Source organism: Ruegeria sp. HKCCSP351, assembly GCF_017872535.1.
Lineage (GTDB): Bacteria > Pseudomonadota > Alphaproteobacteria > Rhodobacterales > Rhodobacteraceae > Ruegeria.
Window position 1 is genome coordinate 114,482 of sequence record NZ_JAEDOV010000006.1, and the last position, 56,545, is coordinate 171,026.

58 protein-coding genes (2 of these 58 cut by a window edge) are annotated in these 56,545 nt (G+C 57.3%); 32 read left to right on the top strand and 26 right to left on the bottom strand.

The window, feature by feature from the left end; genetic code table 11:
* Both I9182_RS13585 and murJ read left to right on the top strand, forming a co-directional pair.
* A protein-coding gene (locus tag I9182_RS13585; RefSeq protein ID WP_209598621.1) for a [protein-PII] uridylyltransferase crosses the window boundary here: on the top strand, positions 1–1,904 show its 3' portion. The gene continues 916 nt to the left of window position 1, outside the view; the window shows 1,904 of its 2,820 coding nt (coding positions 917–2,820); the start codon falls outside the window, past its left edge; its stop codon occupies positions 1,902–1,904.
* On the top strand, positions 1,901–3,442 hold the full coding sequence (gene murJ / locus I9182_RS13590; protein ID WP_209598624.1) for a murein biosynthesis integral membrane protein MurJ: 1,542 nt from the start codon (positions 1,901–1,903) through the stop codon (positions 3,440–3,442). Before I9182_RS13585 ends, murJ begins: the two co-directional genes overlap by 4 nt.
* On the opposite strand, the gene I9182_RS13595 is transcribed toward murJ, so the two are convergent.
* Positions 3,443–4,129, bottom strand: coding sequence for a rhomboid family intramembrane serine protease (locus tag I9182_RS13595; RefSeq protein WP_209598625.1), 687 nt, complete (start codon positions 4,127–4,129; stop codon positions 3,443–3,445).
* A gap of 86 nt (positions 4,130–4,215) precedes the next feature.
* Between I9182_RS13595 and trpS the strand changes: the two genes are divergently transcribed.
* The 14 genes from trpS to I9182_RS13665 all read left to right on the top strand — a co-directional run bounded on the left by trpS (position 4,216) and on the right by I9182_RS13665 (position 16,611).
* Entirely contained in the window at positions 4,216–5,244 is a 1,029-nt protein-coding gene (gene trpS, locus I9182_RS13600; RefSeq protein ID WP_209506453.1) for a tryptophan--tRNA ligase, read from the top strand.
* 59 nt (positions 5,245–5,303) lie between these two features.
* Complete coding sequence (locus I9182_RS13605; protein WP_209598626.1) at positions 5,304–6,167, top strand: branched-chain amino acid aminotransferase; 864 nt, start codon at positions 5,304–5,306, stop codon at positions 6,165–6,167.
* Positions 6,168–6,244: 77 nt separating this feature from the next.
* The gene (locus I9182_RS13610) at positions 6,245–6,700 is read left to right on the top strand and encodes a universal stress protein (RefSeq protein WP_209506457.1); all 456 of its coding nucleotides are present in this window, start codon (positions 6,245–6,247) and stop codon (positions 6,698–6,700) included.
* Between the two features lie 9 nt (positions 6,701–6,709).
* The gene (locus tag I9182_RS13615; RefSeq protein WP_209598627.1) at positions 6,710–7,303 is read left to right on the top strand and encodes a 2-hydroxychromene-2-carboxylate isomerase; all 594 of its coding nucleotides are present in this window, start codon (positions 6,710–6,712) and stop codon (positions 7,301–7,303) included.
* Between the two features lie 69 nt (positions 7,304–7,372).
* Complete coding sequence (locus I9182_RS13620) at positions 7,373–7,936, top strand: NifU family protein (RefSeq protein ID WP_209506461.1); 564 nt, start codon at positions 7,373–7,375, stop codon at positions 7,934–7,936.
* Positions 7,926–8,516, top strand: coding sequence for a tRNA (adenosine(37)-N6)-threonylcarbamoyltransferase complex dimerization subunit type 1 TsaB (tsaB, locus tag I9182_RS13625; protein ID WP_209598628.1), 591 nt, complete (start codon positions 7,926–7,928; stop codon positions 8,514–8,516). Before I9182_RS13620 ends, tsaB begins: the two co-directional genes overlap by 11 nt.
* Positions 8,513–8,926 carry a GNAT family N-acetyltransferase gene (locus I9182_RS13630; protein ID WP_209598629.1) on the top strand — a complete coding sequence of 138 codons (414 nt, stop codon included), beginning with the start codon at positions 8,513–8,515 and terminating at the stop codon, positions 8,924–8,926. The genes tsaB and I9182_RS13630 overlap by 4 nt, the downstream gene beginning before the upstream one ends.
* Positions 8,927–9,085: 159 nt before the next feature.
* Positions 9,086–10,084, top strand: coding sequence for a BMP family ABC transporter substrate-binding protein (locus tag I9182_RS13635; protein WP_209506467.1), 999 nt, complete (start codon positions 9,086–9,088; stop codon positions 10,082–10,084).
* Positions 10,085–10,179: 95 nt separating this feature from the next.
* Positions 10,180–11,709 (top strand): ABC transporter ATP-binding protein, encoded by a 1,530-nt coding sequence (locus I9182_RS13640; RefSeq protein ID WP_209598630.1) that lies wholly within the window; start codon positions 10,180–10,182, stop codon positions 11,707–11,709.
* Position 11,710: 1 nt separating this feature from the next.
* The gene (locus tag I9182_RS13645) at positions 11,711–12,805 is read left to right on the top strand and encodes an ABC transporter permease (RefSeq protein ID WP_209506472.1); all 1,095 of its coding nucleotides are present in this window, start codon (positions 11,711–11,713) and stop codon (positions 12,803–12,805) included.
* The gene (locus I9182_RS13650) at positions 12,805–13,815 is read left to right on the top strand and encodes an ABC transporter permease (protein ID WP_209598631.1); all 1,011 of its coding nucleotides are present in this window, start codon (positions 12,805–12,807) and stop codon (positions 13,813–13,815) included. The genes I9182_RS13645 and I9182_RS13650 overlap by 1 nt, the downstream gene beginning before the upstream one ends.
* Before the next feature lie 90 nt (positions 13,816–13,905).
* Complete coding sequence (locus tag I9182_RS13655) at positions 13,906–14,829, top strand: sulfite exporter TauE/SafE family protein (RefSeq protein WP_209598632.1); 924 nt, start codon at positions 13,906–13,908, stop codon at positions 14,827–14,829.
* A 91-nt stretch (positions 14,830–14,920) separates the two neighbouring features.
* Entirely contained in the window at positions 14,921–15,841 is a 921-nt protein-coding gene (locus I9182_RS13660; RefSeq protein WP_209506479.1) for a sulfite exporter TauE/SafE family protein, read from the top strand.
* Positions 15,842–15,843: 2 nt separating this feature from the next.
* A complete protein-coding gene (locus I9182_RS13665; protein WP_209506481.1) occupies positions 15,844–16,611 on the top strand; it encodes a TIGR02186 family protein in 768 nt (255 codons plus the stop codon).
* A gap of 3 nt (positions 16,612–16,614) precedes the next feature.
* On the opposite strand, the gene I9182_RS13670 is transcribed toward I9182_RS13665, so the two are convergent.
* The 6 genes from I9182_RS13670 to I9182_RS13695 form a co-directional block, all read right to left on the bottom strand.
* Complete coding sequence (locus I9182_RS13670) at positions 16,615–17,343, bottom strand: SDR family oxidoreductase (RefSeq protein WP_209598633.1); 729 nt, start codon at positions 17,341–17,343, stop codon at positions 16,615–16,617.
* The gene (locus I9182_RS13675) at positions 17,331–18,872 is read right to left on the bottom strand and encodes an AAA family ATPase (protein WP_209598634.1); all 1,542 of its coding nucleotides are present in this window, start codon (positions 18,870–18,872) and stop codon (positions 17,331–17,333) included. Before I9182_RS13675 ends, I9182_RS13670 begins: the two co-directional genes overlap by 13 nt.
* A gap of 60 nt (positions 18,873–18,932) precedes the next feature.
* The gene (locus I9182_RS13680; protein ID WP_209598635.1) at positions 18,933–19,571 is read right to left on the bottom strand and encodes an acyl-homoserine-lactone synthase; all 639 of its coding nucleotides are present in this window, start codon (positions 19,569–19,571) and stop codon (positions 18,933–18,935) included.
* A gap of 82 nt (positions 19,572–19,653) precedes the next feature.
* Positions 19,654–20,373: a LuxR family transcriptional regulator gene (locus I9182_RS13685; RefSeq protein ID WP_209506490.1), complete on the bottom strand. Its 720-nt coding sequence runs from the start codon at positions 20,371–20,373 to the stop codon at positions 19,654–19,656.
* A gap of 367 nt (positions 20,374–20,740) precedes the next feature.
* Positions 20,741–22,024: a crotonyl-CoA carboxylase/reductase gene (ccrA, locus tag I9182_RS13690; RefSeq protein ID WP_209506493.1), complete on the bottom strand. Its 1,284-nt coding sequence runs from the start codon at positions 22,022–22,024 to the stop codon at positions 20,741–20,743.
* Positions 22,025–22,158: 134 nt separating this feature from the next.
* Positions 22,159–23,523 (bottom strand): 1-acyl-sn-glycerol-3-phosphate acyltransferase, encoded by a 1,365-nt coding sequence (locus I9182_RS13695; protein WP_209598636.1) that lies wholly within the window; start codon positions 23,521–23,523, stop codon positions 22,159–22,161.
* A gap of 51 nt (positions 23,524–23,574) precedes the next feature.
* On the opposite strand from I9182_RS13695, the gene I9182_RS13700 reads away from it, so the two are divergent.
* The 3 genes from I9182_RS13700 to deoD all read left to right on the top strand — a co-directional run bounded on the left by I9182_RS13700 (position 23,575) and on the right by deoD (position 26,805).
* The gene (locus I9182_RS13700) at positions 23,575–25,635 is read left to right on the top strand and encodes a protein meaA (RefSeq protein WP_280922674.1); all 2,061 of its coding nucleotides are present in this window, start codon (positions 23,575–23,577) and stop codon (positions 25,633–25,635) included.
* Between the two features lie 123 nt (positions 25,636–25,758).
* On the top strand, positions 25,759–26,076 hold the full coding sequence (locus I9182_RS13705) for an H-NS histone family protein (protein WP_209598638.1): 318 nt from the start codon (positions 25,759–25,761) through the stop codon (positions 26,074–26,076).
* An 18-nt stretch (positions 26,077–26,094) separates the two neighbouring features.
* Positions 26,095–26,805 carry a purine-nucleoside phosphorylase gene (deoD, locus tag I9182_RS13710; RefSeq protein ID WP_209598639.1) on the top strand — a complete coding sequence of 237 codons (711 nt, stop codon included), beginning with the start codon at positions 26,095–26,097 and terminating at the stop codon, positions 26,803–26,805.
* 24 nt (positions 26,806–26,829) lie between these two features.
* Here the strand turns inward: deoD and I9182_RS13715 are convergent, their stop codons facing one another.
* The 12 genes from I9182_RS13715 to I9182_RS13770 form a co-directional block, all read right to left on the bottom strand.
* Positions 26,830–27,693, bottom strand: a complete 864-nt coding sequence (locus I9182_RS13715; protein WP_209598640.1) for a DUF1989 domain-containing protein — start codon at positions 27,691–27,693, stop codon at positions 26,830–26,832.
* A 290-nt stretch (positions 27,694–27,983) separates the two neighbouring features.
* Positions 27,984–28,124 carry a hypothetical protein gene (locus I9182_RS13720; protein WP_209506507.1) on the bottom strand — a complete coding sequence of 47 codons (141 nt, stop codon included), beginning with the start codon at positions 28,122–28,124 and terminating at the stop codon, positions 27,984–27,986.
* Between the two features lie 122 nt (positions 28,125–28,246).
* Complete coding sequence (locus I9182_RS13725) at positions 28,247–29,026, bottom strand: succinate dehydrogenase iron-sulfur subunit (RefSeq protein WP_152456842.1); 780 nt, start codon at positions 29,024–29,026, stop codon at positions 28,247–28,249.
* Between the two features lie 31 nt (positions 29,027–29,057).
* Entirely contained in the window at positions 29,058–29,684 is a 627-nt protein-coding gene (locus I9182_RS13730; RefSeq protein ID WP_209598641.1) for a sulfotransferase, read from the bottom strand.
* 96 nt (positions 29,685–29,780) lie between these two features.
* Positions 29,781–31,586 carry a succinate dehydrogenase flavoprotein subunit gene (gene sdhA, locus I9182_RS13735; RefSeq protein ID WP_209506511.1) on the bottom strand — a complete coding sequence of 602 codons (1,806 nt, stop codon included), beginning with the start codon at positions 31,584–31,586 and terminating at the stop codon, positions 29,781–29,783.
* An 18-nt stretch (positions 31,587–31,604) separates the two neighbouring features.
* Positions 31,605–31,976, bottom strand: a complete 372-nt coding sequence (gene sdhD / locus I9182_RS13740; protein ID WP_209506513.1) for a succinate dehydrogenase, hydrophobic membrane anchor protein — start codon at positions 31,974–31,976, stop codon at positions 31,605–31,607.
* 13 nt (positions 31,977–31,989) lie between these two features.
* Positions 31,990–32,376, bottom strand: a complete 387-nt coding sequence (gene sdhC, locus I9182_RS13745; protein WP_209598642.1) for a succinate dehydrogenase, cytochrome b556 subunit — start codon at positions 32,374–32,376, stop codon at positions 31,990–31,992.
* 215 nt (positions 32,377–32,591) lie between these two features.
* Positions 32,592–33,254 carry a DUF1194 domain-containing protein gene (locus tag I9182_RS13750; RefSeq protein WP_209506517.1) on the bottom strand — a complete coding sequence of 221 codons (663 nt, stop codon included), beginning with the start codon at positions 33,252–33,254 and terminating at the stop codon, positions 32,592–32,594.
* 54 nt (positions 33,255–33,308) lie between these two features.
* A complete protein-coding gene (locus I9182_RS13755; RefSeq protein WP_209506519.1) occupies positions 33,309–34,337 on the bottom strand; it encodes a MaoC family dehydratase in 1,029 nt (342 codons plus the stop codon).
* Entirely contained in the window at positions 34,337–34,543 is a 207-nt protein-coding gene (locus I9182_RS13760; RefSeq protein ID WP_209506521.1) for a DUF1737 domain-containing protein, read from the bottom strand. Before I9182_RS13760 ends, I9182_RS13755 begins: the two co-directional genes overlap by 1 nt.
* A 12-nt stretch (positions 34,544–34,555) precedes the next feature.
* Entirely contained in the window at positions 34,556–35,110 is a 555-nt protein-coding gene (locus tag I9182_RS13765) for an NnrU family protein (protein ID WP_209506524.1), read from the bottom strand.
* A 6-nt stretch (positions 35,111–35,116) separates the two neighbouring features.
* Positions 35,117–35,974, bottom strand: a complete 858-nt coding sequence (locus I9182_RS13770) for a CoA ester lyase (RefSeq protein WP_209598643.1) — start codon at positions 35,972–35,974, stop codon at positions 35,117–35,119.
* A 169-nt stretch (positions 35,975–36,143) separates the two neighbouring features.
* Between I9182_RS13770 and I9182_RS13775 the strand changes: the two genes are divergently transcribed.
* The gene (locus tag I9182_RS13775; protein ID WP_209598644.1) at positions 36,144–36,449 is read left to right on the top strand and encodes a hypothetical protein; all 306 of its coding nucleotides are present in this window, start codon (positions 36,144–36,146) and stop codon (positions 36,447–36,449) included.
* On the opposite strand, the gene I9182_RS13780 is transcribed toward I9182_RS13775, so the two are convergent.
* Positions 36,450–37,205, bottom strand: a complete 756-nt coding sequence (locus I9182_RS13780; protein WP_209598645.1) for a sulfite exporter TauE/SafE family protein — start codon at positions 37,203–37,205, stop codon at positions 36,450–36,452. It lies immediately after the preceding gene.
* Positions 37,206–37,366: 161 nt separating this feature from the next.
* Here I9182_RS13780 and mdh point away from each other — a divergent pair, with 161 nt between their 5' ends.
* The 10 genes from mdh (at position 37,367) to lpdA (ending at position 49,003) form a co-directional block, all read left to right on the top strand.
* Positions 37,367–38,329, top strand: coding sequence for a malate dehydrogenase (gene mdh, locus I9182_RS13785; RefSeq protein ID WP_209506532.1), 963 nt, complete (start codon positions 37,367–37,369; stop codon positions 38,327–38,329).
* Positions 38,330–38,637: 308 nt separating this feature from the next.
* Positions 38,638–39,831: an ADP-forming succinate--CoA ligase subunit beta gene (gene sucC / locus I9182_RS13790; RefSeq protein ID WP_209506535.1), complete on the top strand. Its 1,194-nt coding sequence runs from the start codon at positions 38,638–38,640 to the stop codon at positions 39,829–39,831.
* A gap of 97 nt (positions 39,832–39,928) precedes the next feature.
* Complete coding sequence (locus I9182_RS13795) at positions 39,929–40,756, top strand: glycosyltransferase family 25 protein (protein ID WP_209598646.1); 828 nt, start codon at positions 39,929–39,931, stop codon at positions 40,754–40,756.
* 13 nt (positions 40,757–40,769) lie between these two features.
* Positions 40,770–41,651 (top strand): succinate--CoA ligase subunit alpha, encoded by an 882-nt coding sequence (sucD, locus tag I9182_RS13800; RefSeq protein ID WP_209506539.1) that lies wholly within the window; start codon positions 40,770–40,772, stop codon positions 41,649–41,651.
* Positions 41,652–41,773: 122 nt separating this feature from the next.
* Positions 41,774–42,271, top strand: coding sequence for a DUF805 domain-containing protein (locus I9182_RS13805; RefSeq protein ID WP_209598647.1), 498 nt, complete (start codon positions 41,774–41,776; stop codon positions 42,269–42,271).
* Positions 42,268–42,810: a DUF805 domain-containing protein gene (locus tag I9182_RS13810; protein WP_209598648.1), complete on the top strand. Its 543-nt coding sequence runs from the start codon at positions 42,268–42,270 to the stop codon at positions 42,808–42,810. The genes I9182_RS13805 and I9182_RS13810 overlap by 4 nt, the downstream gene beginning before the upstream one ends.
* Positions 42,807–45,764 (top strand): 2-oxoglutarate dehydrogenase E1 component, encoded by a 2,958-nt coding sequence (locus I9182_RS13815; protein ID WP_209598649.1) that lies wholly within the window; start codon positions 42,807–42,809, stop codon positions 45,762–45,764. The genes I9182_RS13810 and I9182_RS13815 overlap by 4 nt, the downstream gene beginning before the upstream one ends.
* Before the next feature lie 3 nt (positions 45,765–45,767).
* Positions 45,768–47,270: a 2-oxoglutarate dehydrogenase complex dihydrolipoyllysine-residue succinyltransferase gene (gene odhB, locus I9182_RS13820; RefSeq protein ID WP_209506547.1), complete on the top strand. Its 1,503-nt coding sequence runs from the start codon at positions 45,768–45,770 to the stop codon at positions 47,268–47,270.
* A 2-nt stretch (positions 47,271–47,272) separates the two neighbouring features.
* Positions 47,273–47,542 (top strand): hypothetical protein, encoded by a 270-nt coding sequence (locus tag I9182_RS13825; RefSeq protein ID WP_209598650.1) that lies wholly within the window; start codon positions 47,273–47,275, stop codon positions 47,540–47,542.
* Between the two features lie 72 nt (positions 47,543–47,614).
* Positions 47,615–49,003, top strand: coding sequence for a dihydrolipoyl dehydrogenase (gene lpdA / locus I9182_RS13830; RefSeq protein WP_209598651.1), 1,389 nt, complete (start codon positions 47,615–47,617; stop codon positions 49,001–49,003).
* Between the two features lie 21 nt (positions 49,004–49,024).
* Here the strand turns inward: lpdA and I9182_RS13835 are convergent, their stop codons facing one another.
* Positions 49,025–49,603, bottom strand: a complete 579-nt coding sequence (locus tag I9182_RS13835; RefSeq protein WP_209598652.1) for a TetR/AcrR family transcriptional regulator — start codon at positions 49,601–49,603, stop codon at positions 49,025–49,027.
* Between the two features lie 102 nt (positions 49,604–49,705).
* Here I9182_RS13835 and I9182_RS13840 point away from each other — a divergent pair, with 102 nt between their 5' ends.
* Entirely contained in the window at positions 49,706–50,299 is a 594-nt protein-coding gene (locus I9182_RS13840) for an NAD(P)H-dependent oxidoreductase (protein WP_209506555.1), read from the top strand.
* A gap of 19 nt (positions 50,300–50,318) precedes the next feature.
* Here the strand turns inward: I9182_RS13840 and I9182_RS13845 are convergent, their stop codons facing one another.
* The 4 genes from I9182_RS13845 to I9182_RS13860 are packed head-to-tail and all read right to left on the bottom strand — an operon-like array spanning position 50,319 to position 53,224.
* Positions 50,319–50,924 (bottom strand): pyridoxamine 5'-phosphate oxidase family protein, encoded by a 606-nt coding sequence (locus tag I9182_RS13845; RefSeq protein ID WP_209598653.1) that lies wholly within the window; start codon positions 50,922–50,924, stop codon positions 50,319–50,321.
* On the bottom strand, positions 50,911–51,651 hold the full coding sequence (locus I9182_RS13850; protein WP_209598654.1) for a lysophospholipid acyltransferase family protein: 741 nt from the start codon (positions 51,649–51,651) through the stop codon (positions 50,911–50,913). Before I9182_RS13850 ends, I9182_RS13845 begins: the two co-directional genes overlap by 14 nt.
* Positions 51,651–52,550: an FtsX-like permease family protein gene (locus tag I9182_RS13855; protein WP_209598655.1), complete on the bottom strand. Its 900-nt coding sequence runs from the start codon at positions 52,548–52,550 to the stop codon at positions 51,651–51,653. The genes I9182_RS13850 and I9182_RS13855 overlap by 1 nt, the downstream gene beginning before the upstream one ends.
* On the bottom strand, positions 52,547–53,224 hold the full coding sequence (locus tag I9182_RS13860; RefSeq protein WP_209506709.1) for an ATP-binding cassette domain-containing protein: 678 nt from the start codon (positions 53,222–53,224) through the stop codon (positions 52,547–52,549). The genes I9182_RS13855 and I9182_RS13860 overlap by 4 nt, the downstream gene beginning before the upstream one ends.
* A gap of 182 nt (positions 53,225–53,406) precedes the next feature.
* Here I9182_RS13860 and I9182_RS13865 point away from each other — a divergent pair, with 182 nt between their 5' ends.
* Positions 53,407–54,129, top strand: coding sequence for a zinc-ribbon domain-containing protein (locus I9182_RS13865; RefSeq protein ID WP_209506564.1), 723 nt, complete (start codon positions 53,407–53,409; stop codon positions 54,127–54,129).
* Between the two features lie 3 nt (positions 54,130–54,132).
* Here the strand turns inward: I9182_RS13865 and I9182_RS13870 are convergent, their stop codons facing one another.
* Positions 54,133–56,545, bottom strand: partial view of a TIGR02302 family protein gene (locus I9182_RS13870; RefSeq protein ID WP_348540334.1) — the 3' portion only. It continues 128 nt past the right edge of the window; 2,413 of the gene's 2,541 nt are visible here — the last part of the coding sequence; its start codon lies beyond the right edge, outside the window; it ends in the stop codon at positions 54,133–54,135.

Below are 56,545 nucleotides of genomic sequence, written 5' to 3' on the forward strand. Positions count from 1 at the left end.
TTTGGGCTGTGCGCTCGCACCTGCATCTGGTCACCGGTCGCGCGACCGAGCAGCTTACCTTTGACATGCAGGTCGAGGTCGCCGCACGCATGGGGTACGAGGACCGTGCCGGGCGTCGCGCAGTCGAAGTGTTCATGCAGCGGTATTTCCGCGAAGCCACCCGCGTGGGTGAGTTGACGCGCATCTTCCTGACCAAACTCGAATCGCTGCATATGAAAGGTGCGCCGTTGCTGGAGCGCATTTTCCGCAGACGTCGACGGGTCAAGGCAGGTTACAAGGTGGTTCACGGCCGTCTGGATCTGGTGGAACCTGAAAAATTTCTATCCGACAAAGTGAACCTGCTGCGCCTGTTCGAAGAAGGTTTGCGGACAGGTATGCTGATCCATCCCGATGCTATGCGGCTGGTCAGCGCGAACCTGCATCTGATCGATGACGAGATGCGCTGCGACAAGGAAGCCCAGCGCATTTTCCTGGATCTGATGTTGAAACACGGCAACCCGGAACGCGCATTGCGAAGGATGAACGAGCTGGGCGTGCTGTCCGCTTTCCTGCCCGAGTTCGAGCATATCGTGGCGATGATGCAGTTCAATATGTATCACAGCTATACGGTGGACGAGCATACGATCCAATGCATCGTCAATCTTGCCCAGATCGAACGCGGAGAGCTGGTCGAATCCCTGCCTCTGGCGTCATCGATTCTGAAAGGCGGGGTGAACCGAAAGGTGCTGTATGTCGCGCTTCTTCTTCATGACATTGCGAAAGGCCGCCCCGAAGATCACTCGATTCTGGGGGCACAGATCGCGCGCAAGGTGGCGCCTCGGCTCGGTCTGAACAAATCGGACTCCGAAACCGTCGAATGGCTGGTGCGCTATCACTTGCTGATGTCCGATATGGCACAAAAACGCGATATCTCTGACCCTCGGACGGTGCGCGATTTTGCCAAGGCCGTTCAGACAACCAAGCGGCTTGATCTGCTGACGGTTCTGACGGTTTGTGACATTCGCGGTGTTGGCCCGACCACCTGGAACAACTGGAAGGCCACCTTGCTGCGCGCCCTGCATGCTGAAACAAAGCGTGCACTGGAAACCGGTATGGAAGACCTGAACCGGGCAAACCGGGGGGCCGAAGCCAAAACAGCGCTGCGCCGTGCTTTGGACAACTGGTCCAAAGCTGACCTCAAGGTCGAGACCGGGCGCCACTACGCCCCTTATTGGCAGGGCCTGAACCTTGCGACGCATATCGAATTTGCCGAGATGCTGCACACACTGGAACAAAGCGGCGATCCCGGCGCGATGGAAATTCGCCTGCAACCTGATGAAGACCGGGATGCGACGCGGGCCTGTTTTGCGATGGGCGATCACCCCGGTATTTTTGCCCGCATCGCCGGGGCACTGGCCCTGGTCGGCGCGAATGTCGTCGATGCCCGAAGCTATACCACCAAAGACGGTTACGTGACGGACGCATTCTGGATTCAGGATGCCGAAGGGCACCCGTTCGAGGCATCGCGCCTTCCACGCCTGACGCAGATGATTCACAAGACCCTGCGCGGCGAAGTCGTCGCCAAGGAAGCACTGAAGTCACGTGACAAGATCAAGAAACGCGAACGCGCTTTCAACGTGCCAACACATATCACGTTCGACAATGAGGGCTCTGAAATCTACACGATCATCGAAGTAGACACACGCGACCGCCCCGGCCTGCTGTTTGACCTGACCCGGACCCTGGCCGCGGCGAACGTGTATATCGCCAATGCCGTGATTGCGACCTATGGCGAGCAGGTGGTCGATACGTTCTACGTCAAGGACATGTTCGGCTTGAAGTATTACTCGGAAAGCAAGCAGCGCGGGCTTGAGGCCAAACTGCGCACGGCAATCACCGAAGGCGCCGAGCGTGCGGCCTCATGAAGCAAATACGCTTGTTCTCGGGCTTGTTCACGGTCGGTTTCTGGACGCTCGCCAGCCGAATTCTGGGGTTTCTGCGAGAGATACTGCTGACGGCCTATATCGGGCCGGGCCCAGTGATGGATGCCTTTGTTGCTGCCTTTCGCCTGCCCAACATGTTCCGCCGCTTTTTCGCCGAGGGGGCATTTAACGCGGCCTTTGTGCCGATGTTTTCCAAACGACTGGAAGCAGACGAAGACCCTCAGGGTTTTGCGCAGGACGCGTTCAATCTTCTGGCCGTGGCTGTTCTTGCGCTGGTCGGGCTGGCCATGGTTTTCATGCCCGGTCTGGTGTGGCTGACCGCCGAAGGGTTTTACGGCGATGAACGGTTCGATCTGGCGGTGGACTATGGATATGTTGTGTTTCCATACATCCTGTTCATGTCTCTGGCTGCCTTGTTTTCTGGTGTTCTGAATGCAACCGGGCGGTTCGCAGCGGCGGCAGCCGCACCTGTTCTGCTGAACATTTTCGCCTGCACCGCCCTGATCGCAGGTGCCATGTCCGGCGGCGAGGTGATCCGGTGGTTGATCTCAGTCATTCCGGTCGCCGGTGTCGCGCAACTGGCGTTGGTCTGGGTTGCAACCGAACGCGCCAACATCCGCATTCGCCCCAGCCTGCCGCGTCTGACGCCCGAAATGCGGCGGATGGTACGTATCGCGGTCCCGGCCGCGCTGGCGATGGGGGTCACACAGGTCAATCTGGTTGTCGGGCAATTGGTTGCATCGAAAACCGAAAAGGCCGTCAGTTGGTTGTTTGCCGCAGACAGGCTCTACCAGTTGCCTTTGGGAGTGGTAGGCATTGCTGTCGGCATAGTCTTGTTGCCGGACCTGTCCCGCCGCTTGCGCGCGGATGACAAAGAAGGCGCACGCAATGCCTTTTCCCGGGCCGGTGAGTTCACATTGCTGCTGACGCTGCCTTCGACTGTGGCCTTCGTGGTTATGCCAACCCCCCTCGTGTCGGTGCTGTTCGAACGCGGCCAGTTCGGCCCCGAGGACACGGCCGCCACGGCCCTTGCGGTTGCCATCTACGGGGTCGGGCTTCCGGCCTTCATGTTGCAAAAATTGCTGCAACCACTGTTTTTTGCACGCGAGGATACACGTTCCCCGTTTCACTACGCGATTGTTGCGATGATCGTGAACGCAGCTCTGGCGTTTGGTCTGTTTCCACTGGTGGGCTGGATCGCGCCGGCAATTGCCGCATCGACTGCCGGGTGGGCGATGGTCGTTCTGCTGGCACTTGGCGCACGACGAATGGGTGAAGAGGCGCGCTTCGATGTCCGGTTCAGAAAGCGCGCAGGCCGGATTGTGGCCGCTTCGCTTGGAATGGGCGCGATCTTATACGCAGCGCTTTACCTGTTCGGGTGGGCATTGGGTGTTCCCGGCTGGCGCTATCTGGCACTGCTGGTCCTGATCATGGTCGCGGCCGTCTCATATTTCCTTCTGGGCCATATCTTCGGCGCTTTCAAACTGTCGGAGTTCAAGCAAGCCCTGCGCCGGTCGTGATCAATCCCGGCGAATGCGTCCGACGATCCGTGACCACGCGCCCGGTGCAACAAGAAAAGACAAGCCAAAACCGGTGGCAAACCCACCCAGATCAGCAACCCATTCCCAGTTGCCACCAAAGATCAGGCCGAAAAGAAACTGTATGCCCATAAGGACGGCAATCAATTGAAATGCCCGTGCTTGGTTTGCACCTACAAGTGACAGTTTGCGCCACAACAACCACGTAAATGCGCCAATCAGACCATACACCGGCGGGAACCCTCCAATCAGCGGATAGCGTGGGTCCAGTAACACAGCGTAGGCTAATGCGCCGCCAATGCCCGACATGACAAAAATCAGCAGCATCGGGAAACCGCCAAACACTTCGCCAACCATTTTGCCCATCGCCAGTACGAAAACACAGACGAAAATTGCCTGCGTGAAATTGGCGGATACAAAGGGATAGGTCACGAAGCGGATGACATGCTCGAATGGCCAGCGCCCATTCAGAACCATCCAGTCGAAAATATCCGCAGAGAACGCGTAATGCTGGATCGCATCCAGCCGCCAGCCCACCGCTGCTGGCCCTCCGACCAGCCCGCGTGATCCCAGCGTGAAGGCAATTTCTATCCCGATGATGAACAGAACCAGTGCCACCACAGCAGGTGGCAGAGGGTTCACAGGCGGCGTGTAATGTTCACTGCTCATTGGGCTGGCCTTTCGCGGCTGTTGACGTCCCTTTGCCTCATGGGTAAGCGACGGGGGCTGATTTTTCCAGACAGGAGTTCCCTTTGATGACTGAGTCCCAATTCACGCCGCGCGTGTTTTCCGGTGCGCAGCCTTCAGGCAATCTGCACCTCGGCAACTATCTCGGGGCGCTTCGGAACTGGGTGAGAATGCAGAGCGAGGAATTTGAGACTATCTATTGCATGGTCGATCTGCACGCGATCACCGTCTGGCAAGACCCAACCGAGTTGCAGCATGCAACGCGGGAGCTTTGTGCCGGTTACATCGCTTCCGGTCTAAACCCGGAAAAATCAATCTTGTTCAACCAAAGTCAGGTGCCGGAACATGCGCAACTGGCCTGGATATTCAACTGTGTCGCGCGCATGGGTTGGATGCAGCGCATGACCCAGTGGAAGGACAAGGCGGGCAAAAACCAGCAGAACGCTTCGCTTGGCCTGTTTGCCTACCCTGCTCTGATGGCAGCCGATATTCTGATCTATCACGCAACCCATGTGCCAGTTGGAGAGGACCAGAAACAGCATCTGGAGTTGACCCGCGACATCGCCATAAAATTCAACAACGATTTTGGCGTCGATTTCTTTCCCATCACCGAGCCGGTGATCGAAGGGTCAGCCACAAGGGTCATGAGCTTGCGGGATGGGTCCAAGAAGATGTCAAAGTCCGATCCCTCGGACATGAGCCGGATCAACCTGACCGACGATGCAGATGCGATCGCAAAGAAAATCCGCAAGGCCAAGACCGACCCTGACGCTTTGCCGTCGGATGTCGAAGGTCTGGAGGGCCGTCCCGAAGCGCGTAATCTGGTCAATATCTACGCAGCACTCAGCGATCAGAGCATCGCGCAGGTTCTGGCCGAAGTTGGGGGCAAGCAGTTCGGTGATTTCAAACCTATGCTGGCAGATCTGGCAGTCGCCAAGCTGGCCCCAATCTCGACTGAGATGTCACGACTTATGGGAGAACAGGCCGAGATTGACCGGATTCTGGCTCATGGAGCCGAGCGCGCGCGCCAAATCGCCGCTCCGATCCTGCAAAAGACCTATGAAATCGTCGGTATGGTCGGATCGACATCACGCTGAATGCACTGGACCTTCGCCTGACGCCCACCTAGGGTCTGCCTGAACCAGAGGAGGGCGTCATGGCAACCGGCAAAAACATCCGGACCTACTTTCAGGGCCAATGGCATGACGGGGATACTCCCATCATGCGCGCAGCGGATCACGGGGCGTGGCTGGGGTCTTCGGTCTTTGACGGCGCCCGCTATTTCGACGGGTTAGCCCCTGATCTGCACGCCCATTGCGCCCGGGTGAACCGGTCCGCCGAAGCCCTGATGCTGACACCGACCATGACAACTGAACAGATGGTCGAATTGGTGCATGAAGGGTTGCAAGCCTACAGCCCTGACACGGCTGTCTATATCCGCCCGATGTATTGGGGCATTGACGGCGACAGCACGGCAATCGTTCCGCAGGAAAACAGCACAGGGTTTGCCATCTGTCTGGAAGAAATCCCGATGGCACCTGAAACGGCTTCGGCCACGCTGGCGACCACGCGATTCCGTCGCCCGGTACTGGAATCAGCAGTGGTCAACGCCAAGGCCGGGTGCCTTTACCCCAACAATGCGCGCATGTTGCAAGAGGCGCGCTCCAAAGGATTCTCGAACGCTCTGGTCGCTGACGCGATAGGCAATGTGGCTGAAACGGCAACAGCAAACATCTTCATGGTCAAGGATGGCGAGGTCTTTACCCCGATCCCAAACGGCACATTTTTGGCAGGGATCACGCGGGCGCGACATATCAAGAATCTGCGCGAGGATGGTGTTAAAGTCCACGAAACGGTCTTGGGTTTTGAGGATTTTCACCAGGCGGACGAGGTTTTCATGTCCGGCAATATGAGCAAGATCACACCAGTAACTGCGCTGGAAGACACACAGTTTCAGGTCGGTCCAATTGCCCGCCGTGCCCGCGCACTTTACTGGGACTGGGCTGCAAGCGAACGCTAGTACATCGACATGAACGTGTCCGAGTTGCCAGCACGCAAACGCTCGGGCATGATCCCTTAAAATTGAAGAGGACACCCATGCGTAAGTTCTTAGTTGTTCTGGATGACAGCCGTGAATGCCTGAACGCAATGCGGTTCGCCGCGATGCGTGCCGCGCATACAGGCGGCGGTGTGACGATCTTGTCGGTTATTCCACCGGACGAGTTCAATCACTGGATCGGTGTTGCCGAAACCATGCGCGAAGAAGCCCGGGAACGCATCCATGCCCATTTCGAAGTCTTCGCCAAATGGATGCGCGACAAACAGAATGTAGAACCTGAATTGGCCATTCGCGAAGGTGATCCGGTGCCGCAGATCATCGAACATGTATTGTCTGACCCTGAAATCGGCGTTCTTGTTCTTGGGGCGGGAACTGACAAAAAAGGCCCCGGCCCGCTGGTGACCCAGCTCACTAAGAACTCTGGCAGCCTGCCGATCCCGATCACGATTGTTCCCGGTGATCTGAGCAAGGAAAAGCTGGAAGAAATCACCTGAGGATCGAACATGGCGAAGATGTTGCAGTTCTGGTTCGACTTCGCCTCGACCTATTCCTATCTCAGCGCGATGCGGATCGAACAGGCCGCGCAGGACAAAGGTGTCTCGGTCGATTGGCAGCCTTTTCTGTTGGGTCCGATTTTCGCGGATCAGGGATGGCGCACGTCGCCGTTCAACCTGTATCCGGCCAAAGGGCGCTATATGTGGCGCGACATGGAACGTCTTTGCAGCGCACGAGGGCTGCCGTTGGTTTGGCCTGACCCGTTCCCGCAAAACTCTCTCACAGCAGCGCGCCTGGCTCTGGCCCTTGAGCATGGCGAAGAACGGGCTGCCTTTGCAAAGGCTGTTTTCAGCGCTGAATTCGGGGACGGGAAGAACATATCTGACGAAGGCGTGCTTGAGGATTGCCTGAAGATGGCAGGTCTGCCTGCGGCAGTGATGAATCGCGCAAAAGATCCGAGCCTCAAGGCTGCTCTGTTCGAGCAATCTGCGCGCGCAAAAGCACTTGGCCTGTTTGGTGCGCCGAGTTTTGTGGCGGGGACAGAGCTGTTTTGGGGAGATGACCGGCTGGATGACGCGATTGACTATACGACTACGTTTTAGAATCGTTCCAAATATTGACTTCTCCGCCCCCTGAGCGCATATCAGAAACACCTCAGACGGAGCTGCCTCATGTTCATCCAGACCGAATCCACCCCAAACCCGGCCACGTTGAAATTTCTGCCCGGCCAAACGGTGCTTGAGGCTGGAACCGCAGATTTCCCGACAGCCGAGGCTGGTGACAAATCCCCACTGGCCAAACGAATCTTTGCGGTAAACGGCGTGACCGGTGTGTTCTTTGGAAACGATTTTGTCACTGTGACCAAATCCGACGACGTTCAGTGGGATCACATCAAACCTGCAATTCTTGGCGCAGTGATGGAGCATTATCAATCCGGCCAGCCCGTCATGGGTGCCGACGCGGCGGCGGCCTCGGGTCATGCCGAACATACCGGAGAAGATGCAGAAATCGTCAATCAGATCAAAGACCTGCTGGACAGCCGCGTGCGCCCGGCCGTGGCACAGGATGGTGGCGACATCACCTTTCATGGCTTTGATCGCGGCGTGGTCTATCTGCACATGCAAGGTGCCTGCGCGGGGTGCCCATCATCGACACTGACACTGAAGATGGGTATCGAAAACCTGCTGCGCCACTACATTCCCGAAGTGACCGAGGTTCGCCCAGTTGCCGTCTGACCCGACGATCCTGGCATTTGATACATCGGCCGCGCATTGCGCGGCCGCTTTGTTGCGTGGCGGTGTGATCGCTGTATCCCGCGTCGAAGGCATGGCACGCGGTCAAGCCGAACGATTGATGCCCTTGCTACAAGAAGTGCTGACCGAGGCTGGTTGCGTTTGGGCTGACTTGGATGCCATCGGTGTTGGGATTGGGCCCGGCAATTTCACAGGCATTCGTATTTCGGTCTCTGCCGCCCGGGGCCTAGCCTTGGGCCTTGGCGTCCCGGCGGTGGGCGTTTCTGGATTCGATGCTCTGATTGAACTGGCAGAAGCGGGGCAACTTCCAGCCATCCCTGCGCCGCGCGAACAGGTATATGTACAACTTCCCGGAACCGGCCCATGCCTTTTGCCTTTGGACGAGGCCGAAAAGCATGGGCCATTGTATGTCTGCCCCGACCCCGCATTGCAGATACAAGCCGTTGCCAGACTTGCCGCAAAACGATGGCACAGCGTCAGTGCGCCTCCAGCCCCGCTATATGTCAGACCTGCGGACGCGGCCCCATCCCGAGATGTGCCGCCTGTATTATTGGACCCATGACGCCTTACGAGATGGCGGCGACACATGCAGCGGCGTTCACCCAGTCACGCCCATGGACTGCCGATGAATTCACCAGCCTTATGGAAAACCGGTTCACTGATTACGTTGGGGATGCCCGCTGCTTTGCCCTTTTTCAGGTGATCGCGGGTGAGGCAGAGTTACTGACGATTGCGACTCACCCCACGTTTCAGAGACAAGGTCTCGGGTTTCAGGCCATGCGCATCTGGCACGACCGGGCAGTCACTTTGCAGGCAAACCGCGCATTTCTGGACGTGGCTGCCGACAATGTTGCAGCAATCGCGCTGTACGGGCGATGCGGGTATCGCCAGTGCGGACGGCGCAAAGGTTATTATTCTAGAAAAACAGGCCCAAATATCGATGCTCTTGTGATGGAACGCGCACTGCCCTAACGGCAACCAAAGATTTTTTAGACCATTTGGTCAGAAATCAATTGACCATGACGGTTGCAAACGTCCTTAATTCCCGCCATCACAACACTTATGCTCGCTAAAAGTGGGTAAACGGGGCTAATCTGACCTCGTGCCAACAAAAAAAAATGGGAGACTTAAATGACCCTGATGAAATCCTTGATGGGTGCTGCCGCTGCTGTCGCTCTGACCGCAGGTGCAGCTTTCGCCGAACCGGCGCTGATCTTTGACCTGGGCGGCAAGTTCGACAAATCTTTCAACGAAGCTGCCTATAATGGCGCGCAGCGTTGGGCCAATGAGACCGGCGGCAAGTATCGCGAGATCGAGATCCAGTCGGAAGCACAGCGCGAACAGGCTCTGCGCCGTTTCGCAGAATCAGGTGCCAACCCGATCATCACCATGGGCTTTGGTATGGCTGATCCGTTGTCGGCTGTTGCAGGCGACTATCCTGAAACCAAATTCGTGGCTGTCGACGTGAACTGGCTGGACATCCCCAACATCCGCCAGATCGGCTTTGCCGAGCATGAAGGGTCGTACCTGGTTGGCATGATGGCCGCGATGGCATCAAAATCCGGCACCGTTGGCTTTATCGGCGGTATGGACATTCCGCTGATCCGCCACTTTGGCTGCGGATACGCACAAGGCGCCAAAGCGGTGAACCCGGACATCAATGTTGTCGCCAACATGACCGGCACCACCCCTGCGGCGTGGAACGATCCTGTAAAAGGTTCCGAACTTACAAAAGCACAGATCAGCCAGGGTGCTGACGTGATCTATGCCGCGGCTGGTGGTACAGGTGTAGGCGTTCTGCAAACGGCAGCCGACGAAGGCATTCTGTCGATCGGCGTGGACAGCAACCAGAACCACCTGCATCCGGGCAAGGTCCTGACGTCGATGCTGAAACGTGTCGACGTCGCGGTGTATGACGCGATGAAAGCAGGTGACGCCGTAGAAACCGGCGTGTTCACCATGGGACTGGCCGAAGAAGGTGTAGGCGTCGCCATGGACGATAACAACAAAGAGCTTGTCTCAGTTCGCATGAACGATGCGGTGGAAGAAGCCCGCAAAGCCATCATCAACGGCGATATCACCGTTGTCAGCTATTACGAGAACGACAGCTGCCCCGCACTGCAGTTCTGATATCGCGCGGGGCGGAAGGAACCCTTCCGCCCTGCCATCCACTCTGCCATCCGTGCCACCTGCCGGATGGGATTTTCGGCAGTTGAGGGTAAGACATGACCGTCCCCGCCATTGAGCTCAAAGGGATTTCCAAATCCTTTGGGCCGGTTCAGGCCAACAAAGACATCTCAATCAGCGTCGCCCCCGGTACGATCCATGGGATTATCGGTGAAAACGGTGCGGGCAAATCCACGCTGATGAGCATCCTCTACGGCTTTTACAAAGCCGACAAAGGTGAAATTTGGATCAACGGGACAAAGACCGAAATCCCTGACAGCCAGGCGGCTATCGCCTCGGGCATCGGGATGGTGTTTCAGCATTTCAAGCTGGTGGAGAATTTCACGGTTCTGGAAAACATCGTTCTGGGTGCTGAAGATGGCGGCCTTCTGGCTCCGTCTCTGGCCAAGGCGCGTAAAGAGCTGAAAGAATTGGAAGAAGAATACGAACTGTTCGTTGACCCCGACAAACGCATTGATGAGATCGGTGTGGGGATGCAGCAGCGCGTCGAGATTTTGAAGGCTTTGTATCGCAAGGCCGAGATTCTGATTCTGGATGAACCGACTGGTGTTCTGACCCCGGCTGAGGCTGACCAGCTGTTCCGTATCCTGGATCGTCTGCGGGCCGAAGGGAAAACGATCATCGTGATCACCCACAAGTTGCGCGAAATCATGGAAAACACCGATACCGTTTCGGTCATGCGCCGTGGGCAGATGACAGCTACGGTGAAAACTTCGGACACCAGCCCTGAAGAACTGGCCGAACTGATGGTAGGCCGCAAGGTTTTGCTGCAGGTCGACAAGGTGCCTGCGACGCCGGGCAACCCCATCCTTGAGATCGAAAAGCTGAGCGTTTTCGATTCCGCCGGTGTTGAACGGGTCAAAGGTATCGACCTGACCGTGCGTGCCGGTGAGATCGTCGGCATTGCCGGTGTGGCGGGCAATGGACAGTCGGAATTGCTGGAGGTTCTGGGCGGGATGCGTCCGGGACAAGGCTCGATCAAGCTGAACGGCGAACCGCTGGCACTAAGCGGTGCCGGATCAGACGGTCAGGCGCGTCGTGCACAGCGCATCGCGCATGTGCCCGAAGACCGTCAGCGCGAAGGTTTGATTATGGATTTCCACGCGTGGGAAAACGTGGCCTTCGGCTATCACCGTGACCCGGCCTATAAGCACGGCATCTTTATGGACAACGCCGCTCTGCGCGCTGACACCGAAGCCAAGATCGAGAAATTTGATGTCCGGCCACCAGACCCTTGGCTTGCCGCCAAAAGCTTTTCGGGTGGGAACCAACAGAAAATTGTCGTTGCCCGCGAAATCGAGCGAAACCCTGACCTGCTGCTGGTCGGCCAGCCGACACGCGGCGTTGATATCGGCGCAATCGAATTCATTCACAAGCAGATCGTGGCCCTGCGCGACCAAGGCAAGGCGATCCTGCTGGTTTCGGTCGAGTTGGAAGAGATCTTCTCGCTGTCCGACCGGATCGCAGTGATGTTTGACGGGCATATCATGGGTGAACGCCTGCCCAATGAAACAGATGAAAAAGAACTTGGCCTGCTGATGGCCGGTGTTGCAGGAGAGGCCGCGTAGGATGGAAAAAATGCCTAAATGGGCCGATGTCGTTCTGATCCCGCTGATCAGTCTGATGCTGGCCGCTATCCTGTCGGCGCTGGTCATTCTCGCCATCGGAGAAAACCCCGTCGAAGCTGTAAAGCTGATGGTCTCGGGCGCGCTGGGGTCAACCTATGGGTGGGGCTACACGCTCTATTACGCGACAAATTTCATGTTTACCGGTCTTGCGGTCGCCGTCGCATTCCACGCCCGCTTGTTCAACATCGGTGGCGAAGGTCAGGCGATGCTGGGCGGTCTTGGTGTGGCCATGGTTTGCCTTTACGTCGACTGGCCGCATTGGAGCGTTGCATTGCTGGCAGCCTGCGCGGCATCAATGCTGTTCGGCGCGCTTTGGGCCGCTATCCCGGCCTATCTTCAGGCCAAGCGCGGCAGCCATATCGTGATCACCACGATCATGTTCAATTTCATCGCCGCTGCCTTTCTGAACTACATGCTGGTCAACGTCATGCGCCCGCAAGGGTCGCAGGACCCGGCAACCGCACGGTTCCCCGAGTCCGTCCATCTGCCAACGTTCCAGTCAATGTTCTCGACCGCAGAGAACACGGTGTTCCGGGGGGCTCCGGTAAACATTACGTTCTTCATCGCTTTGCTGGCCTGTGTCGTCGTCTGGGCGCTGATCTGGCGGACCCGGCTGGGCTATGAAATCCGTGCGTACGGCCACTCTGAAACCGGCGCGGTCTATGCTGGCATCTCGCCTGTTCGCATTACCATTGTTGCGATGCTGATCTCGGGTGCGCTGGCAGGTTTGATGGCCATCAACAACGTCATGGGCGAGGCGGAGCGCCTTGTCCTGAACTCGACAGAAGGCGCTGGGTTCATCGGGATTGCCGTGGCCCTTATGGGGCGCTCACACCCGTTCGGGGTATTGCTGGCCGCGCTTTTGTTCGGGTTCCTGTATCAGGGCGGTGCGGAACTGGCGCTGTGGGCATCGATCCCGCGTGAACTGATCGTGGTCATTCAGGCGCTGGTGATCCTGTTCACTGGGGCGCTGGACAACATGGTGCGGATGCCGCTTGAGAAACTGTTCCTTGGTATGCGGAAGAGGGCAGAATAATGGACTTCTTTGTAACCCTCATCCAGGTTCTGGATTCGACCATCCGCCTGTCCACGCCGCTTTTGCTGGCCTGTTTGGCAGGTCTGTACTCGGAACGGGCAGGTATTTTCGACATCGGGTTGGAAGGCAAAATGCTGATGTCAGCCTTCTTTTCCGCGGCCGTCGCCGCCGCAACCGGATCGGTTTGGCTCGGCTTGTTGGCCGGTATTGCTGCCTCGTTGATATTGTCCGGGCTGCACGGGATGGCTTCGATCACCTTCAGAGGGAACCAGCTCATCTCGGGCGTGGCCATCAATTTCCTTGCCGCTGGCTTGACTGTTCTTGTCGCGCAAAGTTGGTTCCAGCAGGGGGGGCGTACACCATCCCTGTTCGGCGGTGGGCGCTTTGAATCCGCGGAGTTTCCTTATGCAATCGGGCCTGAGGATGCGGAACTCACTGGTCGCTCTGTCTCGGACCTGATGTCGGATGCGAACGTTGTCCATATTGTTTACTCTGAGTTGCTGTCCGGGCATTCGATCCTGGTCTATGTCGCGTTCCTAATGGTTCCAGCAACCTGGTGGATATTGTACCGTACACGATTTGGCCTTCGCCTGCGTGCCGTGGGCGAAAACCCCGCCGCGGTAGACACTGCGGGCGTTTCGGTAGTCGGGTTACGCTATGCTGCGGTTGCAATTTGTGGCGTCCTCTGTGGTATTGCGGGCGCTTATCTGGCCACGGCTTTGCAGGCCGGGTTCGTCAAGGACATGACAGCTGGTCGCGGCTTTATTGCCCTAGCTGCGCTGATCTTTGCCAAATGGCGCCCGTGGCACGCCATGTGGGCCTGTTTACTGTTTGGTCTGCTTCAGGCCGTAGCGCTTCGGTTCCAGAACATTGACCTGGGTGGCGTAGTAATTCCGGTCCAGGTGATGGATGCCCTGCCCTACATCCTGACAGTGGTTATTCTGGCTGGGTTTGTTGGCAAAGCCATTCCCCCTCAGGCAGGCGGAGAGCCCTACATCAAAGAGCGCTGATAAGGCCAGTTCCGAATGGAGTTTCGGTCCTGTTCGCTGCAAGGCGGCATGCAGAGTTGATTTTGCATGCCGCAACCGTTCTAAGAGGGTATGCACGTATACCTTCCCATAGCCGAAGTTTCTGTTAGCCCATTCCTGCTGTTGGGCATCGGTGGGGTCGTCGGTATTTTATCTGGCATGTTCGGGGTCGGTGGAGGATTCCTTATCACTCCGCTGCTGTTCATTATCGGCATACCTCCGGCGATTGCCGTTGCCACATCGGCCAACCAGGTTGTCGCTTCTTCCATTTCGGGATTGCTGGCGCATCTCAGGCGCAAGACCGTGGACCTGAAAATGGGAAGTGTTCTGCTGACCGGAGGGTTGTTTGGCGCGACCCTGGGTATGGTGGCTTTCAATTTTCTCAAGCATCTCGGACAGGTCGATCTGGCTGTACAGATTTGCTATGTCGTATTTCTGGGGGCTATCGGAACCCTGATGTTCATTGAAAGCCTTGCCGCCATCCGAAAAGCCAGCAAGTCCGGTACTCAACCTGCCCCCAAGCGACGCCAGCGCACATGGGTTCACTCACTGCCCTTCAAGATGCGGTTTAGGGCATCAAGCCTGTACATCTCGGTCATACCGCCTGCACTGGTTGGGTTTGGTGTTGGCATCCTGTCGGCGATCATGGGTGTCGGCGGCGGGTTCATCATGGTACCCGCGATGATCTATGTTCTTGGCATCCCGACAAAAGTGGTTATCGGAACATCCCTGTTCCAGATCATTTTCGTCGCCGGTTTTACAACCATGATACATGCGTCGACAAATTTCAGCGTCGACATCGTCCTTGCTCTGTTCCTTTTGCTTGGTGGCGTTCTGGGCGCACAACTGGGGACGCAGATCGGTGCGCGTTTGAAAGCCGAACAGCTGCGCATTCTATTGGCGCTGCTGGTCATGAGCGTTGCCGGAAAGATCGGATTTGACCTTCTGTTGCCGCCAACGGAGATCTTTTCTCTGGCAGAACCGGGAGGGGTATGATGTTGATTGATCCGCGCCACGCGACAATTACCGCTCTTGAACTCGAGTGTGATAGAAGGCAAGCCAAGACCCAGCGCAAAGTGACGGTATCATGCATATTTACCTGCCCATAGCCGAAGTCTCGGTAAATGCATTTCTACTCCTTGGTCTGGGTGGAATGGTTGGAATTCTGTCGGGGATGTTCGGGGTCGGCGGCGGGTTCCTCATGACGCCGCTGCTGTTCTTCATTGGCATACCACCGGCCGTCGCCGTTGCGACCGAGGCCAATCAGATTGTTGCATCGTCCTTTTCCGGGGTGCTGGCCCATTTTCGACGAAAGACCGTTGACCTCAAGATGGGTACGGTATTGTTAACAGGCGGTCTGATCGGGGCTGCGTTGGGTGTTGTTGTCTTTAACTACCTAAAAAGCCTGGGCCAGGTCGACCTTCTGGTAACCCTTTGTTACGTGGTCTTCCTTGGGATCATTGGCAGCCTGATGTTCATCGAAAGCCTGAGGGCGCTGCGTAAAGCCAAGAAAGGCGGGGCAGCGCCAGCTAAGCGCCGCCAACGTGGCTGGGTACATTCGATGCCCTTCAAGATGCGCTTTCGCACATCAGGTCTGTATATCTCGGTCATTCCACCGGCTGTAGTTGGTCTAAGCGTCGGGGTCTTGTCCGCGATCATGGGTGTCGGTGGCGGTTTCATCATGGTCCCGGCAATGATCTATCTGCTGGGAATGCCTACCAAAGTCGTTGTCGGCACATCGTTGTTTCAGATCATCTTTGTAACTGCATTTACAACAATGCTGCACGCGACCACCAACTACACTGTGGACATCGTCCTGGCGGTTTTACTGCTGGTCGGAGGCGTCGTTGGCGCCCAGATCGGAACCGTGATCGGTTCGCGCATGCCGGCTGAACAGCTGCGCGTTCTGTTGGCCGCGCTGGTTCTGGTCGTCTGCGGCAAGCTGGCCCTTGATCTGCTTCTTGAACCATCCGAGCTTTATTCGCTTGGCAACAGCGGGGGGCATTAAGAATGCTGCGCTATGTCTTTGCCGCTTTGTGCCTGTTCAGCCTGCCCGCCGCAGCCGATGAAGAGCAGGTCGTCCTGGGCCTTAGCCAGGATCGTGTTGCGATCACTGCCGACTTTGACGGGTCCGAGATCCTCATTTTCGGGGCCATCAAACGGGAAACACCCATTCCCCCAGGCCCACCGGTCGCAGTTATCGTCGCGGTCGCTGGCCCGTCCGAGCCCGTCACGGTTCGCCGCAAGGAACGAAAACTGGGGATATGGGTTAACACCGATAGCGTGCTGGTCGACCTGGCACCAAGTTTCTACGCAGTTGCCACCAGCGAACCGTTGGATCAAATACTGACCGATACCGAAGACCTGCGTCACCGCATTTCGATTGAACGCGCGATCCGGTCTGTCGGAGCGGCGATGCACATCCGTGGTGCTCAGGATTTTGCAGATGCCGTAATCCGTATCCGTGAATCCGAACAGTTGTATTCCATCCGTGAGAACACAGTGGCCGTGGACGAACAAACCTTGTTCCGGACGTCAATCGACATGCCCGCGGACCTGACTGAAGGGGATTATTCCGCCCGGATCTTCCTGACCCGCGGAGGAGAGGTTGTATCGCAATACGAAACCACAATCGATGTCCGCAAAGTCGGGTTAGAGCGGTTTCTGTACAATATGTCCCGTCAGCAACCCGTTTGGTACGGGCTGATGTCATTGGTTATCGCAATTGCAGCAGGTTGGGGCGCGTCGACAGCGTTCCGTCTGTTGCGGGAAAACTGACACTCACCCCCTGCCGATATAGGGCATGGTCGTGGCCATGACCGTCATGAACTGCACATTTGCTTCGGGTGGCAGGGTGGCCATATGCAGAACAGACCGCGCGGCATCCTCGACCGCCATGGTTGGGTCCGGCGTCTGGCCTGCCGCCTGCGCCGCATCCACCAGATCCTGAACCATCTGCGTGCGCGCGTTGCCGATGTCGATCTGACCACATGCAATTCCAAATGATCGCCCATCCAGTGAAAGGCTGCGCGTCAGCCCGGTAACGGCATGTTTGGTCGCTGAATAGTGTACAGAATTCGGGCGCGGAACATGCGCTGCAATCGAGCCGTTATTGATGATCCGCCCGCCCTGCGGGCTTTGATGACGCATGATCCCAAAGGCCTCGCGCGCGCATAGAAACATACCGTTCAGGTTGACGTTGACGGATTGATACCAATCGTCCAACGCGATTTCGTCGATTGTGCCGCCGCGGGCAAAAATCCCAGCATTGTTAAACAGAACATCAAGTCGCCCTGCCCGCTCCGTGAAGGCGTGGAACGCCTGTTTGACTGCGTCCGGGTCGGTCACATCTGCGGGCAATGCTATGGCCGCCGGGTATTCCTGCGCGAGGGCATTCAGCTTGTCCGCGCTGCGCGCCAGCAGCCCGACCGTCCAGCCCTGTACCAGAAAAAGCTCGGCGGTGGCCCGACCGATGCCAGAGCTTGCACCAGTTACGATTATGGAACCCATGTCTCTTCTGTCTCCAGTTTGAGTGAAACTGCGGGGATCGCGCGCAAATCATCTATCTGCAACGGGTGGGTGGGTTTTGACAATCGATTGCGAACCACCCAGATCAAACGCTCTTGTGCGCGGGTGATCGCAACATAAGCCAAACGCTTCCACAAAGGTTGCCCGGCCTCGGAACGGCCCATACGGGCGGCGGCGTAAATGTCGGGGGCAAACACCTGAACCGTGTCCCACTGTGATCCTTGCGCCTTGTGTATCGTCACAGCAGCCCCGTGCAAAAACGTTGCCCCCATGCGAGCGGCAAAAGGAATGAACGGCTCTTCCTCATCCGGTTTTTCGATCTGGACAATCGACGCAGCGCTGACCTGAGGGTCTTCGGCCCCCATCACATGCAAGCGCGAAAACCCAGGCTTACGACCGGGGCCAAGATAGACAACCTGGGCCCCTTTGATCAGGCCGCGCGCCTCAAGATCCAACCGCTTCTTGCGGTGCTTCAACGGCAACTCGATCCCGTCGCAGATCAGCGGCTCACCTTCCAAAAGCTCGGTATCCGGCGCGCCGTGAACTTGCCTGAACGCCTGTATTAAACGAATGCGCGTGGCGTTGCGCCAGACCAGAACCGGGCTGCGCGCCATCAGATCAACTTCGACCCGCTGCCCCCAAACAACCCTGTCGTCCCGCCGGGCGGTTTCTTCGACCAGACGCTCAAATTCTTCAAATCCCATCGACGGATCGGCAAGAGCGTGCGCCAGATCCAGGATCGGGTTATCCGCGTCCTGCCGATGCACCCGCTGAAGCGTCAGCTTTCGCGGTTCGGGCAAGGCTTCAAACACCATGCTGCCGGACTGATTGACTGGAGCCAGCTGTGCGGGATCACCGAACAGTAGAAGGGTCGGGAAAATCTCTTTCAGGTCCTCGAACTGACGATCATCCAGCATCGATGCCTCATCGACAAACCCGATATCCAGCGGTTCCTCACGTCGTTTCCAACCGGTTATGAAATCTGAACCGCGCAATCCGGCTGCGGCCAGCGCACCGGGGATCGATTTGTTGTTACGATAAAACGCAGCAGCACGGTCCAAAGCTTCGTCTGTCAGACCTTCGATCTCGGGGCGCTCATCATTTCCGGCCAGCCACTCGGCGATACGCTCGTATTCCGGGTCATAGACCGGCGTATAAAGGATGCGGTGAATCGTGGTCGCAGGCACGCCGCGCAATCGCAGAACGCTTGCAGCCTTGTTCGTCGGGGCCAGGATGGCAAGGCTGCGCTTGTCTTTCGATTTGCGGCTTTCGTAATCGCCGGACACGACCTGAACACCGGTCTCAGCCAGCGCCTTATATAGTTCTGCCAGCAGCAACGTTTTGCCGGACCCGGCCTTGCCGATGACAGCCATCACGCCAGACTTCCTTGCCCCCGGTAATTTCAGAAGGGCATCGTCCTCGAGGTCGACACCGGCTAAGCGCAGCATCTCGGCGATGCTGTCGTACGCGGTGGCCTGATCGTCTGAGAAGGTCACATTGGGCAAAGGCATGGCGCGACCCTACAGGGCCGCGCCAACCATCACCAGATGCGGAATTGCGTTTTCCGGCCCTTAGGCAGACAAGGCAAATCGGTGCAGTTTGGATCGCCCGAAAGCCGCCCTGAACCACATGCGCGAAAGCTCACGCGGAATGCCTGCCCGTTCAGCCACGCGGTTGCAATCATCCGCTGAATAGGGCCACAACCCAACCGAGATCTGGTCACGCCCTTTGCCTTGGGTTCCAAGAACCTCGGGGGACGACCCGATCAGACGATAGATCCGGATCATACGGGCATCAAAAACACCGGCAATATGCGTCAGGCCAAAGCCTTCCATCATCTCGCCCCCGCTTAGCATTATGGCCCCGGCAGTGTGCGGGCTGGCTGTGCGGGACAGGCAGAACCAGGTCACCTCCCAGATCAGCGGGCTGCAAATCGGCTTGCCACTGTTGAGATGCCCAAACACCTCATTGATCATTACCCGGCCGGTTGTCGGCAATACCCGCATCGACCCGCCATGGCTGCCATCCGGTTCTTCCCAGATGACATATAGCGGGTTGAGGTCATCGTACTCATCCCGCTCTTCTCCTTTTTTGTTGACATGGACGTCCCACCCCAACCGGGTTTTGAACTGATCTGCGCGATCCTTGAACATCCCCTCAGCCAGAGTCGGAAATCTGTGTAACTCATCGGCATATAGATAACGCAACATGACTTTTCCCCTTGTCGTCCTGTGCAGGAACGAAGGGGGTACAGAGTCGTGGTTAATATTGCGTTTTGAGTACGCTCTGCCCTTAAACCACTATTAATCCCCGGCTGAGTGCCGTTGCGATTGCGTGGGTCGTGTTAAGGGCTCCGAGTTTCGATCGGGCGCTTTCAATGTAAACGCGTAGCGTATGTTCGGAAATCGACAGGGAATGCGCCACCTGAGCACGGCTGTAACCCAGTGCCAAAAGGGTAATAGCGTCGATTTCACGGGGCGACAGGCCTCGCGTGGCATCCGGTTGCCTGTCCTTTTCAAACTCCAGCGCTTTGCGGTTGATGTAGTGCGCGACAAGAATCAACTCGCGCCCGTAGGTCGAGATGAAGGTCTGCCAGGTTTGATCGTCGCAACTATGATTAACGGTAAAAAGAGCGAACTGGCCGTTTGGACCTCGAATCGGAATTGAGTATCCCTGATTGCCGACCCCATGGTCGTGGGCATCCTGAAGGAATGATTTGGCCACCTTGCTGGACCAGTCCAGCGACTTCCAGTCAACCGGGTGAAATCGCTGGAAACACCCCAGAATTACAGGATCGATCCGATGATAGTTTTTTTCCCTGTATCGTTCGTCCCAGGCGTCTGAGTATGTCGTATACCCGTATTGGTCCCCTGCGCCGTCAACCCAGTGATATGTCAGATGTGCAACCTTCAAAGTGTCTCGCAGACACTCGGCGACGATGCTGAGCTCTTCAAGCGTGCTGGTGTTTTCCAAATCCTGCAGGATTTGACCCAAATCGGTTTTCGTTCCCATCCGCGGGCGCCCGTGCCTCGTTCTTCAGGGACGCGATCTCGGCCGCGGCAATCAGCCTTGTATCATCAAGCTGTTCTGCAAGCGCGCTCAACCCATTCGCAACGGCGAAAGCGTTGAGGTCCGATAGTACGTCCAATATCCACTCATTTTGCGCCATCAGGGTCTCTCTGAAACAGTTAACGAAGCGTTAACACAACCATAACATGTATGAACTTTTTCGACCTATTCACCGGTTTCTACTCCCCAAAAATAGCGGGGGTAAAAATCGCAAGCATCTGAAAGCATGAAACAGGCCTGCAAACAGCAAACCACCCGCGAACTGACAGTGCGATTCGCGGGTGGTTTTTGTCTAAGGTCCTGAACTTTATCAGCCTGCGTCCAAAACTTCCTCGAGGGTGCGCAATCCGGTACGCGGTGCCTGAACAAGCACAGACATGTTGCCCGGCTTGTGTTCATTTCGCAGCATTTTCATATGTGCTTCCGGAAGGTCGTTCCAGGCAAACACCTCGGACATACAGGGATCCAGGCGGCGCTCGACCATCAGCTTGTTCGCCGCTGCCGCCTGTTTCAGATGGGCAAAATGCGAACCCTGCAGGCGTTTCTGGTGCATCCACATGTAACGCACGTCGAATGTGCAGTTGAACCCGGACGTCCCCGCACAAATCACAACCATGCCGCCTTTTTTCACCACGAAGGTCGAAACCGGAAAGGTGCTTTCGCCCGGATGCTCGAACACCATGTCGACATTGTTGCCCTTGCCGGTGATGTCCCAGATTGCCTTGCCGAACTTGCGGGCCTCTTTGAACCATTCGGCGTATTCGGGCGTATTGACCGTGGGCAGTTGACCCCAGCAATTAAAATCGCGGCGGTTCAAGACCCCCTTTGCGCCCAGACCCATGACGAAATCACGCTTGCTTTCGTCCGAGATCACCCCGATCGCGTTTGCCCCGGCTGTGTTGATCAACTGGATTGCATAAGATCCCAGACCGCCCGAGGCACCCCAGACCAGAACGTTCTGACCCGGTTTCAGGTCGTGCGGTTCGTGACCAAACAGCATACGATATGCCGTCGCGAGTGTGAGCGTGTAACACGCCGCTTCTTCCCAGGTCAGGTGCTTGGGGCGCGGCATCAACTGTTGAGCCTGAACGCGCGTGAACTGGCTGAACGAACCATCAGGCGTTTCATAACCCCAGATCCGCTGACTGGTCGAATACATCGGGTCACCGCCGTTGCATTCCTCGTCGTCGCCATCGTCCTGGTTGCAGTGGATGACAACTTCGTCGCCAACCTTCCACCGCTTGACCTTGTCGCCAACGGCCCAAACGATACCCGATGCATCAGAGCCCGCGATATGGTACGGCGCCTTGTGGCCATCAAAGGGGCTGATCGGCTGGCCCAGAGCAGCCCAGACACCGTTATAGTTAACACCTGCCGCCATCACCAGAACAAGCACCTCATTGCTGTCCAGCGTGGGTACATCGACCACTTCCTGCTGCATCGCAGTATTTGGCTCGCCGTGGCGTTCCTTTCGGATGGCCCAAGCGTACATTTGTTTCGGGACATATCCCATTGGAGGGATCTCACCCATTTCATAGAGGTCTTTTTCGGGTGCCTCATACGACGCGATACCGGTTTCGGTGTCCAAAGCCATGCTGGCCTCCTTTTTCAATACTTTTGCCGCGACGCAGAATCGCGTGCTTTATCAGATGAAATATTGGCCACTGCGAAATATTGCAACCTGTTTCGATGAAAAATTGTAATTTTATGACCCAGCGGTTGCAGAAATTATTTTGCAGGCGCAGAATTTGAGGGGCGCGCAGAAACCGGTACAGATGCCGCATAATACTCCAGCAGATCACCGCGTTGCCCAGATGCAGAAAGAATATCTCCCTGCCGCTTGAGAATCCGTCGTTCAATCAACTGGTCCAAAGCGCTTGATATGTCCGGCGCATTGTCTTGGCTCTGCCTACCGTCGCGTTCCATCATCGTCTGAATACAGGACCGCAGATCCTGTTCCGCCATCTGCCCATTGTCACGTATCAGCAAACAGGCCGCAGGGGCCGGAACCAACGGGATCGCGTACTGGATACGCTGCATCAATGTGCGCGCCAGATCAGTCATCATATCGTCACTGCCTTCGGCCCGGAACTCTTTCAGGGAAATCGGCATTCCGTACCGGACCGATGCCAGCCCAAACCGCTTGTAGCGTCCGATCACTCGCCGCCAGAACTGCTTGAAAATCCATCGCGCGATGACCCCGATCCGCGCCCGAAAACGACGCTCTTTTCCCAGTGCCGCACGGGTAAGAATAGTGTCTTCAAGCACACGGTCATAATTCAAAGCGACGGGAACAAATACGACATCACGCCCCTGCGACGTCGTCCCATCCATTATGTATTTGAGCAACCCAAGCTTTGGGCGGGCGAGCGCTCCTGTCAGGCTTAAGCCACCTTCTGGAAACATGGCTTGCGTCACACCGGCTTCGGTCGCATGGCGCACATAGGTGGACAGAACCTGCCGGTAGAGCTCGCTACCCGACTTGCGCCGGATAAAGTAAGCCCCCATTGCCCGGATCAACCGGCTCAGCGGCCAAACCCGCGCCCATTCCCCTACTGCATAGGACAAAGCAGAATGCGGGGCCGCCAGATATGTAACCAACACGTAGTCCATATTGCTTCTGTGGTTCATCACAAAAACAACGGTTGCATCAGGGTCAATAGTCCTGACCGCGTCTTCGTCTTCGTAGCTAAGCCGCACTTCGTAGAATGTGTTGCTTAGCAGCCGGGCCAGCCGGATCGCAAAACTGAAATAGGCGAAGGCGGAAAAGGACGGTACGATCTCGCGGGCATAGCGGCGTGCCTGCTCGGACGCAACGGCTTCGGGTATTCCGGCTTCAAGGGCGTGATGCTGGACCGCTTTTCCGACCTGTGGATCATAAATCAGCCGTTGAATCATGTCGTGCCGGCGGGCCAGCTTGAACGGTTGGATCGGACGTTGCAAGCGCTGGTTCAATCGCGCCACGGCACGTTCCAACCGGCGGCGGAAGAACCACCGGACTGACGGGAACAGGAAATGTGAAGCGAAAGTAACCATGGCAAAGACCACGATCAGCACAAAAAGCCAAAGCGGAAGTTCCACGGTTTGCGTCATGGCCGCACCTTGCCACCAAACGCAGCTGCTCACAATCTGAACAATTGCAGGATGCCGCAACGCAGCGAATTGACATGTCCCGAAAATTGCGCTTTAGAACCCGTAGACGTAATTTTATTGCCCACCGAAACGCGAGGCCCCTTCATGACGCAGATGCAGAAAGATCGCCCCTGGCTCATCCGGACCTATGCCGGTCATTCTACCGCCAAGGCCTCGAACGCGCTTTATCGTGGCAACCTTGCCAAAGGGCAAACCGGTCTTTCGGTTGCATTCGATCTGCCCACCCAGACCGGATATGACAGTGACCATACCTTGGCACGTGGCGAAGTAGGCAAGGTCGGGGTGCCCGTTTGCCATTTGGGCGATATGCGTGTTTTGTTCGATCAGATTCCATTGGAACAGATGAACACGTCTATGACGATCAACGCCACCGCCCCTTGGTTGCTTGCCCTTTACATCGCAGCGGCCGAGGAACAGGGCGCTGACGTTTCCAAGTTGCAGGGCACGGTCCAGAACGACCTGATCAAGGAATATCTGAGCCGGGGCACTTATGTTTGCCCGCCAAAACCGTCGCTCAAGATGATCGCGGACGTGGCCGAGTATTGCTATACCAATGTTCCGAAATGGAACCCGATGAACGTGTGCTCGTATCACCTGCAAGAGGCGGGCGCGACGCCAGAGCAGGAGCTGGCGTACGCCCTAGCCACTGCCATCGCCGTGCTTGACGAATTGCGCCCACGAGTACCTGCCGAGGATTTCCCGGCGCTCTGCGGCCGGATTTCCTTTTTTGTGAATGCTGGAATCCGCTTTGTCACCGAAATGTGCAAAATGCGTGCCTTCGTGGATCTTTGGGATGAGATTCTGCAACAACGCTATGGTGTTGAAAATCCGAAGTTCCGCCGATTCCGGTATGGCGTGCAGGTGAACTCTCTGGGTCTGACCGAGCAACAGCCTGAGAACAACGTCTACCGGATCCTGATCGAGATGCTGGCCGTAACCCTGTCGAAGAATGCACGCGCCCGTGCGGTGCAGTTGCCCGCCTGGAACGAGGCGCTTGGCCTGCCACGCCCTTGGGATCAGCAATGGTCCATGCGGATGCAGCAGATTCTGGCCTATGAAACTGATCTGCTGGAATTCGATGATCTGTTCGATGGCAACCCGGCTGTTGATGCCAAGGTCGAAGAATTGAAAGCAGGTGCACGCGCAGAATTGGCCAACCTGGATTCAATGGGCGGTGCGGTTGCGGCAATCGAGTATATGAAATCCCGCCTTGTGGATTCCAACGCTGAACGTCTGAACCGGATCGAACGCAACGAAACCGTCGTCGTCGGCGTGAACAAATGGATGGAAGGCGAGGCTTCGCCCTTGCAGACCGAAGATGGCGGCATCATGGTCGTTGATCCTGCGGTAGAACAGGAACAGATCGACCGCCTGAACGCGTGGCGGGCTGAGCGCGACGAAGCGGCTGTTGCAGCGACCTTGGCTGCGTTGCGCCAGGCGGCTCAGACAGGAGCGAACGTCATGGAGCCGTCCATTGCCGCTGCCAAGGCGGGTGTGACAACCGGGGAGTGGGCCGAAGAGATGCGCAAGGTTTTCGGCACTTATCGTGGCCCGACCGGCGTTTCCGGTTCGGTCTCGAACAAGACCGAAGGGTTGGATGATTTGCGCGCGGCGGTTGATGCCGTCAGCGACAAACTGGGACGGCGCTTGAAATTCCTGGTTGGAAAACCGGGGTTGGACGGCCATTCCAACGGCGCCGAACAAATAGCGTTCCGTGCCCGCGACTGCGGCATGGATATCAGCTATGAAGGTATCCGGCTGACCCCGGAAGAAATTGTCACCTCAGCCCGCGATGATGACGCACATGTCATCGGGTTGTCGATCCTGTCCGGTAGCCATCTACCTTTGGTCGAAGATGTTATGGATCGGCTGCAAAAGGCTGGCCTGTCTCACATTCCCGTGGTTGTTGGCGGAATTATTCCGGATGAAGATGCCGCAAAATTGAAAGCCATGGGTGTAGCCAAGGTTTACACCCCCAAAAACTTTGAACTTAATGCGATCATGAGCGATATTGTAACGCTGGTAGACCCCAAAAACCTCGCAGCCGAGTAACTGAGGTTTTAGGCTCCTAATTCCCCGTTTCTTCCCTTTGGATATTTGGGATGGAATAAACCATTCGTTAGAATTACGGTGCGCGCTCAAGTGCACCGTAAATATATCCTTCGGAGATGAATGATGGGGATCAATCTTGAACAGATGTCGCGTAAAGACCTTATGGCACTGCGTGACGATGTCGAAAAAGCCTTGGTAGGAGCCGAAAAACGCGAGCGCCGTGAGGCATTGAAAGCCGCTGAAAAGGCCGCCGCGGAATTCGGGTATTCGCTGTCCGAGCTTTCAGGCGACGCACCCCGCGCATCCAAGCAAAAGAAAAAAAAAGAAAAATACCGCAATCCTGCCAATCCGGAACAAACCTGGACAGGTCGCGGCCGCAAGCCGAAATGGGTGCATGATGCGTTGCAGGCGGGTGCCGATATTTCCGATCTTGAAATCTGATCAGGGCGGATCAAAACAATGACAATTCATATAGGCGCTGAAAAAGGCGAAATTGCAGAAACTGTTCTATTACCCGGAGATCCTTATCGGGCGAAATGGGCAGCCGAGACGTTTTTGGACGATGTGAAACAAGTCAATAACGTCCGGGGGATGCTTGGGTTTACCGGAAATTGGAAGGGAAATCCTGTAACGATACAGGGTAGCGGCATGGGAATGCCCTCGCTCTCTATTTACGTAAACGAGTTAATTCGTGATTACGGTGCAAAAACCCTGATCCGAATTGGGTCGTGTGGCGGAATGCAGGACAGTGTCAAAATTCGAGACGTCATTCTGGCAATGACCTCGACAACGCTAAGCACGCCGTCACGCGGTATCATGAAAGAACTGAACTTTGCGCCCTGCGCCGATTGGAGTTTGTTGCAGGCGGCAGCAAAGGCGGCGGCTGCCAAAGGGACTCCTACCCATGTCGGTGGGATTTATTCTTCGGACGTTTTCTATGATGAGCGCCCGGACCTGAATGAACAGATGGTGCGTCACGGGATTCTTGGCGTCGAAATGGAGGCGGCCGAGCTCTATATCCTGGCAGCGCGCCACAAATGCCGTGCTCTGGCAGTTCTCACTGTTTCCGATCACCTTCTGACGGGAGAGGCTCTGCCATCCTCGGAACGTGAAAGCAGCTTTGGAGACATGGTGGAAATCGCGCTACAGGCCGCATTCCCAGGCAATTAACAGTAAGGTGGGTTCCCGCCGATCCTAACGCCCGTGCGTGCGATCATAGCCATTGCGCGCCGGGCTTTCCCAGCCATCCAGGTCTGTGGCCGTCGCGGCAAATGTTTCGACCAACAAGGGATAACACGCGGCGGTGTCAGAGGAATGTTCCGAGGAACAATCCCCACCCGGACAGGCGCTGAGATTGCCAAGCAAATCGATCTCGGCAAAGAATTCCAGATAGTCGCCGGGGCGAACGGGCGATGCTTTCATGAAATACTGCCCTGTATCCCGAGTGAAACCGGTACACATGAAGACGTTCAGAACGTCGTGCACCGCAGGTTCGGCCTCATCCATCGGGATATTCAGATGATCCGCCAGCGCGCGGGTCAGGTTGGAATGGCAACAGTGGTGATACTGCGTGCCGGACAACAAGTTGCCCGTATATGGATCACAACGCGTGCCTATCACGTCATGAACCGATCCCCCGTAGGCATCGATCCCGTACCACTCCAGTGTATCCGCTATGATGGTGGCCATCGGGCGCAGATGTGGGAAACTGGACCACATCCGCTCTCCCGTGGTCAGGTGCGTGCCATGCAGAGCCCGCGTCTTTCCGGAATAAAAGCGCTCCGACAAATCATTGCGGTTCCACAAATTCAAATCGCCAACCTGCGGGCCTTCAACCGATGTGATGCGAAAGAAATGCCCGGCAGGTACATCAAAGCAGCGCGCCTCACGCGGAGGAACCAGGACTTCGCCGGTTTTGGCTGCCCGTCGGCGCACAGATCTCATCCAGGGCAAATCTGGTCGCGGCAATGCATCGTTCGGATAACAAATGACAGGGGCGACCGATCGGCGGGCTTCGGCATCTTCGGGAGGGCGGGCAATATTCTCAGAACCGGTCATGGCGTGCAGAGTGGCGGATTCTCTGGCTCGCGAAAAGCCCTATATTCAACCCTCACTTCCCTTAAGACAGCGCATAGGTTGGTCCGTCGCAGCGTCTTCCGCTCCACAAAAGCTGCACCGCCAGATGCCCTGACGTCTGTCCTGCCGCCAGCGACAATCACGTGTCAGCGTTGAATGGCGCGAGCGCCAAAAAAAATAGGCGAACACTGCGGCGGCCAACAAAAGCAGAAGAACAGGCATTCCTCTGCTTTGCCGATTGACCAAGGTTTTTCAAGGGCTGTCGTATTTGATCAGGCCGCGTTTGCGTATTCGAACAGCTCGGGCTCTTTGTCGGCTTTAACCGGCTCCGGTGTGTAGTAGGCCCATGCCTGCTCCAGAAGATTCAGGGCCTCTTTAGCGTCGATTTTTTGTTTGGAAGTGTTTGTATTCATCGGAGTGATCCTGACTCGAACTCATCACTCCTCCCTGACCAAAAAATAAGGCAATGCAGCCGGGGCTACATCGCCTTATTTTGCAAGATCGACATGCGCTTACCGCAATGCGGCGCAGGTGCTTAAACCGCGCGTTCAACCATCATCTTCTTAATCTCGGCAATCGCCTTGGCCGGGTTCAAGCCTTTGGGACAGGTCTTGGCGCAATTCATGATGGTGTGGCAGCGATAGAGCTTGAACGGGTCTTCCAGCTCGTCCAGGCGCTCGCCCGTGGCCTCATCCCGGCTGTCGATGATCCAGCGATAAGCATGCAGCAGAGCAGCAGGGCCAAGATACCGGTCGCCGTTCCACCAGTAGCTGGGGCAAGAGGTCGAGCAGCTGGCGCACATCACACACTCATAGAGACCATCCAGCTTTTTCCGGTCTTCGATCGACTGCTTCCATTCCTTTGCAGGGCGGTTGGTCTTGGTTTCCAGCCACGGCATGATCGACGCATGCTGGGCATAAAAATGGGTCAGATCAGGGATCAGATCTTTGACCACAGGCATATGCGGCAGCGGGTAGATTTTCACGTCGCCCTTGATCTCATCCATACCATAGATACAGGCCAGCGTGTTGATCCCGTCGATATTCATTGCGCACGAGCCGCAGATGCCTTCACGGCATGATCGGCGAAATGTCAGGGTCGGGTCGATTTCGTTCTTGATCTTGATCAGCGCGTCCAAAACCATTGGCCCGCACGTGTCCATATCGACAAAGTAGGTATCGACACGGGGGTTCTGACCATCATCCGGGTTCCAGCGATAGATCTGGAACTTGCGCACATTGGTCGCGCCATCCGGCTTGGGCCAGGTCTTGCCGGTCGTAATCCGGGAATTTTTGGGCAGGGTCAGTTGAACCATGTCAATTCTCCATTCAGCACAAGGCCGCCTTTCAGCCTGTCCGGGCGCGCTGGGACGCCCCTCGGTTATAATGCCCCCAATGGGCGATGTTCACGTCAAAATCCGGCGCGAGCCAGTCCGCAACGCGTTGCGGATCATCACAGTCGATATCAAAGCGCAGGAAGCGCGGGTTGCCGTTAAAATAGGCTTCTACCTCGGCATGGTGCACATCATACATATGCGCCCAGCCGCGTTTCACTTCATCCACACTCAGGCCATTGGCTTTGCAACACCGATCCAGATACCCGCCACCGGAATGGTTGGCACGCGAAACAATCCAGTCATCCTTGTCCCGTGTGTTCAGCAAGAAATAGGCATCCGGGTAAGCAGCATGCAATTCACGGAAGAAACGCGCCCCGTCCAGCATGAAGCGGGGATTGACAAAAGCGATGTCTGTGAAGGCCCGCACCGCTCCGAACCCGTCCAGTGGTCGTCGCCCCATGGCAATGTTGGTCAACATCCGGTGCGCAAGATTTCGACCTTGGTCATCTTCCCAATGAACCGACGGTATCCCGCTGTTCTGGAACAGTCTGTGAAACGAGGTCGTCGCACAGCGGTTCAGCCCGATCAGGATAATCTTGGGATCGCCTGAACCGGATTGCAGGACCTCGACCGTCATGACAAGCACCGGACACGGATCGACCGCTGGCCAATGGCCGTTGCGGTCTTTGTGTGTATTTGGCGCTTGCTCACCATTGCCTGCTGTCCGAGCCTTTTAGAACGTACGTGCCTTGGGCGCGATTTTCTTCAGGCTGATGCCACCTTCGTCTTCGGTCGTCAGCGGATCGACGATCACGGGACGATAGCTGAGCTCAACCTTGTTGCCTTCGACCCGGCTAACCGTATGAACGCGCCAATTTTCGTCATCACGTGCAGAGAAATCCTCGTGCGCGTGGGCACCACGGGATTCTTTGCGCGCCTCTGCGCCGACGATCGTGGCCAGCGCGTTGGGCATCAGGTTGGTCAGCTCCAGCGTTTCCATCAGGTCACTGTTCCAGACCAGCGACCGGTCGGTGACTTTCAGATCGTCCATCTTGGCAGCGATTGCCGTCATCTTCTCGACGCCTTCGGCCATGGTCTTGGCGGTACGGAACACGGCAGCATCCGCCTGCATGGTTTTCTGCATTTCAAGCCGTAATTCTGCGGTCGGGATGGAACCGCTGGCGTTGCGCACCGCGTCGAACCGGTCAAAGGCCTTATCGACCGATACCTGGTTCAGAACCGGGTTCGCAGCTTCCGCATCCACGACTTTGCCTGCCCGGATCGCCGCCGCGCGGCCAAAGACCACAAGGTCAATCAGCGAGTTCGAGCCCAACCGGTTCGCGCCGTGGACCGAGGCGCAACCGGCCTCGCCCACTGCCATCAGGCCCGGCACCACAGCTGTCGGGTTCTCGGCCGTTGGGTTCAGAACTTCACCCCAATAGTTTGTGGGGATACCGCCCATGTTGTAATGCACGGTTGGCAGAACCGGGATCGGTTCCTTGGTGACATCCACGCCGGCAAAGATCTTGGCGCTTTCCGAGATGCCGGGCAGACGTTCTGCCAAAGCCTCGGCTGGCAGGTGGCTGAGGTTCAAGTGAATATGATCCCCTTCCGCACCGACACCACGGCCTTCGCGGATTTCCATTGTCATTGAGCGCGAGACATAGTCACGCGGCGCGAGGTCCTTGTACTGGGGCGCATACCGCTCCATGAACCGTTCACCTTCCGAGTTGGTCAGGTAACCACCCTCGCCACGCGCTCCTTCAGTGATCAGACAGCCCGAACCGTAGATGCCGGTGGGGTGGAACTGAACGAATTCCATATCCTGCAAGGCCAGCCCGGCACGGGCCACCATGCCGCCGCCATCGCCGGTGCAGGTATGGGCCGAGGTCGCGCTGAAATAGGCGCGGCCATAACCGCCGGTCGCCAGCACAACCATCTTGGCATTGAAGACATGCATCGTACCATCGTCCAGCTTCCAGCAGACAACACCCTGACACTGGCCGTCATCGGACATGATCAGGTCGATGGCGAAGTACTCGATGTAAAACTCAGCATTGTTCTTCAGCGACTGACCATAGAGCGTATGAAGGATCGCATGGCCGGTCCTGTCCGCAGCGGCACAGGTGCGCTGTACTGCCGGGCCTTCGCCGAATTCAGTGGTGTGACCACCAAATGGGCGTTGATAGATCTTACCTTCTTCAGTTCGGCTGAACGGAACGCCATAGTGTTCCAGTTCGTAAACAGCCTTGGGTGCTTCCCGTGCGAGATACTCCATCGCATCGGTGTCGCCCAACCAGTCCGAGCCCTTCACAGTGTCGTACATGTGCCACTGCCAATGGTCGGGGCCCATATTCGACAGCGACGCGGCAATGCCACCCTGCGCGGCCACGGTATGAGAACGGGTTGGGAAAACCTTGGTCACGCATGCCGTGCGCAGACCTTGCTCCGCCATACCCAATGTCGCCCGCAGACCGGCCCCACCGGCGCCGACAACGACCACGTCATATTCATGCGTTTCGTATTCGTATGCAGCCATTTCTTTCAGCTCCGGGAATTAAAGGGCAATGCGCGCGATGGCGAAGATGCCGGCCGCAGCCGCACCGTAGGACAGGCAGGTCACCAGAATGATCAGGACCTTCTCAAGCGTGCCGTGAACATAGTCTTCAAGCATCACCTGCGCACCGTCCGCAAAGTGTTTAAAGCCAACCGCCAGCGTCAGTGCTGCCACGATGGCAGGGAAAGGTCGCGAGTAGTAGTCAAGAACGACTTCGAATGGCTGGCCCAGGATCGGACCAAAGGTGAATACAAACAACGGCACAAGGATCAGCAAAGCAACCGAGCTGACTTTCATCGCCCAGAAATGGGCAGTGCCGGATTTCGCCGAGCCAAGTCCAGCGGCGCGTTTGCGGTCGGTCAGATAACGCATGTCAGGCCTCCAATCACGCGACGAGGACAAGGGTCAGAAGGGTCAAAACGACTGATCCGATGACAACAGCCCAACCCAGTTTGGTCGCCGTCGGAATATCCAGACCAACCGCATTGTCCCAGATCAGATGCCGCACACCGGCCAACGTGTGATACCAAAGCCCCCAAACGGACAGCGCCATCGCAAGGTCTCCAAGCATCGAGGTTATTACCCCATTCGCTACTGCAAACGCTTCGGGCGAGGTTGCTACGGCCAGAAACCACCAGACGATCAACAGAGCTGCGAGCAGAAGGGCGTTACCGGTGATGCGCGTCAGGATGGACGTGATCGACGTCAGCTGCGGGCGATAAATCGACAGATGCGGCGAAAGTGGGCGATTGCCCCGATTTACATCGGCCATGGCGGCTCCTTTTCGGTTGGCTACCGAACGTTTTACTGGTTTTTGCGACACTGTCACGTGCTGCGAGTGCAAAAACCATCAAATTGCGCTCAATTACACGGATAAATCAATTATGTGATCACACAAAATAATCTCGTGATCACATATTACATTCCGCGCTGTCAATGTTAGCGTTTTCAAGGCCGAAGAGATGTGATCACGAATCTCTCAAACCGTCATTTCAGGTCTGCCGTTTGCCGCGTCACTTCGCGCAGCAGTTTTCGGCGAATTCGTTCCGGGTAATCCGCGAACCCGGTGGCAGAAACGACAAAGGCACCTTCGCCCACGATGACATTCTCAAAGAAATATGCCGTCAGGTCCGGTTCGCTTTCCTCAATAGCCAGCGCGTTGACAACGATCCCCTCGGCGCGCAGGGCCGCATGAACCCGCGTCGGTTCAATCCCTTCATTGGACACACCGTCCCCTGACAGGTCAATCAGATGCCGTCGGCAGTCGGAAACCGAATCGAATGAACTCAGGGTCATTTGAAGCGCCTCGCCGATAGCCGTCGAAAAATTCCGCCAGATGCGCGGATCGGCGGCAACCTGGCCTGCAAACTGATCCAGCGTGGCGAAGCTATCGATATGTGTCCAGGGAATAGTGATCCGCTGGCGCGATGAGCCGGTCCATTGCACCAGCATCAGCCGCGCCTGCCCCCGCACCAGTGCCTCGGACACGATCGGGTCGCGCAAACCGGCGGCCAACCCATCCATCTGGATGCGGTATTCGCTGCTATCGACCGAACCAGAAACATCCACGGCCAAAGCCAAGGCCAGATCGCAGGCCTGAGCCGCCGGTGCCAGAATAACGCTGGCCAATATCGCGCGTAGCAGGTTCATTGTGCAAACCTATCACGCCTTGCAAGCCGTGGCGTCACATATCCGTCAGATCGCTTATTTGGGCATCAATGCCCAATAGTCGAGATCCAGCAGAACGTCTGGCAGGTACCGCCCTTCTTCGTTCTTCAGCTTGAACGGATCACCTCCCTTGGTCGCGACCAGACGCAATCGTACTGCGCCTATGCCGGGAACCCCAGTTTCCGCTTTGTCCAGAACTTCGGACCATGCCTTGATCGTATCACCCGCAAAACAAGGGTTAGCATGGGCGCCACCATTCAAGCCGACAATCATCTGCGCATTTGCAAGGCCATTGAAGGACAAAGTCCGCGCCATCGAGATTACATGCCCACCATAAATGAGCCTGCCTTCCGGACGGAACGTCAGGTCGTAATGCACCTTGGCGGTGTTCTGCCACAGACGTGTGGCAAGCATATGTTCGGCCTCTTCGACGGTGACACCGTCCACATGATCGATGGTTTCACCGATCTCATAATCGCCCCAGCGATGCACCTCGCCCGCAAGGCCAAAATTGTAGTTTGAAAAATCAAGCCCTTCCGGCACGATCAGGTCCTGCGGATCAAGGGCCGCCTTCAAATCAGGAACAACTGTCTCGGGCGCGGGTGCATCTACGTTTGCCTTGCGCACCATGACCCAGCGCACGTATTCAAGAACCACCTCGTTCAACTGGTTCAGCCCGCGTGTACGAACCCAGACAACACCGGTTTTTCCGTTGGAATTCTGCTTCAGGCCAATAACCTCTGATACGGATCGCAGCGTATCGCCAGTATAAACGGGCTTCAGCCAACGGCCTTCGGCATAGCCAAGATTGGCAACCGCGTTCAAGGAAATGTCAGGCACGGTTTTGCCGAACACGATGTGGAACGCGGCCAGATCATCAATCGGGCTTTCCGGCAACCCACAGTCCCGGGCAAATTCATCCGAAGAGTAAAGCGCATGACGTGCGGGATAAAGCGCGTGATACAAGCCGCGCTCTCCCTCGGTCACGGTGCGAGGTACTGCATGCTGCAACACCTGCCCTACAGAATAGTCCTCGAAAAATCGGCCCGGATTAGTTTTCGCCATTACTGCTGTCCCAGTTTCATGTCGGGGGAATAATCGGCCTCGACCTCTTTGGTCACGGCCTGCGCACAACGCATTACGTTGCCGTTGGCATCAAAGGCGTAAGCCGGGTCGCCATACAGCTCCCATCCCTTTGACAGGGCGTCGGACACCTTGTGACAGAAGGCCGAAGTGTCTTCTTCGGTCAGCAAGCGATAAAGTTTCGACATCAAATCAAATCCTTATGAGCCGAACGGAGATGGGCCAACCAGCCCGTGGATGTATCCGATAATTCCCATCAGAACGATCGAAGCCACAAAGAACATCGCATCCTTGCCGTAAGTGCCAGGCTCTGCCGGGGTCCACTCGGGTTCAGACTTGTTGATTACAATGACTTCGACCACCGCCCAGGCCAGAAGGCCACCAAACAGAATGATCGAGGCCAGATCGCCGTTCACCAACAGGTGCGCAAAAGCCCACAGCTTGAACCCGCCCAGCATCGGGTGGCGCAGCTTGTTCAGCAGCCGGCCTTTTGTGCCCGCAGGGCTCATCATATAAATCGCGATCAAAACCAACAGGTTGTTGACGTGAACCAGAAAGGTTGGCGGCGCCCAAACATGGATGAAGTCGGTCATGCGATACCCGAAGATCATCAGTAGGATCGACGCGACCAAAGCCAGGGCAACAGCGCCTTTACCCGCGTCACCCATTGCGGCGCGGCGTTCAGGTGCCACACGTTTGAACAGATGCGCCCCCCACCACAGCGCCACACCCAAGATCAGAAGAACAAAGCCCATGCTGGCCTACCCCGCTTGCAAAGCTAATATCGCCTCTGCTTTTGCCAGAATTTCGCGGGCAGTTACAACGTGCAGATTTTCAACAATCTTGCCATCAACAACGGCGACCCCTTGGCCAAGGGCTTCGGTCTCTTCAAAAGCCGAGATCTGGCGGCGAGCCAGGTCGATCTCATCGTCCGATGGCGCGAAGGCGGTATTTGCCACTTCGACCTGGGCCGGGTGGATCAGCGTTTTACCATCAAAGCCCATATCGCGGCCTTGCGCACATTCGCAAGCCAGACCTTCGACATCCTTGAAAGCGTTGTAAACGCCGTCGATGATGATCAGCCCTTCGGCCTTGGCGGCCAGCAAGCACAGCCCTAACGAGGTCATCATCGGAAGGCGATCTGGGCGGAAGCGGGTTTGCAGCTCTTTCGCCAGATCATTTGTTCCCATTACGAATCCAGCCATCAGCGGATGCGCGGCTATTTCTGCCGCGTTCAACATTCCACGCGGGGTTTCCATCATGGCCCAGATCGGCAGATCTCCGGTGATTGCTGCCAGCGCATCCACGTCAGCCGCCGAATTCACCTTAGGCAACAGGACCACGTCGGCGTCCATGTCACGCACAGCCTCGGCATCCGCACGGCCCCATTCAGTGTCCAACCCGTTGATCCGTACGATTTTGACCCGCGCCCCGTACCCTCCGGCAGCCAAAGCCGCCTTGAGCGTTTCGCGCGCATTGTCCTTTTCGTCGGCTGCGACCGCATCTTCGAGATCAAAGATGATTGCATCTACCGGCAGAGTGCGGGCCTTTTCCAAAGCCCGATCCCGGGACCCGGGGATATAGAGAACCGAACGATAGGGGCGCTGACGAGGATCCATGAACCACTCCCATTGTAATAAAGTTGCGCGGAATGGGGCATTTTTTACCGGAAAGTTCAAGCCAAAAATTGCCGCACCGCAGCAAACAGGACGCAACGTGCTTTGCCTTAACTGAATTTCGGCCCCTGCGCCGCACCCTGACCGGCAGAGAGAACCGAAAGGATTCGGGATGCGAAAGACAATGTTCAAGATGACGATGGGACTTGGGATCATGGTTCTGGCGGCACAACAGGTACAGGCCCAGGGGCAAAACTGCGCACCGCGAGAAGATGTGCTGACAAGATTGACTGACACTTATGACGAAACGCGCAGGGGCTATGGTCTGGCCCAGCAAGGCGCGGTCATGGAGCTTTTCGCCTCAACTCAACGCGGCAGCTGGACCATCACGGTGACCTTTCCCAACGGGGTCACCTGCCTTGTCGCTTCGGGGCAATCTTTCGAGGCTGTAGCCGAAGCGCTGCCCCCGAACGCCTGATCAGGTAAGTGCGTCCCAGATCAGCTTACCGCCGGTAAGGGTCAGCAACACATAGGCAATTCCAAAGAACAGGCGTTCGGACAACAAGAAATGTGCGCGGACGCCCAGCCAGGCACCGAGAACAGCAAACGGTGTTAACAGCATATCGGCCCATGCCGTCTGCCATGTGAACATGCCCAGATAAGCGTAGGGTACGAACTTTGCGATATTTATCACCCAGAAAACCAATACTGTACTGGCTTGAAACTCGGTCTTGGTCAGCCGTTGGGACAATAGGTAAACGGCAGCCGGAGGGCCTCCGGCATGGCTGACGAAGCTGGTGAATCCCGCGACCAGCCCTGCAAACAGGCCAGCGGAGGGTGGCAACCGTCTGGCAAACCCGCGCACCCAGCCTTTTGACTGTGCGATGTGCCAGATCACAAACCCAACAGAGATGCCGCCGATCAGCAGGCGCAGCAGGTCATCATCCGTTGAACGGTAAAGCCACGCCCCCATTGCCACACCGGGTACAGCACCCAGGATCAGCACGCGTGCATCCCTCCAGCTCCACCGCTTCCAATAAGGGCCCAAAGTGGCCACATCGATCACCATCAGAATCGGCAGCATCAGGGCAAGGGCTTGCCCGGGCGTTAGGATCAAGGCCAGAATCGATGATGACGCAAAGGCTACGCCCGAGCCGAAACCGCCCTTCGAGATTCCCGCAAAAATCACCGCCGGGATCGCCACAGCAAAAAACATCAGGTTCAATTCGAACATCCACCAACCCCGGTTTTGGCTTGTCTCAAAGGCCCTTTAGCGCAACCACATAGGGTCTCGCAAACGGTATGCGGTTGTATGCCACGTCGCAGAACTCTTGCCTAATGCCGTTTTAGCGAATAGCACAGCCGCGATTTCAAAACCGACTGGAGATATTCCAAATGGCCAGACCCAAGATTGCGCTGATCGGCGCGGGGAACATCGGCGGCACGCTTGCACATCTTGCAGCTGTCAAAGAACTGGGTGACGTTGTCCTGTTTGACATCGCTGACGGGCTGCCACAGGGCAAGGCGCTCGACATCGCCGAGTCAGGCCCGTCCGAAGGCTTTGACGCAACGATGAAAGGCACCAGCGACTATGCTGATATCGCCGGGGCGGATGTTTGCATCGTGACCGCAGGCGTAGCCCGCAAGCCGGGCATGAGCCGCGATGACCTGCTGGGCATCAACCTGAAAGTCATGAAATCGGTCGGCGAAGGCATCGCAGCACACGCGCCCGATGCGTTCGTGATCTGTATCACCAACCCGCTGGACGCCATGGTCTGGGCGCTGCGCGAATTCTCGGGCCTGCCGCATAACAAAGTCTGCGGCATGGCTGGCGTGCTGGATTCAGCACGTTTCGCGCATTTCCTGTCGGAAGAGTTCAACGTCTCGATGCGCGATGTAACCGCGTTCGTATTGGGCGGCCATGGCGACACCATGGTGCCGTCGGTTCGTTATTCGACCGTTGCCGGTATCCCGCTGCCTGATTTGGTTGAAATGGGCTGGACCTCGCAAGAAAAGCTGGATGCCATCGTACAGCGCACCCGTGATGGTGGCGCCGAAATCGTCGGTTTGCTGAAAACCGGATCGGCTTATTACGCGCCCGCCACCTCGGCGATCGAAATGGCCGAAGCCTATCTGAAAGACCAGAAGCGTGTTCTGCCTTGTGCGGCGTACTGCAGCGGTGAGTTGGGTGTTAACGGCCTTTATGTCGGGGTGCCGACAGTCATCGGCGCTGGTGGCGTCGAGCGCATTGTGAACATCAAACTGAACGAAGACGAGCAAGCCGGCTTCGACAACTCGGTCAACGCCGTGAAAGGCCTGATCGAGGCTTGCAAGGGTATCGACAGTTCACTGGCATAAAACTGCCAGACAATCCGAATTTGAGGCCGGCCCAATTCTGGGCCGGTTTTCATTTACCACCCTGGAACCCGGCCGCATATGTTGGCGCAAACGTCCCAAATCCCTTTTTTCGAATGTGATTTCAAAAAACTGTGCAGGAATATCGAATCAATCGATGACACTCGAATTTTTGTGATCACACCCTAAAAACCCGTGATCACAAATGTCGAAAATCTTCGACAATTTCCCGTCGCAGGTCAAAAAACCCTTTAAATTTGCCCGCTAGACACGCCTATAACGGTTAAACGCAGTCAGACGGGACAATTTCGATGAACATTCACGAATATCAGGCCAAGGCTCTTCTTCGCAGCTACGGCGCTCCGGTCTCCGATGGTCGCGCCGTATTGCGCGCCGAGGAAGCCAAAACCGCAGCCGGTGAACTGGATGGGCCGCTTTGGGTCGTCAAGGCGCAGATTCACGCGGGTGGCCGCGGCAAAGGCTCGTTCAAAGAAGCCGATGCTGGTGAAAAAGGCGGTGTCCGGCTGACCAAATCGGTCGAGGAAGCGGCCGAAGAAGCCAAGAAGATGCTGGGGCGCACTCTGGTCACCCATCAGACGGGTCCGGCAGGCAAGCAGGTCAACCGCATTTATATCGAAGCCGGTTCCGGCATCGAGCGTGAACTGTACCTGGCTCTGCTGGTGGATCGTCAGACCAGCCGTATCTCGTTTGTCTGCTCGACCGAAGGCGGTATGGACATCGAAGAGGTTGCCGCCGCGACGCCCGAGAAAATCCTGTCCTTCTCGGTTGACCCGGCCACCGGCTATCAACCCTACCACGGTCGCCGCATCGCGTTTTCGCTGGGGCTTGAGGGCGCGCAGGTCAAGCAATGTGTCAGGCTTATGGGCATCCTCTACAAAGCCTTCGTCGAGAAAGACATGGAGATGCTGGAGATCAACCCGCTGATCGTATCCGACAGCGGCGACCTGAAAGTGCTGGATGCCAAGGTCGGCTTTGACGGCAACGCGGTCTACCGTCACCCCGATATTTCCGAACTGCGCGACACGACCGAGGAAGACCCCAAGGAACTGGAAGCCAGCAAATACGACCTGAACTACATCGCACTGGATGGTGAGATTGGCTGTATGGTGAACGGTGCCGGTTTGGCGATGGCCACGATGGACATCATCAAGCTTTATGGGGCCGAACCTGCCAACTTCCTCGATGTGGGCGGCGGTGCGACCAAAGAGAAGGTGACCGAAGCGTTCAAGATCATCACCTCGGACCCACAGGTCAAAGGCATTCTGGTCAACATCTTCGGCGGCATCATGCGCTGTGACGTCATCGCCGAGGGCGTGGTGGCTGCGGTGAAAGAGGTCGGCCTGCAAGTTCCGCTGGTCGTGCGTCTGGAAGGCACCAATGTCGAGAAAGGCAAAGAGATCATCAACAATTCGGGTCTGGACGTGATCGCGGCAGACAACCTGAAAGACGGTGCCGAGAAGATCGTGAAGGCGGTTAAAGGGTAAGCAAGTTGCTGTGGAGTGGGCTACAGGCCGACCCCACGGCAACTATAACCCAAGTTTATCTGTTTCACGCGGGAAATCGAAAGAAACAACCGATCTGATGACCATCCCCATCTTCCTCATAGGTCTTGAACGCGCCACCGGGCGGGCGCGTTTGATGGAGCAGGAGCTGCAAAAGGCAGGCCTGTCGGCGACGCGCGTTAATGCTGTTGATTGCGATGCCGCCACCCGTGAGGATTTCCTGCGCGAATGCCGGGCCGAGGGGCCGTGGGGCTATTTCCATACCAAGGACATGGCCTGCACTCTCAGCCACGCCAAAGCGTGGGAGGCCTTTGTCGCCTCTGGCGCGGAACAGGCCTTGATCCTTGAGGATGATGTTTTCCTGTCGCCAGAACTGGCGGATTGGTTGAACGATGCATCCTGGTGGCCAGAGGATGCAGATATCGTGCGGTTCGAACGCTGGCGCAGTACAAAGCTCTACCTCGCACTTGAGCGCAAAAGCTCATCCCATCTGGGTCGGGAACTGCGCCTGATGCACTCACGCCACCCCGGAGGTGCAGCATATGCGTTGACCCGGCAAGCGGCAGAACACTTTCTGGCGCAAAAGCCCTATGATATCACGCTGGATGGCCTGTTGTTCAACCCGTCAGCCTCGCCTGCGGCGCGTCAGGTCAATGTCTATCAGGTGGTCCCCGCGATGGTCGAGCAAGGCAACGAAGCGCCGGGCGAAATCCAGATGGGTGCCCCCCGCGAACGCCCTTCGGGCTGGCCGCTGGTCCGACAAAAAATCAGGCGCGGTATCGCCGAAATCAGCAGCGGCCTGCGCACGACGGCCAATCTGGCCCTCGGTCGCGCCACGCTTCAGAAAATTACCTATGCGCCGCAGGTTCTTCCAGCGGCAGAACCCTATCAATCCAACACCGCCTAGAGAAAGGGACAAAATGGCAGTCCTCATCGACGAAAACACCAAAGTGATCTGTCAGGGCTTTACCGGCTCGCAAGGTACATTCCACAGCGAACAGGCCATTGCCTATGGCACCAAGATGGTTGGCGGCGTAACCCCGGGCAAAGGCGGGATGGAGCATCTGGGCCTGCCCGTGTTCAACTCGGTCCACGAGGCAAAGCACGTGACCGAAGCCAACGCATCGGTGATCTACGTACCGCCTCCATTCGCGGCGGACTCGATCCTCGAAGCGATTGATGCCGAGATGGAAGTGATTGTCTGCATCACCGAAGGCATCCCGGTTCTGGATATGATGAAGGTGAAACGCGCGCTGGAAGGCAGCAAGTCGCGCCTGATCGGCCCGAACTGTCCCGGTGTCATCACGCCCGACGCCTGCAAGATCGGCATCATGCCCGGCCATATTCACAAACGCGGGAGCGTGGGTGTCGTTTCCCGCTCGGGTACACTTACTTATGAAGCCGTGAAACAGACAACGGACGTAGGACTGGGCCAGTCCACCTGTGTGGGCATTGGCGGCGACCCGATCAAAGGAACTGAGCATATCGACGTGCTGGAATGGTTCCTGGCGGACGACGAGACCACGTCGATAATCATGATTGGCGAGATTGGTGGTTCGGCCGAGGAAGAGGCCGCACAGTTCCTGGCGGATGAGGCCAAGAAGGGCCGCAAAAAGCCGGTTGCAGGTTTCATCGCAGGGCGCACGGCCCCTCCGGGCCGCCGCATGGGCCACGCAGGTGCCATCGTCGCTGGCGGCAAGGGCGGTGCCGAGGACAAGATCGAAGCCATGCGCTCGGCCGGTATCGTCGTGGCCGAAAGCCCGGCACAGCTGGGTGAGGCTGTGTTGGAAGCGATTGGGTAAGTGATGGCTGCCGGTCGCACATGTGTGCAGAGGGCAGCGCCCGACTGCGGGTGGGTGCAACGCACCCGCCCATGGGGCGGTCGGGCGCTGCCCCGGCAGTGCCGCCGAGTAAGTGAGTGTTAATGGGGCCGAAACAAGCCATATCGACTGGTATTCGAAAAGCACTCGTCTTTTCAGGCAGGGCTACGCGCGCCGAGTTTTGGTGGTTCGCACCTTTGGCGGCTATGCTGCCAATAATTGTAACTCTGCATCTTGACTGGCGTGTTTCCTTCGGCTGGGGAATCGGGCGGTTGATAGTGGTGATGGCAACCTCTATCCCTTTGCTCGCGGCTATGAGCCGACGGTTACAAGATACTGGAGAAGATGGTCACCAGGCCCTGTATCCTTTCATGCCAATTATACTCATCTGGATTGGGCACCAGGTCTTCTTGTTGTTCAGTTTATTGATAGGTGGGCCAATTTTGTGGCTGATCTTGGCATTCCTGACCCTTGGGCCGATGTTTCTAGCGGCACTCGTCGCGAGTGTGATGGTAACAGCAAATATCATCGGAATGATGCTGGTCGCGTCTGAGCCGGGGAACAACCGGTTTGGTGTACCAAATGGAGAAGTGACCGCATGACCTTCTCCGACGCCATCCGCACCTGCTTCTCCAAGTTTTTCACCTTCTCAGGTCGCGCATCACGCCCCGAATACTGGTTCTTTTTCCTGTTCATCGTGATCTGGAACATCATTGCCGGGATCATCGACTGGCAGTTCTTCACGCAGGTCGCGGTGACGGAAACCGAAACCTCGAAATCCGTGTTGGCCACGTCCTCGCAACCGGTGCAGGGCATCGTCAGCCTGATCGTCTTCTTTCCCCATCTGGCAGTTGCTTTCCGGCGGATGCACGATACCGGTCGCAGCGGGCTGTATGCTCTGCTGCCGATCCTGCTGATCCTTGGCGCCGGAGCCGTGCTCGTTTTCGGTATCGGCCTGGCCTCTCATTTCCAGCATGGCGGCAGGCTGGATATCCTGTTCACCCGCGCCACGTTGCTCATCGTTCTTCCGACACTACTGGTACTGGTGGTGTCGCCCCTCCTGGTTCTATGGTGGCTGACACGCCCCAGCCAACCAGGCACCAATCAATACGGTCCCAACCCAACAGAGGTAGCCCTATGACCGAACATTCGCCCAATTCCGCCTTTCATGCCTCAAGCTTCATGCAGGGGCATAATGCCGAATATCTGGAGCAGCTTTACGCGCAATACACAAAGAACCCCGGTGCGGTGGATGCCGCATGGGGCGCGTTCTTTGATGCCATGGGCGATGCCGCACCCGATGTTCAGCGCGAAGCCGACGGTCCGTCCTGGGCGCGCACCGACTGGCCGCCGATGCCTGCAGATGACCTCACGGGCGCTCTGACCGGGGAATGGGCCGAGATTGACGCCAAAGCGGCGGGCAAGAAGATCAAGGACAAGGCGGCTGACAAGGGGGTCGAGGTCAGCGATGACCAGATCAAGCGTGCGGTGCTGGACAGTTTACGGGCACTGATGCTGATCCGGGCCTATCGCATCCGGGGCCATCTGGCCGCAGATCTGGACCCGCTGGGCATGCGCGCCGCCAGCACACATCCTGAGCTGGACCCGAAGACTTACGGCTTCACCGATGCCGACATGGATCGCCCGATCTTTATCGACAACGTGCTGGGTCTGCAGGTCGCTTCGATGCGGCAGATCGTTGAGATCGTGAAGCGCACATATTGCGGCACCTTTGCGCTGCAATACATGCATATCTCGAACCCCGAGGAAGCCGCGTGGCTGAAGGAGCGGATCGAGGGCTATGGCAAGGAAATCGCGTTCACTAAAGAAGGCCGCAAGGCGATCCTGAACAAAATGGTCGAGGCCGAGGGCTTTGAGAAGTTCCTGCACGTCAAGTACATGGGCACCAAGCGGTTCGGTCTGGACGGTGGCGAGGCGCTTATCCCGGCGATGGAACAGATCATCAAGCGCGGCGGTGCACTTGGCCTCAGTGACATCGTCATCGGGATGCCGCACCGGGGTCGCCTGAACATTCTGGCCAATGTGATGGGCAAGCCATATCGCGCGATTTTCAACGAATTCCAGGGCGGTAGTTTTAAACCCGAAGACGTGGATGGCTCTGGCGATGTGAAATATCACCTCGGCGCCTCTAGCGATCGCGAATTCGATGGCAACAGTGTGCACCTGTCACTGACTGCCAACCCCTCTCACCTTGAGGCGGTAAACCCGGTGGTTCTGGGTAAGGTTCGCGCCAAGCAGGACCAACTGGGCGACACGGACCGTACCAGGGTCATGGCGATATTGCTGCACGGTGATGCGGCCTTTGCCGGTCAGGGTGTTGTGGCCGAGGGCTTTGGCCTGTCCGGCCTGAAAGGGCACAGAACCGGCGGCACCATGCACATCGTGGTCAACAACCAGATCGGGTTCACTACCGCGCCGCATTTTAGCCGCTCAAGCCCCTATCCCACCGATATCGCGCTGATGGTCGAGGCCCCGATCTTCCATGTGAACGGTGACGACCCCGAGGCGGTAGTTCACGCCGCGAAGGTGGCGACCGAGTTCCGCCAGAAGTTCCATAAAGACGTGGTTCTGGACATCTTCTGCTATCGCCGGTTTGGCCATAACGAGGGCGATGAGCCCATGTTCACCAACCCGATCATGTACAAGAAGATCAAGACCCATAAGACAACGCTTTCCTTGTATACCGAGCGGCTGGTCAAGGACGGGCTGATCCCCGAGGGTGAGATCGAAGATATGAAGGCCGCCTTTCAGGCCCACCTGAACGACGAGTTCGAGGCCGGGAAAGACTACAAACCCAACAAGGCCGACTGGCTGGATGGGCGCTGGTCGCATCTTGACAAGAACAAGGACGATTATGTCCGGGGTGAAACAGCGATCTCGGCAGAGACACTGGCGGAAATCGGAGCCGCACTGACCAAAGCTCCTGACGATTTCGCAATGCACAAAACCGTTGGGCGGTTGCTGGAACATAAGAAGCAGATGTTCGAGACCGGTGCAGGTTTTGACTGGGCCACGGGTGAGGCACTGGCGTTTGGATCGTTGCTGACCGAAGGATATCCCGTGCGTCTGGCCGGGCAGGATGCAACGCGGGGCACGTTCAGCCAGCGTCACTCTGGGTTTGTTCATCAGGAAACCGAAGAACGGTATTACCCGCTTAACAACATCCGTGCCGGGCAATCCCAATACGATGTTATCGACTCGATGCTGTCCGAATACGCGGTGCTGGGTTTCGAATACGGCTATTCGCTGGCAGAACCTAACGCTCTGGTTCTGTGGGAGGCGCAGTTCGGCGACTTTGCCAACGGTGCGCAGATCATGTTCGACCAGTTCATCAGCTCGGGTGAAAGCAAGTGGCTGCGGATGTCCGGTCTGGTCACATTGCTGCCACACGGGTTCGAAGGGCAAGGCCCGGAACACTCGTCAGCGCGTCTGGAACGGTTCCTGCAAATGTGCGGTCAGGACAACTGGATCGTGGCGAATTGTACGACACCGGCGAACTATTTCCACATCCTGCGCCGTCAGTTGCACCGGACCTTCCGGAAGCCACTGATCCTGGTGACACCAAAGTCACTGCTGCGTCATAAGCTGGCCGTCAGCACGGCGGATGACTTCACCACTGGGTCCAGCTTCCACCGGGTGCTGTGGGATGACGCGCAGAAGGGCAACTCTGACACCAAGCTGGTGGCCGATGACAAGATCAAGCGCGTCGTCATGTGTTCCGGCAAAGTCTACTTCGACCTGCTGGAGGAACGCGATGCGCGTGGCATCGACGACATCTACCTGATGCGGATCGAACAATTCTATCCGTTCCCGGCACATTCACTGATCAACGAGCTCGAACGGTTCAAGAATGCCGAGATGGTCTGGTGTCAGGAAGAGCCCAAGAACCAGGGTGCGTGGACCTTTATCGAACCCAACATCGAATGGGTCCTCTCCCGTATCGATGCAAAACACACTCGCCCGACCTATGCCGGTCGCGCCACATCGGCCTCGCCCGCAACGGGGCTGGCCAGCCAACACAAAGCCCAACAAGAAGCGCTGGTAAACGAAGCGCTGAGCATTGAAGGAAAGTAAGCGATGACGATTGAAGTTCGTGTTCCCACGCTTGGCGAATCGGTCACCGAAGCCACAGTTGCAACCTGGTTCAAAAAGCCCGGTGATGCGGTCGCCATGGATGAGATGCTGTGTGAGCTGGAGACAGACAAGGTCACCGTCGAGGTTCCTTCGCCGGCAGCGGGAGTAATGGGTGAAATCGTGGCAGCCGAAGGCGAAACCGTCGGTGTTGATGCCTTGCTGGCAACGATTGCGGCTGGAGAAGGCGCGGCCCCTGCCCCGGCGGCAGCCGCAGCTTCGGCAGCGGCACCTGCCGCATCGGCCGGGTCGGTTGACGTGATGGTGCCGACACTTGGTGAGTCTGTGACGGAAGCAACCGTTGCGACCTGGTTCAAGAAGGTTGGCGACAACGTCGCGCAGGACGAGATGCTGTGCGAATTGGAAACCGATAAAGTCTCAGTTGAAGTTCCTGCGCCAACTTCGGGTGTTCTTGCGGAAATCGTTGCTCCAGAAGGATCGACCGTGGATGCGGCTGCCAAGCTGGCTGTCATCTCCGGAGCAGCCGCTGGTGCAGCAGCCGCGCCGGCCCAGGCAGCAGCGGCTGCGCCCGCAGCAACCAGCACAGGAAAAGACATCGCAAACGCGCCGTCCGCCCAGAAGGCAATGGCCGAAGCCGGACTGTCAGCTGATCAGGTCACCGGAACAGGCCGCGACGGTCGCATCATGAAGGAAGACGTGTCCAAAGCCGTCGCAGCAGTTTCGGCCCCGGCACCTGCGCCCGCCCCTGCGGCGCAAGCCCCACGCGCCCCGGTGGCCGCCGAGGACGAGGCCCGCGAAGAACGCGTGCGGATGACCCGCTTGCGCCAAACCATTGCCAAACGTCTTAAGGACGCACAAAACACCGCTGCGATCCTGACCACCTACAACGAAGTGGACATGACCGAGGTCATGGCCCTGCGCAATCAGTACAAAGACCAGTTCGAGAAGAAGCATGGCGTGCGTCTTGGCTTCATGTCCTTCTTCACCAAAGCCTGCTGCCACGCCCTGAAAGAAGTGCCCGAGGTAAATGCCGAGATCGATGGCAATGACATCGTCTATAAGAATTTCGTGCATATGGGCGTGGCGGCCGGTACGCCGCAGGGTCTGGTGGTTCCGGTGATCCGCGACGCCGACAGCATGTCCTTTGCCGCGATCGAAAAAGCTATCGCCGAAAAGGGCAAGCGCGCCCGCGACGGCAAGTTGAGCATGGCTGAGATGCAGGGTGGCACCTTCACGATCTCGAACGGTGGTGTTTACGGCTCGTTGATGTCCTCGCCGATCCTGAACCCCCCGCAGTCGGGCATTCTGGGCATGCACAAGATCCAGGACCGTCCGATGGTCATCAATGGCGAGATCAAGATCCGCCCGATGATGTATCTGGCCCTGTCCTATGACCACCGCATTGTTGACGGCAAAGGTGCCGTGACCTTCCTGGTTCGTGTGAAAGAGGCGCTGGAAGACCCGCGCCGCCTGCTGATGGATCTGTAACCATGGCGACACATGTACTCTGGCAGGCCGATGTGGCCGATTTCGACGCCTGGCTGAAGGTGTTCCGCGAGGATATGCCAATGCGCAAGGCCGCGGGTATCCGCGACCTGCATGTCTGGCGCGATCCCGATCAGAAAGACCATGCGATCGCGATGTTCGAGGTGATCAACCTGGAAAAGGCCAAGGCATTTTTCGGATCCGAGGAGTTGGCGATGCATCACGAACGCGGCGGTATCGCGCATATCTCGATCAAGCTGCTGGAACCTGTTTGACAAAGTCTATTTCCGGCCCACCAAATCGGGTCGGGGAAGCGCCGGAACGTCCGGTCGATTTAGGAGAATGTAATGGCAAATTATGACGTCATCGTAATCGGCGCCGGACCCGGCGGCTACGTCTGCGCGATCCGCTGCGCTCAACTGGGTTTGAAAACCGCCGTGGTCGAAGGGCGCGAAACCCTGGGTGGCACTTGTCTTAACGTGGGCTGCATCCCCTCGAAGGCGCTGCTGCATGCCAGCCACCAACTGCACGAGGCCGAGCATAACTTTGCCAAGATGGGCCTGAAGGGCAAAGCGCCTTCGGTCGATTGGAAACAGATGCAGGCCTATAAATATGAGGTGATCGAGGGCAACACCAAGGGCATCGAGTTTTTGTTCAAGAAGAACAAGATCGACTGGCTGAAAGGCTGGGGCTCGATCCCTGCGGCCGGCAAAGTTCAGGTCGGCGATGAAATCCATGAAACCAAGAACATCATCATTGCGTCAGGCTCCGAACCGTCCTCGCTGCCCGGTGTCGAAGTGGATGAGAAGGTGGTTGTGACCTCAACCGGTGCTCTGTCTCTGGGCAAGATCCCGAAGAAAATGGTGGTGATCGGCGCGGGTGTGATCGGGCTGGAACTGGGATCGGTATACAGCCGCCTGGGCGCTGAAGTTACCGTGATCGAGTTCCTCAAGGAGATCACGCCGGGCATGGACCCCGAGGTGCAAAAAACCTTCCAGCGCATTCTCAAGAAACAGGGCCTGACCTTTGTCATGGGCGCGGCGGTGCAGAAAACCGAAGCGACCAAGACCAAGGCCAAAGTTACCTACAAGCTGCTCAAAGACGACAGTGAACATGTGATCGACGCCGATACCGTGCTGGTGGCCACCGGGCGGAAACCCTATTCGGATGGTCTGGGATTGGACGCTTTGGGCGTCGAGATGACCCCGCGCGGCCAGATCAAGGTGGGCAAGGACTGGCAGACCAACGTACCGGGCATCTACGCCATCGGCGACGTGACCGAAGGCCCGATGCTGGCACACAAGGCCGAAGACGAAGGCATGGCCGCCGCCGAGCAGGTTGCAGGAAAGCACGGTCATGTGAATTATGGCGTGATTCCGGGCGTGATCTATACATGGCCCGAAGTTGCCAATGTCGGTGAAACTGAAGCGACGCTCAAAGAACAGGGTCGTGCCTATAAGGTCGGCAAGTTCATGTTCATGGGTAATGGCCGCGCCAAGGCGAATTTTGCGGCAGACGGGTTCGTCAAGATTCTGGCCGACAAGGAAACCGATCGCATTCTGGGTGCCCATATCATCGGCCCCGGCGCGGGTGATCTGATCCATGAGGTCTGTGTGGCAATGGAATTCGGTGCTTCTGCCGAGGATCTGGCGCTCACCTGCCACGCACATCCGACCTATTCCGAAGCGGTGCGCGAGGCTGCCCTGGCCTGCGGCGACGGCCCGATCCACAGCTAACATCCCGGACCCCGGTGGCGATCAGCCTGCCGGGGTCAACCACGCATCCAGATATGTTTCCAGCCTGTCTGTGAACGTTGTTGCTGAGTGCAACGCACAATACTGTAAGGACATGGCCTGAATGGCAAAGGCCTGCACGCCTTCTGCCAACAACTCGGACGGTACATCCTTGCGCATCTCTGCGGTTTCAAGCCACATCATCACGACCCGAAAATATCGTTCAAAACAATAGGCAATCGGCCCAATATCTGCGATGGCCGTTGCCCCCGAGTATCTGATCAACAGATCGAACACGTACCGTTCGGATGTCATGAATTCGTGGACCGGTTCCAGCGATGCGATGATCTCTGGTACCGTTTTGGGTGGAGTTTCGGATTGGGCCTGATCCAGACAGGCATTCAGCTTGTCCGCGATCAGGATTTCCATCAGTGCGTCCTTGTCGCGGAAATGCGCGAAGAAGGTCCCCTTGGCAACTCCCGCGGCCTTTACAACTTCTTCGACCCGCAATGCTTCATATCCGCCATGTCGGATAACCTCTTCCGCAGCTGAGAGAAGCTTGGCGCGGGTCTTGATCGTACGTTTCTGGATCGTTTTTTGCATACCGCTCAGTCGCACATTTTTTGACCGTGGTCAAATTTTATATTGACCGTGGTCACTTTTTGATTCTATAAACTGACCACGGTCATTTTCAGGAGAACCCCAATGCACCCCAAGAAAATACTCATCCTCGATGGACACCCGGCAGAAAGCAGCTTGTCACGCACATTCGCAGAAACCTATGGCGAGGCAGCCCGCAAAAACGGGCATGACGTCCGGATAGTCCATCTGAGCGACCTACAGTTCGATTTTGATTTCGGTCAGGGCAACTATCACGACTTCAAGCCGCTTGAACCGGTTCTGGAACACGTGTTGCAGGACTTCGAATGGAGCGACCATCTGGTCCTGACCACACCTATGTGGTGGGGCGGGCTGCCTGCAAAACTCAAGGGATTGATTGACCGGATGTTCATACCGGGGCGGACATTCGACACCCGCAACACCACGATGGCTGGCCTGCCAGCCCCGATGCTGACCGGACGCACCGCGCGCGTTATCCTGACCTCTGACACGCCGGGCTGGTTCATGCGCCTGATGTACAGGCAAGCGCTTATTCGACAGGTTCGGGGCCAGATCCTCGGGTTTGTTGGCTTCAAACCAACGCGGTTCACTTATTTTGCAGGCGCAAGCTATCCCAAACCGGGCAGCGTCGAGCGCTGGATCAAAAAAGTGTCCAGAATCGGAGCCGCCGCAGCTTGACTGAACAACCGTCCGTTACCTACCACATTGTTTTGGCGGCGCGTGCAGCCCAGTCTTTGTCATACTGCGCGCCGCCCTCTTCACCTTCTGACGCCTCGGACAAAAGCTGCCCAATCGTCGGAAGGTCCTTGCTTTCGTCGCCACAAGTCCAAGTGCGGGCGCGCATCAGTGCACGCGCGCACTGGCTGTAAATCTCGTCAATCTGCACAACGATAACCGTCGCCGGAACCTTGCCAGCCTTTTCGAACTGGTTGCGCAATGCCGCGTCTGCGGTCAATCGGGCCGTTCCGTTCACCCGAACGACATTGTCAGAGCCCGGCACAAAGAACATCAGCGAAACGCGCGGGTCCCGAACGATGTTGCGCAAGCTGTCCAGGCGGTTGTTTCCCCGCCAGTCAGGCAACGCCAGTGTTTTTGTGTTCAATTCGCGTACAACAGCACGGTCGTCCCCACGAGGACTTCCGTCCACCCCCTCGGGACCAACTGTACTGAGAACACAAAGGCGCGCCGCTTCAATCCACTTGCGATAGAGCGGAGTTAAGTGTCGAACGACCTTCCGCAAAGAAGCAGCACCCGGCGTTCCGTACAACGCCTCGAGATCTTCTACTTTTTCAATGAATTCCATCAGGATCAAACCCCACTTCGCGCATCAATTCGTTCGAACGTGTTTCGATCACTTCCTCCAACCGCGCGAGGAACTCCTCGCGGGCTACACCCGGTTTGATCGGCTCCAGAAAATCTACAATGGCAAGGCCGGGTTTACGCATCACGCCTGTACGGGGCCAGAACACGCCAGCATTCGTCGCAACCGGAACGCATGGAAAACCGAGGCCTTCATACAGGATCGCTGTACCAACCTTGTAGGGTTTCTTTGCACCAGGCGCCACACGCGTGCCCTGCGGATAGATCACCAGCTGTCCAGGTTCGGAAAACTCTTTTGAGACGTCCTTGACCATTTTTGCCACAGCCGCACCGCGTTTGCCGCGATTAACCGGGATACAACCAAGGCGTCGTGCATACATGCCAATGACGGGTGTGAACAATAGCTCGCGCTTCATGATAAATTTGCCGTGCGGAATGGCATCAAAAATCATGATGATATCAAGGAACGACTGATGTTTAGCCCCTATGACCACTTCATTCGTTGGGGCATTGCCCCGCACCTCGCAGCGGATACCAACCATCCACCGGGCCAGCCACATGGTGCTTTTGGCGTAGGTTTTGCACGCTTTCAGGGCACCGTTTTTGGAAAACAGCGCATAAGGTAGAAACGCGATACCAAGGATCAGCATCCAGGCATAGATCACAATCATGAAGATGAGGGAACGAACCCACTGAATTGCCATCAACATCAGGAAAGCTCCTTCAACTTGCGTCGGGCCGCGGCCCATGTGGCAACAAAGGCAACGGCTGCCCCAAGGACGGGGATAAGAACCGGCAATACCCAGTCTTTGCCCTGAAATCCAACTCCGGTCAGAAACCCGCCCGCGTCCGAAGCTTCGGGCAAAAGCAAGACACCTGTCATTCCCAGCAGGGTCCCAACCGAGGCGCCGAAAAACGCGCGATAGGTAAACCGCCGTACAAAAGCACCAGCGATGAAACCATCCTGTGCGCCAACCAATCGCAGGACCTCGATAATCTGCGCATTGGCCGCAAGCGATGCGTTGGCCGCAAGAGTAATCATCGCAGCGGTCGCGCCACCGATCAGCAGGATTGATATCCACCCCAAACGACGCAGGGACATCGCAGCATCGACCAGCGGTTCGCGCCATCGCGTATGATCATCCAGAACCGCGCCGGGTACCTCGGCCCCCAATCGCAATCGCAGCCCGAGCGCATCCAGTCCCGGTTCGCCCTCGATGATCTCGATCAGCTGCGGGATTGGCAAAGTATCCAACGGCAGGTCCGGCCCGAACCATGGTGCCAGCAACGCGGCTTGTTCATCTGCGCTAAGCGCACGGGCAGACGAGACACCGGGTGTCTGGCTGAGGACGGTCAATGCCGCTTCTGTCTGGGCAGCAAGCTGCTCGGCCGGTGCGTTGATGCGTAAGGTTGCAGCGCCCGCCAGTTCCGAGGCCCACCGATCCGCGATGCGGCCAGAGGCGAGGGACAAAGCCAAAGCAAAAACAGCAAGAAATGCCATAGCACCAGCGACAAACAGCGTCAGATGCGCGGTGTAGCCGGTTGGCGGAACAACACGGTCAGCACGGGTATCGCCGCGCAGCAGGTTTCGGATATCAGCCCCAGTCACAGGTCTGCCCCCGCCAGATGCAGCTTTCGCTGCGAAATCCGCAAAACACGTGCCTGAACATGACTTTTTGCCGCGCGGATCAGGCTCAGGTCATGGGTGGCAATCAGAACGGTCTTTCCCATACGGTTCAGCTCAACCAGCAGGTGCAACAAACGTTGCGACATCTCCCAATCTACATTGCCGGTGGGTTCATCCGCCAATATGACATCAGGCGACAGGATGACAGCGCGCGCCAGAGCCGCCCGTTGACGTTCACCGCCGGATAATTCCGGTGGCCGCGCTTCGAGACGTGCACCAAGCCCCACCCAGCTGAGCAGTTCGGTCAAATTGTCTTGCCCAGACGATTCCCCGCGCCCGGAGACCATCAGTGGCAAGGCGACATTCTCGGCAAGCGTCATATGGTCAAGGAACTGGCAATCCTGATGAACAACGCCGACGCGTCGGCGGAGCACGGCCAGCTGATCCCGATCAAGGGCCGAGATATCTTGATCAAATACGCTAAGACGTCCAGAGGTTGGTAACAGTGCCCCGTAACACAGCTTGAGCAATGTCGTCTTTCCCGCTCCTGACGGACCGGTCAGAAAGTGGAACGACCCCGGCTGTAGTTGAACCGAGACATCGCTCAGCAACTCGCCGCCACCGTAGGTATAGCTGACATTTTCCAGCTCGATCACACGTGCCCCCAATATTTTGCCGCTCTTCTTGCCCGAGCAGGGCGACGGTTTCAATGGCTCTACCGAGTCCAATTGGTGACACTTGACCTATGAAACCGAAAACGCCCTTTGCTGTTGGGTCTTAACGGAATATCATCCCTGAAAAAACTATTATCGGCCCTTCATCCGGCCGAGGAGGCAGTATGCGTCTTACATGTCCGAATTGCACTGCGCAGTACGAAGTTCCTGACGAGGTCATCCCCGAGGAAGGCCGCGACGTGCAGTGTTCGAACTGCGATCAGACTTGGTTTCAGGCCAAGCATCCATCCGAGCAGACGGATGAACCGAACGCGCCCGAGGACAAGCCTGTTGAGGCAGATACATCGGACACCGAGGTCGAGGCCCAGAAGGACGCCGAGCCCGCAGAAAAAACAGCGCCAGAGGTTGAAAAACCTGCGGCATCCACAGGAAATGTCGCCCCATCAGTTGCCAGCATCCTGAAAGAAGAAGCCGCACGAGAAGCGGAGTTGCGTGCGCAGGAAGGCGGTGGTCTGGAAAGCCAGCCCGATCTGGGCCTGGAAGCCCCGCCAGAGCCAAAGGTCAGGCCCAAACGCCCTGCAACTTCGGAAACCGCTGTAGATGCCGGGCAAAAGGATGCACTGCCGGATGTCGATGCCATCAACTCGAGCATGCGCTCCGACCCGGCAGAAGATGAGGCGCAAGCACCCCGCAAGTCCGGTGGGTTCTTGCGCGGTTTTGCGCTGATGCTGATCATCGGCGTGGTTCTGTACCTGATTTACGGGAATGCCCGCCAGATCAGCGAGGCTGTACCGCAGGCCGATCCGCTGCTCAGCTCATATGTGTCGCTGGTGGATCAGGCGCGAATCTGGCTCGAAACTCAGGCAGGGTCCGGTGCGCAGAACTGAGGGCTAGAACCGTTCCAACAACCGCTTGAGGTATTCCAGCTCGATCTGGGGACGGTCTGTTTCACCGGTCCGGCGGCGGATTTCATCCAGCAACTCGCGCGCACGGCGATAAACGTCTTCGCCCTGCAACAGGTTTTCATCGGTTGAAATCGAACCCGCAGCGCCTGGGTTTCGGCCCAGCGGATCGCGGTTGTTGGCCTGCATATCGCCGTCCTGCGTTCCCTGCCCCGGTTGGTTCTGCTGTTCCTGCGCCATGGCTTCACCCAGCGACCGCATCCCTTCGCGCAGAGCTTCCATCGCTTCGGACTGGCGGTCGATAGCTTCGGCGAGATCATCGCCACGCAGGGCTTGCTCGGCCTCGTCCATGGCGCGCCCGGCCCGATCCAACGCCTCGCGCGCGGCGTCACCTTCGGGCGTGCCGGCACCGGGCAATCCCTGTTGCTGGCGGCTCAGTTCATTTCTCAGCGCTTGCTGCCGATCCGCAAGTGAGCCTTGACCCTGCTGGCCTTCGCCAGCCTGATCCGAGCCTTCGCCCTGACCGCCCTGACCTTCGTGGCTTTGCCCCCGACCTTGCCCGCCGTTGCGGCCTTCGTTCCCTTGGCTTTCACCTGATTGCGCGCCTGGGTTGAACTGTTCCTGCAAATCACGAAAGGCCTGATCGCTAAGGCCCTGCTGTTCGCGCAGGGTTTCGGCGAGACCTTCCATGGCCTGCTGGCCTTCGGATTGCTGCCCTTGGCCCTGACCCTGAGTTACACGCATGTTCTCCATCATCTGCTGGAATTCTTCCAACGCCTGCTGGGCTTCGGCCATGCGGCCTTGTTCCATCAGTTCCTGAATGCGGTCCATCATGCGCTGCAGGTCATCCTGCGTCATTTGCAAAGATTCACCATTCTGGCCGGGCTGACGCTCGCCGTCTTCGCCATCTTGCTGTGCAAGGCGTTGTAGTTGCTGAAGGTAATCTTGCGTCGCCTCGCGCAACTCCTGCATCAGTTCGGCTATTTCTTCATCGCTGGCCCCGTTCTTCATCGCTTCGGTCAGACGTTCCTGCGCGCGGCGCATCCGTTCCAATGCATCCGCCAGCGTCCCGTCCTCGATCAGCACGGCAAGGTCCCACAGGGCCTGCGCAATCTCTTCCTGTTGTTTGGGCTTCAACCCGTATCGGTGAAACGTTTCCAATCGCCGCAGCACAACCCGCAGGCGCAGATAGGCTGTGTCAGAGCGAAACAAATCCTCAGGGCGGTGCGACACAGCCCTCAGGACCTGCGAGACACGAGGTGCATTTGATCGCGACCAAAGCAGATCGCGCCTCTGTTCAATCACGGCTGCCGCCAGCGGATCAAAGAAGCGCCGTGCTGGCAATGCTGTCGCATAGGGATCCGAAGACGTTTGCTGATCCGCTGCATCCGTCGCCATCAAGGTTATTCTGACCGGCAGATGCGCCCACGGATGCTGCGAGAAATCCTCGATCAGGTCTTCGGTAAAGTCCGCCCTGTCACCGGTGATCGGCATAGGTAACTCGATTTCGATCACCTCGCGCGGCTCTGGCTCGGCCGCCAGTCCGTACCGACGGTCAATCGCCGCCAGATCCAGCTCGATCCGGGCCAGACCCGAGACCACTCCGTAATCGTCGCTGGCGGAAAATGGCAGCTTCATCTGCCCGCCCGCTTCAGACTCTGCGGTACCGGAAACTTCGATCTTCGGAGCCACGTCATCAATGACCTGCACCGACCACTCCCGCCCCGCCGGTCCATCGATGCGAAACTGACCCGAGCGTTCGGCGACAAACTCCTGTTCCGGGTCTGTTGCCGCCTCGGTTCCGCTAGCAGAACTGCTCTCGGACAGACTGTGTGCGCCAACTTCACCATAAAGTCGCAAGGTGATGCGACTGCCCTTGGGAACAGAAAGCGCGCCCGTCTGATCAGCAAGATATAAGGTCGGTAAACCTGTGTATCTGGGGGGTTCCACCCATCCTTCCCAAGTTGGGCCCTGTCCAGCGACGGCTGTGCCCGGGGCCATGTCCGCCACTGAACCTACGCGCCACAATGAACCAAAGATCAGCGCCACAACAAATGCCAGCAGAGCGGCATACCGCAGCGCATACGGGTCGCGCGACGCAAGCCGAAGATCAGGTTTCACGGCCTCAGCAGTGGCCGCACGCTGTGCCATGCGTTCCTTGTGCGCCTGCCACAAAGCAACCGAGTCCCCATCATTGGCACCGATTGCCTGCTCATCCAGCAAAGCCTGAATCGGCCGACCAGGCAGAGCCTCATCCAGCCGCGCCAGCGCATCAGCGCGGGATGGCAGTTTGAATTTCGTGACACCCCGGACGGATGCCACACCAAAAGAAATCAACGACAGCGCACCAGCACCCCAGACGATTTCAACGGGCAGATGATCCTGCAACCCCAGAATCAGA

Excerpts from the sequence above, each read along its gene's own strand:
- I9182_RS13755 (WP_209506519.1), bottom strand. The coding sequence starts at position 34,337 with ATGGCGAAAACTAATCCGGGCCGATTTTTCGAGGACTATTCTGTAGGG.
- I9182_RS13845 (WP_209598653.1), bottom strand. The coding sequence starts at position 50,924 with ATGGAATTCATTGAAAAAGTAGAAGATCTCGAGGCGTTGTACGGAACG.
- I9182_RS13610 (WP_209506457.1), top strand. The coding sequence starts at position 6,245 with ATGCGTAAGTTCTTAGTTGTTCTGGATGACAGCCGTGAATGCCTGAAC.
- I9182_RS13780 (WP_209598645.1), bottom strand. The coding sequence starts at position 37,205 with ATGTTCGAATTGAACCTGATGTTTTTTGCTGTGGCGATCCCGGCGGTG.
- mdh (WP_209506532.1), top strand. The coding sequence starts at position 37,367 with ATGGCCAGACCCAAGATTGCGCTGATCGGCGCGGGGAACATCGGCGGC.
- ccrA (WP_209506493.1), bottom strand. The coding sequence starts at position 22,024 with ATGGCTTTGGACACCGAAACCGGTATCGCGTCGTATGAGGCACCCGAA.
- I9182_RS13835 (WP_209598652.1), bottom strand. The coding sequence starts at position 49,603 with ATGCAAAAAACGATCCAGAAACGTACGATCAAGACCCGCGCCAAGCTT.
- I9182_RS13815 (WP_209598649.1), top strand. The coding sequence starts at position 42,807 with ATGACCGAACATTCGCCCAATTCCGCCTTTCATGCCTCAAGCTTCATG.
- trpS (WP_209506453.1), top strand. The coding sequence starts at position 4,216 with ATGACTGAGTCCCAATTCACGCCGCGCGTGTTTTCCGGTGCGCAGCCT.
- I9182_RS13720 (WP_209506507.1), bottom strand. The coding sequence starts at position 28,124 with ATGAATACAAACACTTCCAAACAAAAAATCGACGCTAAAGAGGCCCTG.
- sdhD (WP_209506513.1), bottom strand. The coding sequence starts at position 31,976 with ATGCGTTATCTGACCGACCGCAAACGCGCCGCTGGACTTGGCTCGGCG.
- murJ (WP_209598624.1), top strand. The coding sequence starts at position 1,901 with ATGAAGCAAATACGCTTGTTCTCGGGCTTGTTCACGGTCGGTTTCTGG.
- I9182_RS13695 (WP_209598636.1), bottom strand. The coding sequence starts at position 23,523 with ATGACGCAAACCGTGGAACTTCCGCTTTGGCTTTTTGTGCTGATCGTG.
- I9182_RS13620 (WP_209506461.1), top strand. The coding sequence starts at position 7,373 with ATGTTCATCCAGACCGAATCCACCCCAAACCCGGCCACGTTGAAATTT.
- I9182_RS13630 (WP_209598629.1), top strand. The coding sequence starts at position 8,513 with ATGACGCCTTACGAGATGGCGGCGACACATGCAGCGGCGTTCACCCAG.
- I9182_RS13640 (WP_209598630.1), top strand. The coding sequence starts at position 10,180 with ATGACCGTCCCCGCCATTGAGCTCAAAGGGATTTCCAAATCCTTTGGG.
- I9182_RS13685 (WP_209506490.1), bottom strand. The coding sequence starts at position 20,373 with ATGGGAACGAAAACCGATTTGGGTCAAATCCTGCAGGATTTGGAAAAC.
- I9182_RS13595 (WP_209598625.1), bottom strand. The coding sequence starts at position 4,129 with ATGAGCAGTGAACATTACACGCCGCCTGTGAACCCTCTGCCACCTGCT.
- I9182_RS13810 (WP_209598648.1), top strand. The coding sequence starts at position 42,268 with ATGACCTTCTCCGACGCCATCCGCACCTGCTTCTCCAAGTTTTTCACC.
- I9182_RS13770 (WP_209598643.1), bottom strand. The coding sequence starts at position 35,974 with ATGGATCCTCGTCAGCGCCCCTATCGTTCGGTTCTCTATATCCCCGGG.
- I9182_RS13615 (WP_209598627.1), top strand. The coding sequence starts at position 6,710 with ATGGCGAAGATGTTGCAGTTCTGGTTCGACTTCGCCTCGACCTATTCC.
- I9182_RS13655 (WP_209598632.1), top strand. The coding sequence starts at position 13,906 with ATGCACGTATACCTTCCCATAGCCGAAGTTTCTGTTAGCCCATTCCTG.
- sdhA (WP_209506511.1), bottom strand. The coding sequence starts at position 31,586 with ATGGCTGCATACGAATACGAAACGCATGAATATGACGTGGTCGTTGTC.
- I9182_RS13645 (WP_209506472.1), top strand. The coding sequence starts at position 11,711 with ATGGAAAAAATGCCTAAATGGGCCGATGTCGTTCTGATCCCGCTGATC.
- I9182_RS13795 (WP_209598646.1), top strand. The coding sequence starts at position 39,929 with ATGACCATCCCCATCTTCCTCATAGGTCTTGAACGCGCCACCGGGCGG.
- I9182_RS13850 (WP_209598654.1), bottom strand. The coding sequence starts at position 51,651 with ATGTTGATGGCAATTCAGTGGGTTCGTTCCCTCATCTTCATGATTGTG.
- I9182_RS13670 (WP_209598633.1), bottom strand. The coding sequence starts at position 17,343 with ATGGGTTCCATAATCGTAACTGGTGCAAGCTCTGGCATCGGTCGGGCC.
- I9182_RS13660 (WP_209506479.1), top strand. The coding sequence starts at position 14,921 with ATGCATATTTACCTGCCCATAGCCGAAGTCTCGGTAAATGCATTTCTA.
- I9182_RS13725 (WP_152456842.1), bottom strand. The coding sequence starts at position 29,026 with ATGGTTCAACTGACCCTGCCCAAAAATTCCCGGATTACGACCGGCAAG.
- I9182_RS13750 (WP_209506517.1), bottom strand. The coding sequence starts at position 33,254 with ATGAACCTGCTACGCGCGATATTGGCCAGCGTTATTCTGGCACCGGCG.
- sucC (WP_209506535.1), top strand. The coding sequence starts at position 38,638 with ATGAACATTCACGAATATCAGGCCAAGGCTCTTCTTCGCAGCTACGGC.
- I9182_RS13680 (WP_209598635.1), bottom strand. The coding sequence starts at position 19,571 with ATGTTGCGTTATCTATATGCCGATGAGTTACACAGATTTCCGACTCTG.
- I9182_RS13760 (WP_209506521.1), bottom strand. The coding sequence starts at position 34,543 with ATGTCGAAACTTTATCGCTTGCTGACCGAAGAAGACACTTCGGCCTTC.
- I9182_RS13715 (WP_209598640.1), bottom strand. The coding sequence starts at position 27,693 with ATGACCGGTTCTGAGAATATTGCCCGCCCTCCCGAAGATGCCGAAGCC.
- I9182_RS13665 (WP_209506481.1), top strand. The coding sequence starts at position 15,844 with ATGCTGCGCTATGTCTTTGCCGCTTTGTGCCTGTTCAGCCTGCCCGCC.
- lpdA (WP_209598651.1), top strand. The coding sequence starts at position 47,615 with ATGGCAAATTATGACGTCATCGTAATCGGCGCCGGACCCGGCGGCTAC.
- I9182_RS13635 (WP_209506467.1), top strand. The coding sequence starts at position 9,086 with ATGACCCTGATGAAATCCTTGATGGGTGCTGCCGCTGCTGTCGCTCTG.
- I9182_RS13775 (WP_209598644.1), top strand. The coding sequence starts at position 36,144 with ATGCGAAAGACAATGTTCAAGATGACGATGGGACTTGGGATCATGGTT.
- I9182_RS13730 (WP_209598641.1), bottom strand. The coding sequence starts at position 29,684 with ATGACGGTCGAGGTCCTGCAATCCGGTTCAGGCGATCCCAAGATTATC.
- I9182_RS13650 (WP_209598631.1), top strand. The coding sequence starts at position 12,805 with ATGGACTTCTTTGTAACCCTCATCCAGGTTCTGGATTCGACCATCCGC.
- deoD (WP_209598639.1), top strand. The coding sequence starts at position 26,095 with ATGACAATTCATATAGGCGCTGAAAAAGGCGAAATTGCAGAAACTGTT.
- I9182_RS13865 (WP_209506564.1), top strand. The coding sequence starts at position 53,407 with ATGCGTCTTACATGTCCGAATTGCACTGCGCAGTACGAAGTTCCTGAC.
- I9182_RS13675 (WP_209598634.1), bottom strand. The coding sequence starts at position 18,872 with ATGCCTTTGCCCAATGTGACCTTCTCAGACGATCAGGCCACCGCGTAC.
- sdhC (WP_209598642.1), bottom strand. The coding sequence starts at position 32,376 with ATGGCCGATGTAAATCGGGGCAATCGCCCACTTTCGCCGCATCTGTCG.
- I9182_RS13605 (WP_209598626.1), top strand. The coding sequence starts at position 5,304 with ATGGCAACCGGCAAAAACATCCGGACCTACTTTCAGGGCCAATGGCAT.
- I9182_RS13705 (WP_209598638.1), top strand. The coding sequence starts at position 25,759 with ATGGGGATCAATCTTGAACAGATGTCGCGTAAAGACCTTATGGCACTG.
- sucD (WP_209506539.1), top strand. The coding sequence starts at position 40,770 with ATGGCAGTCCTCATCGACGAAAACACCAAAGTGATCTGTCAGGGCTTT.
- odhB (WP_209506547.1), top strand. The coding sequence starts at position 45,768 with ATGACGATTGAAGTTCGTGTTCCCACGCTTGGCGAATCGGTCACCGAA.
- I9182_RS13825 (WP_209598650.1), top strand. The coding sequence starts at position 47,273 with ATGGCGACACATGTACTCTGGCAGGCCGATGTGGCCGATTTCGACGCC.
- I9182_RS13765 (WP_209506524.1), bottom strand. The coding sequence starts at position 35,110 with ATGGGCTTTGTTCTTCTGATCTTGGGTGTGGCGCTGTGGTGGGGGGCG.
- I9182_RS13840 (WP_209506555.1), top strand. The coding sequence starts at position 49,706 with ATGCACCCCAAGAAAATACTCATCCTCGATGGACACCCGGCAGAAAGC.
- I9182_RS13700 (WP_280922674.1), top strand. The coding sequence starts at position 23,575 with ATGCCGCAACGCAGCGAATTGACATGTCCCGAAAATTGCGCTTTAGAA.
- I9182_RS13805 (WP_209598647.1), top strand. The coding sequence starts at position 41,774 with ATGGGGCCGAAACAAGCCATATCGACTGGTATTCGAAAAGCACTCGTC.